This window comes from Rhodococcus sp. NPDC055024 (assembly GCF_053608585.1).
This window is the reverse complement of record NZ_JBSGVT010000005.1, coordinates 1-57671: the sequence shown is the minus strand read 5'-3', so window position 1 is coordinate 57671 and position 57671 is coordinate 1. Positions and strand designations below refer to the sequence as shown.

55 protein-coding genes (1 of these 55 running past the window's edge) are annotated in these 57671 nt (G+C 63.2%); 43 read left to right on the top strand and 12 right to left on the bottom strand.

What is annotated here, in order from left to right; genetic code table 11:
- Nucleotides 1-1294, bottom strand: partial view of a condensation domain-containing protein gene (locus ACWF6P_RS13115; RefSeq protein ID WP_378447644.1) — the 5' portion only. It extends 200 nt beyond the left edge of the window; 1294 of the gene's 1494 nt are visible here — the first part of the coding sequence; it begins with the start codon at nt 1292-1294; the stop codon falls past the left edge of the window.
- Between the two features lie 149 nt (nt 1295-1443).
- On the opposite strand from ACWF6P_RS13115, the gene ACWF6P_RS13110 reads away from it, so the two are divergent.
- Together ACWF6P_RS13110 and ACWF6P_RS13105 are read left to right on the top strand one after the other, a co-directional pair.
- Nucleotides 1444-3141 carry an MFS transporter gene (locus tag ACWF6P_RS13110; protein ID WP_452621270.1) on the top strand — a complete coding sequence of 566 codons (1698 nt, stop codon included), beginning with the start codon at nt 1444-1446 and terminating at the stop codon, nt 3139-3141.
- A gap of 62 nt (nt 3142-3203) precedes the next feature.
- Complete coding sequence (locus ACWF6P_RS13105) at nt 3204-4502, top strand: DUF222 domain-containing protein (RefSeq protein WP_452621269.1); 1299 nt, start codon at nt 3204-3206, stop codon at nt 4500-4502.
- 93 nt (nt 4503-4595) lie between these two features.
- Here the strand turns inward: ACWF6P_RS13105 and ACWF6P_RS13100 are convergent, their stop codons facing one another.
- The 3 genes from ACWF6P_RS13100 to ACWF6P_RS13090 are packed head-to-tail and all read right to left on the bottom strand — an operon-like array spanning nt 4596 to nt 7234.
- On the bottom strand, nt 4596-5237 hold the full coding sequence (locus tag ACWF6P_RS13100; protein WP_007731146.1) for a Maf family protein: 642 nt from the start codon (nt 5235-5237) through the stop codon (nt 4596-4598).
- Nucleotides 5238-5255: 18 nt separating this feature from the next.
- Nucleotides 5256-5597 (bottom strand): acyl-CoA carboxylase subunit epsilon, encoded by a 342-nt coding sequence (locus ACWF6P_RS13095; RefSeq protein WP_230812517.1) that lies wholly within the window; start codon nt 5595-5597, stop codon nt 5256-5258.
- Nucleotides 5594-7234: an acyl-CoA carboxylase subunit beta gene (locus ACWF6P_RS13090; RefSeq protein WP_378544939.1), complete on the bottom strand. Its 1641-nt coding sequence runs from the start codon at nt 7232-7234 to the stop codon at nt 5594-5596. The genes ACWF6P_RS13095 and ACWF6P_RS13090 overlap by 4 nt, the downstream gene beginning before the upstream one ends.
- A 115-nt stretch (nt 7235-7349) precedes the next feature.
- Between ACWF6P_RS13090 and ACWF6P_RS13085 the strand changes: the two genes are divergently transcribed.
- The 5 genes from ACWF6P_RS13085 (at nt 7350) to ACWF6P_RS13065 (ending at nt 11605) form a co-directional block, all read left to right on the top strand.
- Complete coding sequence (locus ACWF6P_RS13085) at nt 7350-8204, top strand: biotin--[acetyl-CoA-carboxylase] ligase (protein WP_378447640.1); 855 nt, start codon at nt 7350-7352, stop codon at nt 8202-8204.
- A gap of 117 nt (nt 8205-8321) precedes the next feature.
- Entirely contained in the window at nt 8322-8897 is a 576-nt protein-coding gene (locus tag ACWF6P_RS13080; RefSeq protein WP_230812521.1) for an HdeD family acid-resistance protein, read from the top strand.
- Between the two features lie 74 nt (nt 8898-8971).
- Nucleotides 8972-9538 carry a PH domain-containing protein gene (locus ACWF6P_RS13075; RefSeq protein ID WP_452621268.1) on the top strand — a complete coding sequence of 189 codons (567 nt, stop codon included), beginning with the start codon at nt 8972-8974 and terminating at the stop codon, nt 9536-9538.
- Nucleotides 9539-9575: 37 nt separating this feature from the next.
- Entirely contained in the window at nt 9576-10256 is a 681-nt protein-coding gene (locus ACWF6P_RS13070; protein WP_452621267.1) for a response regulator transcription factor, read from the top strand.
- 26 nt (nt 10257-10282) lie between these two features.
- Nucleotides 10283-11605, top strand: coding sequence for a sensor histidine kinase (locus ACWF6P_RS13065; RefSeq protein WP_283303545.1), 1323 nt, complete (start codon nt 10283-10285; stop codon nt 11603-11605).
- A gap of 8 nt (nt 11606-11613) precedes the next feature.
- Here ACWF6P_RS13065 and ACWF6P_RS13060 read toward each other — a convergent pair whose 3' ends face one another.
- Complete coding sequence (locus ACWF6P_RS13060) at nt 11614-12213, bottom strand: GtrA family protein (protein ID WP_378447637.1); 600 nt, start codon at nt 12211-12213, stop codon at nt 11614-11616.
- A 191-nt stretch (nt 12214-12404) separates the two neighbouring features.
- On the opposite strand from ACWF6P_RS13060, the gene ACWF6P_RS13055 reads away from it, so the two are divergent.
- From ACWF6P_RS13055 to ACWF6P_RS13025, 7 genes are all read left to right on the top strand, one after another.
- Nucleotides 12405-13604, top strand: a complete 1200-nt coding sequence (locus tag ACWF6P_RS13055; protein ID WP_378447830.1) for a 5-(carboxyamino)imidazole ribonucleotide synthase — start codon at nt 12405-12407, stop codon at nt 13602-13604.
- On the top strand, nt 13588-14100 hold the full coding sequence (gene purE / locus ACWF6P_RS13050; RefSeq protein WP_039973205.1) for a 5-(carboxyamino)imidazole ribonucleotide mutase: 513 nt from the start codon (nt 13588-13590) through the stop codon (nt 14098-14100). Before ACWF6P_RS13055 ends, purE begins: the two co-directional genes overlap by 17 nt.
- Before the next feature lie 7 nt (nt 14101-14107).
- Nucleotides 14108-14485 (top strand): hypothetical protein, encoded by a 378-nt coding sequence (locus ACWF6P_RS13045; RefSeq protein ID WP_452621266.1) that lies wholly within the window; start codon nt 14108-14110, stop codon nt 14483-14485.
- Between the two features lie 41 nt (nt 14486-14526).
- Nucleotides 14527-15714 carry a sensor histidine kinase gene (locus ACWF6P_RS13040; protein WP_347872076.1) on the top strand — a complete coding sequence of 396 codons (1188 nt, stop codon included), beginning with the start codon at nt 14527-14529 and terminating at the stop codon, nt 15712-15714.
- A 36-nt stretch (nt 15715-15750) separates the two neighbouring features.
- Nucleotides 15751-16443, top strand: a complete 693-nt coding sequence (locus ACWF6P_RS13035; RefSeq protein WP_452621265.1) for a response regulator — start codon at nt 15751-15753, stop codon at nt 16441-16443.
- Between the two features lie 135 nt (nt 16444-16578).
- The gene (locus ACWF6P_RS13030) at nt 16579-17376 is read left to right on the top strand and encodes an ABC transporter ATP-binding protein (RefSeq protein WP_452621264.1); all 798 of its coding nucleotides are present in this window, start codon (nt 16579-16581) and stop codon (nt 17374-17376) included.
- Entirely contained in the window at nt 17373-19823 is a 2451-nt protein-coding gene (locus ACWF6P_RS13025) for an ABC transporter permease (RefSeq protein ID WP_452621263.1), read from the top strand. The genes ACWF6P_RS13030 and ACWF6P_RS13025 overlap by 4 nt, the downstream gene beginning before the upstream one ends.
- 3 nt (nt 19824-19826) lie before the next feature.
- Here ACWF6P_RS13025 and ACWF6P_RS13020 read toward each other — a convergent pair whose 3' ends face one another.
- Complete coding sequence (locus tag ACWF6P_RS13020; protein ID WP_378447633.1) at nt 19827-20540, bottom strand: TIGR03089 family protein; 714 nt, start codon at nt 20538-20540, stop codon at nt 19827-19829.
- 21 nt (nt 20541-20561) lie between these two features.
- Nucleotides 20562-22094 carry an LCP family protein gene (locus ACWF6P_RS13015; RefSeq protein WP_452621262.1) on the bottom strand — a complete coding sequence of 511 codons (1533 nt, stop codon included), beginning with the start codon at nt 22092-22094 and terminating at the stop codon, nt 20562-20564.
- Between the two features lie 66 nt (nt 22095-22160).
- Here ACWF6P_RS13015 and rfbD point away from each other — a divergent pair, with 66 nt between their 5' ends.
- Genes rfbD through ACWF6P_RS12995 form a run of 4 tightly spaced genes read left to right on the top strand, consistent with a single transcriptional unit; the run spans nt 22161 to nt 25840 of the window.
- Nucleotides 22161-23000, top strand: coding sequence for a dTDP-4-dehydrorhamnose reductase (gene rfbD, locus ACWF6P_RS13010; protein ID WP_452621261.1), 840 nt, complete (start codon nt 22161-22163; stop codon nt 22998-23000).
- A gap of 43 nt (nt 23001-23043) precedes the next feature.
- A complete protein-coding gene (locus ACWF6P_RS13005) occupies nt 23044-23958 on the top strand; it encodes a glycosyltransferase family 2 protein (protein ID WP_452621260.1) in 915 nt (304 codons plus the stop codon).
- On the top strand, nt 23955-25037 hold the full coding sequence (locus ACWF6P_RS13000) for a mannose-1-phosphate guanylyltransferase (RefSeq protein ID WP_019747766.1): 1083 nt from the start codon (nt 23955-23957) through the stop codon (nt 25035-25037). Before ACWF6P_RS13005 ends, ACWF6P_RS13000 begins: the two co-directional genes overlap by 4 nt.
- A 32-nt stretch (nt 25038-25069) precedes the next feature.
- Nucleotides 25070-25840, top strand: a complete 771-nt coding sequence (locus ACWF6P_RS12995; RefSeq protein ID WP_452621259.1) for an SGNH/GDSL hydrolase family protein — start codon at nt 25070-25072, stop codon at nt 25838-25840.
- On the opposite strand, the gene ACWF6P_RS12990 is transcribed toward ACWF6P_RS12995, so the two are convergent.
- Genes ACWF6P_RS12990 through cofD form a run of 3 tightly spaced genes read right to left on the bottom strand, consistent with a single transcriptional unit; the run spans nt 25831 to nt 28769 of the window.
- The gene (locus tag ACWF6P_RS12990; RefSeq protein WP_317553315.1) at nt 25831-26391 is read right to left on the bottom strand and encodes an NUDIX hydrolase; all 561 of its coding nucleotides are present in this window, start codon (nt 26389-26391) and stop codon (nt 25831-25833) included. The two genes, ACWF6P_RS12995 and ACWF6P_RS12990, sit on opposite strands and share 10 nt — an antisense overlap.
- A 3-nt stretch (nt 26392-26394) precedes the next feature.
- Nucleotides 26395-27780: a coenzyme F420-0:L-glutamate ligase gene (locus ACWF6P_RS12985; protein WP_378447628.1), complete on the bottom strand. Its 1386-nt coding sequence runs from the start codon at nt 27778-27780 to the stop codon at nt 26395-26397.
- Complete coding sequence (gene cofD, locus ACWF6P_RS12980; RefSeq protein ID WP_378447627.1) at nt 27777-28769, bottom strand: 2-phospho-L-lactate transferase; 993 nt, start codon at nt 28767-28769, stop codon at nt 27777-27779. The genes ACWF6P_RS12985 and cofD overlap by 4 nt, the downstream gene beginning before the upstream one ends.
- 380 nt (nt 28770-29149) lie before the next feature.
- Between cofD and ACWF6P_RS12975 the strand changes: the two genes are divergently transcribed.
- A complete protein-coding gene (locus ACWF6P_RS12975) occupies nt 29150-29428 on the top strand; it encodes a WhiB family transcriptional regulator (protein WP_020907098.1) in 279 nt (92 codons plus the stop codon).
- A 196-nt stretch (nt 29429-29624) separates the two neighbouring features.
- Here the strand turns inward: ACWF6P_RS12975 and ACWF6P_RS12970 are convergent, their stop codons facing one another.
- The gene (locus tag ACWF6P_RS12970; protein ID WP_283303560.1) at nt 29625-30113 is read right to left on the bottom strand and encodes a metallopeptidase family protein; all 489 of its coding nucleotides are present in this window, start codon (nt 30111-30113) and stop codon (nt 29625-29627) included.
- A gap of 80 nt (nt 30114-30193) precedes the next feature.
- Between ACWF6P_RS12970 and ACWF6P_RS12965 the strand changes: the two genes are divergently transcribed.
- The 18 genes from ACWF6P_RS12965 to secA all read left to right on the top strand — a co-directional run bounded on the left by ACWF6P_RS12965 (nt 30194) and on the right by secA (nt 50685).
- Nucleotides 30194-30580, top strand: coding sequence for a DUF3499 domain-containing protein (locus tag ACWF6P_RS12965; RefSeq protein ID WP_007731177.1), 387 nt, complete (start codon nt 30194-30196; stop codon nt 30578-30580).
- A gap of 126 nt (nt 30581-30706) precedes the next feature.
- Nucleotides 30707-32080: a phosphomannomutase/phosphoglucomutase gene (locus tag ACWF6P_RS12960; RefSeq protein WP_378447624.1), complete on the top strand. Its 1374-nt coding sequence runs from the start codon at nt 30707-30709 to the stop codon at nt 32078-32080.
- A gap of 163 nt (nt 32081-32243) precedes the next feature.
- Complete coding sequence (locus tag ACWF6P_RS12955) at nt 32244-33338, top strand: tobH protein (protein ID WP_452621258.1); 1095 nt, start codon at nt 32244-32246, stop codon at nt 33336-33338.
- Nucleotides 33339-34571, top strand: a complete 1233-nt coding sequence (gene manA / locus ACWF6P_RS12950) for a mannose-6-phosphate isomerase, class I (RefSeq protein ID WP_452621257.1) — start codon at nt 33339-33341, stop codon at nt 34569-34571. It begins immediately after the preceding gene.
- An 8-nt stretch (nt 34572-34579) separates the two neighbouring features.
- The gene (locus ACWF6P_RS12945) at nt 34580-35536 is read left to right on the top strand and encodes a cation diffusion facilitator family transporter (RefSeq protein ID WP_378447621.1); all 957 of its coding nucleotides are present in this window, start codon (nt 34580-34582) and stop codon (nt 35534-35536) included.
- An 86-nt stretch (nt 35537-35622) separates the two neighbouring features.
- Entirely contained in the window at nt 35623-37119 is a 1497-nt protein-coding gene (locus tag ACWF6P_RS12940; protein ID WP_378447620.1) for an amino acid permease, read from the top strand.
- A gap of 111 nt (nt 37120-37230) precedes the next feature.
- Entirely contained in the window at nt 37231-38457 is a 1227-nt protein-coding gene (locus ACWF6P_RS12935) for an alkane 1-monooxygenase (RefSeq protein WP_378447619.1), read from the top strand.
- Nucleotides 38457-38642, top strand: a complete 186-nt coding sequence (locus tag ACWF6P_RS12930) for a rubredoxin (RefSeq protein ID WP_452621256.1) — start codon at nt 38457-38459, stop codon at nt 38640-38642. The genes ACWF6P_RS12935 and ACWF6P_RS12930 overlap by 1 nt, the downstream gene beginning before the upstream one ends.
- Complete coding sequence (locus ACWF6P_RS12925) at nt 38639-38821, top strand: rubredoxin (protein ID WP_317825444.1); 183 nt, start codon at nt 38639-38641, stop codon at nt 38819-38821. Before ACWF6P_RS12930 ends, ACWF6P_RS12925 begins: the two co-directional genes overlap by 4 nt.
- 48 nt (nt 38822-38869) lie before the next feature.
- Nucleotides 38870-39526: a TetR family transcriptional regulator gene (locus ACWF6P_RS12920; RefSeq protein WP_452621255.1), complete on the top strand. Its 657-nt coding sequence runs from the start codon at nt 38870-38872 to the stop codon at nt 39524-39526.
- 60 nt (nt 39527-39586) lie between these two features.
- A complete protein-coding gene (gene ahcY, locus ACWF6P_RS12915) occupies nt 39587-41065 on the top strand; it encodes an adenosylhomocysteinase (protein WP_003940766.1) in 1479 nt (492 codons plus the stop codon).
- 80 nt (nt 41066-41145) lie between these two features.
- Nucleotides 41146-41787 (top strand): dTMP kinase, encoded by a 642-nt coding sequence (locus tag ACWF6P_RS12910; RefSeq protein WP_452621254.1) that lies wholly within the window; start codon nt 41146-41148, stop codon nt 41785-41787.
- 116 nt (nt 41788-41903) lie between these two features.
- A complete protein-coding gene (mtrA, locus tag ACWF6P_RS12905) occupies nt 41904-42581 on the top strand; it encodes an MtrAB system response regulator MtrA (protein ID WP_003941013.1) in 678 nt (225 codons plus the stop codon).
- Nucleotides 42578-44317, top strand: coding sequence for an MtrAB system histidine kinase MtrB (gene mtrB, locus ACWF6P_RS12900; protein ID WP_269590691.1), 1740 nt, complete (start codon nt 42578-42580; stop codon nt 44315-44317). The genes mtrA and mtrB overlap by 4 nt, the downstream gene beginning before the upstream one ends.
- Nucleotides 44314-46092 (top strand): MtrAB system accessory lipoprotein LpqB, encoded by a 1779-nt coding sequence (lpqB, locus tag ACWF6P_RS12895; protein WP_452621253.1) that lies wholly within the window; start codon nt 44314-44316, stop codon nt 46090-46092. The genes mtrB and lpqB overlap by 4 nt, the downstream gene beginning before the upstream one ends.
- 48 nt (nt 46093-46140) lie before the next feature.
- Nucleotides 46141-46854 (top strand): ComF family protein, encoded by a 714-nt coding sequence (locus ACWF6P_RS12890; RefSeq protein ID WP_452621252.1) that lies wholly within the window; start codon nt 46141-46143, stop codon nt 46852-46854.
- Between the two features lie 175 nt (nt 46855-47029).
- Nucleotides 47030-47710 carry a ribosome hibernation-promoting factor, HPF/YfiA family gene (gene hpf / locus ACWF6P_RS12885; RefSeq protein ID WP_003940893.1) on the top strand — a complete coding sequence of 227 codons (681 nt, stop codon included), beginning with the start codon at nt 47030-47032 and terminating at the stop codon, nt 47708-47710.
- A gap of 131 nt (nt 47711-47841) precedes the next feature.
- The gene (secA, locus tag ACWF6P_RS12880; RefSeq protein ID WP_452621251.1) at nt 47842-50685 is read left to right on the top strand and encodes a preprotein translocase subunit SecA; all 2844 of its coding nucleotides are present in this window, start codon (nt 47842-47844) and stop codon (nt 50683-50685) included.
- 36 nt (nt 50686-50721) lie between these two features.
- Here the strand turns inward: secA and ACWF6P_RS12875 are convergent, their stop codons facing one another.
- Nucleotides 50722-51240, bottom strand: a complete 519-nt coding sequence (locus ACWF6P_RS12875; protein ID WP_452621250.1) for an Rv3235 family protein — start codon at nt 51238-51240, stop codon at nt 50722-50724.
- A gap of 131 nt (nt 51241-51371) precedes the next feature.
- Between ACWF6P_RS12875 and ACWF6P_RS12870 the strand changes: the two genes are divergently transcribed.
- The 6 genes from ACWF6P_RS12870 to ACWF6P_RS12845 all read left to right on the top strand — a co-directional run bounded on the left by ACWF6P_RS12870 (nt 51372) and on the right by ACWF6P_RS12845 (nt 57620).
- The gene (locus ACWF6P_RS12870) at nt 51372-51797 is read left to right on the top strand and encodes an HAD-IA family hydrolase (RefSeq protein WP_378447611.1); all 426 of its coding nucleotides are present in this window, start codon (nt 51372-51374) and stop codon (nt 51795-51797) included.
- Nucleotides 51791-53200 carry a WS/DGAT/MGAT family O-acyltransferase gene (locus ACWF6P_RS12865; RefSeq protein WP_378447610.1) on the top strand — a complete coding sequence of 470 codons (1410 nt, stop codon included), beginning with the start codon at nt 51791-51793 and terminating at the stop codon, nt 53198-53200. The genes ACWF6P_RS12870 and ACWF6P_RS12865 overlap by 7 nt, the downstream gene beginning before the upstream one ends.
- A gap of 41 nt (nt 53201-53241) precedes the next feature.
- Nucleotides 53242-53742: a DUF6912 family protein gene (locus ACWF6P_RS12860; protein WP_020969223.1), complete on the top strand. Its 501-nt coding sequence runs from the start codon at nt 53242-53244 to the stop codon at nt 53740-53742.
- Between the two features lie 92 nt (nt 53743-53834).
- Nucleotides 53835-54953: a ferredoxin reductase gene (locus ACWF6P_RS12855; protein WP_230812599.1), complete on the top strand. Its 1119-nt coding sequence runs from the start codon at nt 53835-53837 to the stop codon at nt 54951-54953.
- Nucleotides 54954-54977: 24 nt separating this feature from the next.
- Nucleotides 54978-56240, top strand: coding sequence for a fatty acid desaturase family protein (locus tag ACWF6P_RS12850; RefSeq protein WP_020907111.1), 1263 nt, complete (start codon nt 54978-54980; stop codon nt 56238-56240).
- 138 nt (nt 56241-56378) lie between these two features.
- Complete coding sequence (locus tag ACWF6P_RS12845) at nt 56379-57620, top strand: fatty acid desaturase family protein (protein ID WP_378447609.1); 1242 nt, start codon at nt 56379-56381, stop codon at nt 57618-57620.
- The last annotated feature ends 51 nt before the right edge of the window (nt 57621-57671 follow it).

Genomic DNA, 57671 nt, shown 5'->3' with positions numbered 1-57671 from the left:
TTCCCGTAGCCTTCGTCTCGACGTAACTGTACGGATCCGGCATGCGTCGACCGTCGATGTACGAGACGATCGGCGGCGGGGTGAGCGTTTTCGACAGTCCGCCGGGAGCGGAATCCGAGTCGGCCAAGCTCGACAGAACCAGGTCGATGACTTGCTGCACAGAGACATCGAGCAATGCCTTGCCATCGTGGTAACCCTGCTGCCCGACTTTCGCCAACTCGGTGAAACGTCGTTTGTCGTCGACGTCGATGCCGACGGGGATCAGATTGATGTACCAACCCTGCGCAAACGAGTCGGCCTCGGTTCGCGTGCTGACCGGCGAGAGAGCGATGTACTTGTCGCGCCCGGCCAATTCGAATTCCGCGATCGCAAGCGCGGCGAAGATCCCACCGATGAAGTTGGCGCCGTTGGCTTTACAGATCGCACCGAACTTCTCGCACTCGGTGTCGTCGGCCAGGTCGAAGCGTGAACCGATGGCCGGTTTGGGGGCGTCCTCGGCCCCGAGTGGGAGGGGAAATCCGGGGAACGAGCCGCCGCTGCGCATGAGGTAACCGAGCCACTGATGCACTGCGGGTGACTGCATCGTCAGCTCGGTTGTTCGCGCGCGCTCGACACGACCGAACTGTGCGTAGCTTCCCGCGGGACCCAACTCGGGCTGTGACCCGGTCGTTTCCGCTGCGTACAACTGACGCAATTCTGCGTACATCAGGACCATCGAGTTCATGTCCGAGTGAGCGTGGTCGACGGCGTGAAACAGGGTGAAACTCGGCTGGGCTTCCGTGTCGGTGTGATCGTGCTCGACGGCGCCGAAAACGAATGCCGGCCACTGCAGCGCGCTGGTTTCCGTGGCGAACTTGGTGGCGACGAGCGCGCGAATCGCCTCGGATTCGGAGACGTCGTCGCCGATGCGGTACTCGAGTTCGATGCTCTCGACCGGCACGACGTGTCGACGGACTTCGAACGAGGTGTCCGCTGCGTCGGTGGTGGCCTCGTCGAAGGAGAACCAGCTGTGCAGTGTGTCGTGGCGTCGGACGTATCGCTGCAGGGCTCGCGTCATGGCGTCGCGGTCGAGGGTTCCGGCGAAATCGAAGGCGATACCGATCCACGGAGACTGAGGATCGCCCTTTTCTGCGGTGACGCGGGCGCGTCGCAGGTGGCGATCCTGCATCGTGGTCGGGGGTAGTTCTCGGTCGATCTCGGCTTCGGCGGCTCGCTGAGCGGAAGCATGCGTGACGCCCCATTCGATTACCCGTCCAGGAAGCGGGTGCCAATGGGTGATCAAGTTCAGATCCATCGAGTAGAACTCCTGCGTGTGTCGTCGAGAAGCCTGCTCTGAAAATGGGCAGACGACGAACTATCCCATCTGCGGGACTGAATTGTCCGAAATACTACAATCTAAACAAGAACAGGTTCTAGAAGGGTCGTGTCGATTAGGATCATTCGGTGCTTCCGGACCCTTTAGGTGACGCTGTCGGCGCCGACCACAAGAGCGGACGGCGATCAACTTCTCTGACGCCCTGGCTCGGTTTGGCCACGAGTCTGGCGGCGGCGTTCATGCAGTTGCTCGACGCAACCATCGTCAATGTCGCGCTACCGAGCATCGCCGTCGATCTTCAAGCCGGCGTCTCAGCGCAGTTGCTCATGGTCAGTGTGTACATCCTGGCCTTCGCGTGTTCCTTGATCACCGCGGCCCGGCTGGGGGACCTGTTCGGTCGCAGGGTTGTGTTTCTGACCGCCCTGTCCGTATTCGTCGCAGCCTCGTTGCTGTGCGGGCTCGCTCAGAGCGCGACGATGTTGATCGTCTTCCGCGGCCTGCAAGGGCTGGCGGCCGGTTCGATGTCGGCGCAGACGTTTGCCATCATCTCGGGTCTGTTCCCGAAGGCGAGGCATCCGCGGGTGTTCGGGATCTACGGAGCGACGATAGGGCTGGCAACGGTCAGTGGACCCCTGGTCGGCGGGCTGCTCATCGAATGGAATCTCTTCGACTGGGGTTGGCGCCTGATCTTTTTCGTCAACATCCCCATCGGTATCGCCGCCTTGATCCTCGGGTTCTTCCATCTCGTCGATGCTCGCGCCGAGCATGTGCGCTCACTCGACCTGATCGGCGCTGCGCTGTCGTCGCTGGCGCTGTTCCTGCTGATCCTTCCCCTGGCCGAGGGGAGGGCGCGTGGATGGCCGGCAGGGCTGGTGGTGATGCTCGCGATGTCTGTGCCGGTGGCATTGGCCTTTGTGCTCTACGAATCGCGTCTGGGGAAACGAGGCGGCGATCCCGTCCTTCGTCTCGAGCTTTTCCGCGACCGAGCCTTTGCCATCGGTGCGATTCTTGCCTTCGTGTTCTTCGGGACCTTGACTTCGCTGATCTTCACCATCAGCCTGACGCTCCAGTTCGGATTCGGATTCTCCGCGCTGAGAGCGGGAGTGATGACGCTGCCGTGGGCCGTCGGCATGGGTGTGGCGGCAGTTCTCTCATCGGCGGTGTACCGGATGCTCGGAAACCGTGTCCTGATTCTGGGGATGGTGGTTTTTGCGGGCTCGCTGATCGCATTGTCGGTCATCCTCGAACACGAGGGAACTGATCCGCGCTGGCTGGCGCTCGCCGGGCCACTGCTTCTGGGAGGCGCTGGGCTGGGACTGTTCGTGGCACCTCTGCAAACCGCGATCCTCGCGACGGTCGAGCCGGCGCACGCAGGTTCGGTGTCCGGGCTTCTTCCGACCGTTCAGCAGGTCGGTAGCTCCATCGGACTGGCATTGATCGGCGTGGTGTTCTTCTCGCTCGTGGCAGGGCAGGCTCCGCAAGCGGTGCAGGGGGAGCGGCCTGAATACGTTGCACACCTCGAAGCGGCCGGCGTGGCCCCTGGTCTCGTCGACATCGCAGAAAAGGCCTTTGTCGATTGTGCGACAAGTCAATTGGCATCGGGAACACCGATGGAGGTGGCGCCGCAATGTCGCCGCGACGGCTCCGCTGGTGCCGGGGGTCAATCCGTTCAAGTGGCAGTTGATGCCGCGTACGCATCCACTCGGGCCGCTGCCGGCGAAGCATTTCTCGAAGCTCAGCGCCGTGTACTCGCGATCATCGCAGCAATTGCGCTCGGCATCGGGTTGGCGTCGACTGCCCTACCTCGGGTCAATTCGCCAGTCTGAAAATTTGCCCTTGACTCGAACGGGTGTTCGAGTACCCTGTGTGTAGGGGATCGGGGGATTCTATGAGTGTCTTGTCGTCGGAAGTGGTGTCGGGTTCTGCGGTGGGGTTGCGCGGACGTCTGTGGCGGTTGTCTGCTGCCGAGTTACGCGCCGCTGCTGTCGAGGCGAGTACGGAGATTCTTCGCCTGGAAGCGGTGCGAGTGGCGGTGGTGGACGAACTGACGATGCGTCCGGATGATCAGGTGATCGCGTCCCGCGGGGTGGGTGCGTGGTTGGCGGCAAACACGATGCTGCAGGTTCGGGACGGGAAGAAGATCGCCGCCCTGGGGGCAGCGCTACGCGCGTTCCCGGCCGTGGCAGCAGGCTTCGATGGTGGGGATTGCTCGTTCGATCATGCCGTTTTGATCGTCGCGTTCTGTGAATCCCCGCCGAAGGGGATGCCGGAGGAAGCGCTCCCTCGCTGCATCGACCTACTGCTCGCTGCTGCGTCCGGGGTGGAAGCGACGACGACGAAGGTGCGGCACGTGATCGCGACTTTGGAGCGGGTGTTCGAGCCCGATGAGATTCCACCTGCCGAAGACGTGGATCGGAACGAGCTCCGTATCGCCTCGACGTTGAACGGTCGCGTGGTGGTGCGCGGTGATTTCGATGCTCTTACCGGCGAGATGCTGCTGTCGGCGTTGTCGAATTTGACGATGCCGACCCCAGCACCCGATGGAACTCCCGATGCCCGGTCGGCGGCGAAGCGGACGGCGGACGGGTTCACCGAACTGATCCGCCGGTACCTCGACTGCGCCAAAACCGGAACGGATGGTGGGCAGCGTCCGCATGTGAACGTGCACATCAACGCCCGCGACCTCGCTGAGCATCGGGACTGCGCCGCAGCGCCTTCTGATGGTGAAGAGTCTCGGCCGGATCTTGATGTCGGGCACATGCCGTGGCTCGGGCCGCTGTCGGTGTCGCAGACGAGGTTGTTGGGGTGTGATTGCTTCCTGTCGACTGTGTTGCTCGATGATCACGGCGCACCCTTGGATGCGAGACCCGGAAAACGATTGGTCAACGCCGAACAACGCGTCGCGCTGATTGCCCGCGACAAGGGCTGCGCGTTCCCCGGCTGCACATGCGTACCGGCCTGGACCGATGCGCACCACATTAAGCACTGGGCGAACGGCGGTCCGACGGTGATGAACAACCTTGTCCTACTGTGCCGTTCACATCACCGGTTGATGCACCGCAAATCGGGGTTCGTCGGTAAATGGGAAATCCGGATGGGTGTCGACAACAAACCGTGGTTCATCCCGCCGCCCTCGATCGATCCCGGGCAGCACCCCAGGCCAGCGAACACCACCTTCAAAACCTGAAGTCGCAAACCTCTTCAGGGACAACAAAAAGACCAGCTTCGCATCGGCATGGATCCGATGCGGAGCTGGTCGTCGTGCTTGAAGAAAAACGCGTCAGAAGATGCTCTGCGTGCGCCAGAGATCCGAGACGGAAACTCCAACGCGCTCGAGAAGTGTTCGCACCAAAGGTAATCCGATACCGATGACGCTCGAGGGATCGCCCTCGATCCTCTCCACGAACCAGCCGCCGAGACTGTCGAGGGTGAATGCTCCGGCAACTTGGAGCGGCTCGCCCGTTGCCAGGTATGCCTCGAGATCCTCCGTGGAAGGTTGCGCAAAATGAACGACCGTTGCGCTGTGATCCGAGGCCATGCGAACGATGCGCCCGTCGGCCACGCGCAGGACACAGTGCCCGGTCAAGAGGGTGGCGCTGCGACCGGCCATTGCAGCCCATCGCTTTCGGGCGATATCGACGCTGCCCGGCTTACCTTGAAGCTGCCCGTCGATCAGGAGCATCGAATCGCACCCGACAACCACGACGTCGGTGAGATTGTCGGCGGCGAGGCCGGGGACGATTTCGGCGGCCTTGGCTTCGGCCAACACCGTCACGACTTTTTCGGGAGCGGCGTCGGGGCCGAGGTTGTCGGCAATCTTGTCCTCGTCGACACCGGAGACACGGACAAGCGGCGAAACCCCGGCCGCCCGCAGAACTGCGAGGCGAGCCGGGGACGCTGAAGCTAGAACCAGTTGAGTCACGTCAGCAGATACTGATTGTCAGCTGCGACGGATCGCGGGGTTCAGGTACGCGTACGGCGAGAACGGCGCACGCGTGCGGTGGAACTGAGTCGGATCGCCCCAGGTCTCCGCGGGAACGTTGGACTCGGGAGCTTGACCACTGCCGGCAGCTGCAGCAAGCACGCTGACCAGTGCCGCGATCTCGACGTCGGTGGGCGAACCCTTGACGATCTTGATGACCGACGCGTCGGATGTCGACGTCTCGGTCAGCTCGGTGAGCGAGACGTCCGTCGCGCTTCCCTCGACGACTGCACCGTTGGTCGGTGCAGTCTCCGCCAGTGCGACATCTTCGCTGAGAATGTCCTCGGTGGTTGCGGTCATAGGGGAATGTTCCCATGCTTCTTGGGCGGAAGGGAAACGGCCTTGCGCTCGAGCAGTCGCAATGCGGAGACGATTTGTCCGCGGGTGTGCGACGGAGGAATGACTGCGTCGACGTATCCGCGCTCAGCGGCGACGTACGGGTTGACGAGTGTGTCCTCGTACTCGTTCTGCAGCTTGAGGCGCAATGCATCGACGTCTTCGCCGTTCTTCGCGGCTTCGAGAAGCTGCTTGCGGTACACGAATCCGACTGCTCCGGACGCACCCATGACGGCGATCTGAGCGGTGGGCCATGCCAGGTTGACGTCGGCGCCCATGTGCTTGGAGCCCATGACGTCGTACGCTCCGCCGTACGCCTTGCGGGTGATGACCGTGATCTTGCCGACCGTTGCTTCGCCGTACGCGTAGAGGAGCTTCGCGCCGCGGCGGATGATGCCGTTGTATTCCTGCTCGGTTCCGGGGAGGAAGCCGGGAACGTCGACGAGGGTGATGATCGGGACGTTGAACGCGTCGCAGGTGCGCACGAAGCGAGCGGCCTTCTCGGAAGCGTCGATGTCGAGGCAGCCGGCGAACTGGGTGGGCTGGTTGGCGACGATGCCGACCGAGCGTCCGTCGACGCGACCGAAACCGACGATGATGTTCATCGCGCGCTCGGCCTGGACCTCGAGGAACTCGTCGTCGTCGAGGATGCGACGGATGACCTCGTGCATGTCGTACGGCTGGTTGGCCGAATCCGGGATGAGGGTGTCGAGTTCGATGTCCTCGGCCGTCAGGCTTTCTTCGATCGAACCGACGATGGGGTCGGTGATCTCGCCGCGGGGCGCTGCTGCCTGGTTGTTGGACGGCAGGTAGCTGAGCAGGTCCTTGACGTAGTCGAGTGCGTCCTGCTCGCCGGAAGCGACGTAGTGGGCGACACCGGACTTGACCATGTGGGTGCGAGCACCGCCGAGGTCTTCCATCGTGACGTCTTCACCGGTGACCGTCTTGATGACGTCGGGGCCGGTGACGAACATCTGGGAGGTCTCGTCGACCATGACGACGAAGTCGGTCAGCGCGGGGGAGTAGACGTGGCCGCCGGCGGCGGGTCCCATGATCAGTGAGATCTGGGGGATGACACCCGAGGCCTGGACGTTGCGGTGGAAGATCTCGCCGTAGAGGCCGAGCGAGACGACGCCTTCCTGGATGCGCGCGCCTGCACCTTCGTTGATGCCGACGAGGGGGCGACCGGTGCGGATCGCGAGGTCCATGACCTTGACGATCTTCTCACCGTAGATTTCGCCGAGCGATCCGCCGAAGACGGTGGCGTCCTGTGAGAAGACACAGACGTCGCGGCCGTCGATGGTGCCGTAACCGGTGACGACGCCGTCGCCGACCGGGCGGTTGTCAGCGAGGCCGAAGTTCACACTTCGGTGCCGTGCCAGTGCGTCTAGTTCGACGAAGGAGCCCTCGTCGAGGAGGGCGGTGATGCGCTCGCGGGCGGTCAGCTTGCCTTTGGCGTGCACCTTGTCGATGGCGGCTTCGCCGCTCGGTGCCTGCGCCTGGGCTTGGCGATTCCGCAGGTCCGCGAGCTTTCCCGCGGTCGTGTGGATATCGGGTGCGGCCGCCGCCTCCGGCGCGTTCGGCTCTTGGACAGTGGTCATGGACGTGAGCTTAACGAGAGTGTGTGGGGGGCTTCGAAGGCAGGTCCGATTGTCGCGGTTTCGCGGGCTCAAGCTACTGACCAGTACATTCTCGCCGTCGTCATAGGCTGGGGGTATGTGGACCGACTTGAACCGACCGCCCCTCGACGGCAATGCCCTACGCCGCGCACTCGTGCGCAGCGACAACGACGACGCGCGCGTTTTCTGGAACCGCCTCGACGTGGTCGCGGAGACCGGTTCGACGAACGCGGATCTCCTTGCGCGAGCGGCAGATCCGGATGCCGACCGTCATGTTCTGATCGCCGAATATCAAGCGAGTGCGCGCGGCCGGCATTCGCGCACTTGGGTGAGTCCGCCGCAAGCGCAGATCTCGATGTCGGTTCTGTTGTCGATGCCCGGAATGAATCTCGCAGACATGGGCTGGCTCCCGCTGCTGTCGGGAATTGCAGTCGTCGACGCACTGCGCAACGTGGCCGAAGTCCCCGCAGAACTCAAGTGGCCGAACGACGTTCTCATCGGTGACAAGAAGGTGGCCGGAATTCTGGCCGAGGTGGCAAGGACGGCGCCCGATCCCGCGGTGGTGGTGGGGATCGGACTGAACGTGAGCTTGGGTGTCGAGGAGCTGCCCGTCCCGACCGCCACATCGCTCCTGATCGAAGAAGCATCGACCGTCGACCGTGACACCCTCGTTCGAGCAATCGCCCGCGAGTTGGCGACGCAATTCCGTGCTTGGGAATCATCGAAATGGGATACATCTGTGTTGGCTGCCGAGTACCGGCAGCGCTGCGGGACGCTGGGTAAACGAGTCCGCGCGGTTTTGCCGGGCGACAAGGAGGTGTTCGGTATCGCGACCGACGTCGACACTTCCGGCCGCGTCGTCATCGAAATCGAGGGAGCAGAAGGAGAGACCTTTGCGGTCGCAGCGGGTGACATCACACACCTTCGGGCCGCCCCGGTAACCGAATCGTGAGCCTTGCCGGATTTTCTGGCACCAAAGTGCTAATTTTTGGCCCGGACCTGTTTCGAACCAACCGTCCGTCCTTCATTTCACTCGACTGCGGGATCTACTTAGCTGCCTAGGGGCGTCATGACCACACCGATCGTTGTTCCGACCGAAGCCGAGACGGCCGAGAGCGCCCGCCGCGTACTCACCGGCGTGACGGTGTTGCTCGGTGTCCTCACATTGGGCCTGGGTATCGCGGTACTCGCGTGGCCGGATGCCACCCTGTTCGTGGTGGCGGTTGTCATCGCGATTCAGCTGTTCGGATTCGGACTCGTCCAGATCATCCGTTCGTTCGCAGACGTGACGGCTACGGGTGGAACCCGGACGCTGGTCGCGATCTCCGGAGCGTTGGCAGTGCTCCTCGGATTCCTCGTTCTCCGAAGCCCTTTGCAGACCGTGGTCCTGATCGCATTGGTGATCGGCGCGTGGTGGGTGTTCCGAGGCGTGCTCGACCTGGTCGATGCAGCATCCGGCCATACGGTCGATCGCGGCCTGTCGATCGTGCTCGGAGTCATCAGCATCGTTGCCGGTGCAATCGTCCTGTTGCAGCCGGAACTTTCGCTCGACGTCTTCCGCATCGTGGTCGGTGTGTGGATGGTGCTCTACGGCATCATCATCGTCGTGACCCCGCTGGTGCTGCGAAAGATCGCGCAGCCCTGAGCATCAGCCCGAAAGTCGGTGTGCCTGAAGGTCGGTGTGCCTGAAAGTCGGTGCGGGATGGCAGACTTCCCGTCATGGGATATCCCGAAGACGCCCTCGCTCAGGACGAGGAACTGATACTGCATCGCCATCCTCATTGGAAGATGTTGGTGCTTCCGGCGCTGACGTTCGTGCTAGCCACGGCCGTCGCCGGGTTCTTGTTGGGCCTCGCTCAGACGAGATTGGACGGCACGGCTCGGGCCGTGTCGTCCATCGCCGTCGGAATCGTCTGGCTCGCCGTCGTGGCGTGGAGATCGATTGCGCCGTTCACGGTCTGGAAGTTCACGCATTTCATCGTCACCGATCGACGTGTACTCATCCGCCACGGAGTGCTCACGCACACCGGTATCGACATTCCCATGGGGCGGATCAGCAATGTTCAGTTCCGCCACGGCCTGATCGATCGAATGCTCAAGACCGGAACTCTGGTCATCGCTTCTGCCAGTGACGATCCGCTCGAGTTCGACGACATTCCGGATGTCGAGCACGTTCACGCCCTGCTGTATCACCAGGTTTTCGATTCCACGCAGCAGCCACCACCGCCTCCACCACAGCGGCCGTCAGGTGAAAACGACGACCCGAACGATCGAAATGGCTGGTAATCAACGTGCAAAGGCGTGTTGTCCGTAGTCTGTTCGTGTGACTGCCGTATTGCTAGCCGAAGACGACGAGGCCATTGCTGCACCCCTCTCCCGCGCATTGGGGCGTGAAGGGTATTCGGTGACGGTCGAACCGACCGGACCCGCTGCGTTGCAGCAGGCGCTCGATGGTGATTTCGATCTGTTGATTCTCGATCTCGGCCTTCCGGGCATGGACGGCCTCGAGGTCTGTCGACAGATTCGTGCGCATCGCACCTCGCTCGCCGTTCTAATGCTGACCGCCAGGACCGACGAAGTCGATTTCGTGGTCGGCCTCGACGCGGGGGCCGACGACTACGTCAGTAAGCCGTTTCGTCTCGCCGAGTTGATGGCACGTGTTCGAGCACTCTTGCGTCGCCACGGTGGCCGCGAGGACACGATCGTCGAGGTCGGTGGCATCAGGCTCGAGCCGGCGGCGCGTCGCGTACTCGTCAACGGTTCCGAAATCGCCTTGGCCAACAAGGAATACGAGCTTCTGCGAGTCCTCCTCGAGCATGCCGGGGAAGTAGTTTCGCGCGATACGATCCTTCGCGAGGTGTGGGGCGACGTCGAGCTACGTGGATCGAAGACGCTCGACATGCACATGTCGTGGTTGCGTCGAAAGATCGGTGACGAAGGCCCGGCCGTGGAACGCAGAATCGCGACCGTCCGCGGTGTCGGTTTCCGAATCAACACCGATTAGCTCCTCGAGAATCAGGAACTGCCGGCATGCGGCGTCGCATATTGCAGTCGATTCTCGCTGTCGTGATCATGACGGCGTTGCTGCTGGGGGTTCCGCTGATCTACACGGCGTGGCTCTGGGTGGAGGACGTCACGCGGAGTGATCTCCGGGTGCGACTCGACCGGATGGCCGCCGAGGTCATTGCGCAAGAGGGGACGAACGGACTCGTCGAAGGTGCGTTGAACACCGATTCGCTCAAGGTCCTCACTCCCAACGACGGGCGCCTGGTCGTCGTGTATCCGACTGCCGTCGACGGCGCCGCGCGTGTCGACGTCGGCGAGGCGACGGTCAAGAACGCACTCGTCGAATCGCTCGCGATGGGCACCTCTGGCTCGTTGCGCCTCGAGGTGCCGTCGGAGAACCTGCGCACCCAGCAGAAGCAGGCGGTGATGGCGGTCGGCGTACTGGTGCTTCTGTCCATCACGGCAGGCACCGTGGTCGCCGTGGTCACTGCGCGGCGGCTTGCCGATCCGCTGCAGGACGTGGCCGACCGGGCGGCGCGCCTCGCCGAAGGTGACTTCCGGCCGGATCCTCGTCGGCACGACATCCCCGAACTCGACCGCGTTTCCGACGTCCTCGACGCGGCAACCGTGGAGATCTCCGTGCGGCTGCAACGAGAGCGCGCGCTGGTCGCGGACGTCTCGCATCAACTGCGCAGTCGACTGACCGCGGTGCGGTTGCGTCTGGACGAGTTGTCGGTTCACGAAGATCCTGACGTCGTGAACGAGGCCGAGGAAGCGATGGCTCAAGTGGACAGGCTCACCGACGGAATCGACGATCTGATTCGCTCGTCGCGTACCAGCGGGTCGTCGGCAAGTTTGGTGTCGGTAGTCGGCGAGCTGGAACAGGTGACCCGCGACTGGCAGGCTCAGTTCGACGGAGAGGGGCGCAGGCTCCGCCTACGAGGCGATCGCACGGTGATGGCCGCGACCACCGGATCGCGTCTGCGTGAAGCTGTTTCCGTTCTGGTCGACAACTCGTTCGAACACGGTGAAGGCACATGCACGGTGTCTGTCCGACTGATCGACGGTGCCGGGCGCAGTTCGTCTCGTCGTGACTCGATGGTGTGCGTCGAGGTCACCGACGAAGGCGCCGGCGTGGAGAACGATCTTGCGCCCCATATCTTCGACAGAGGATTCTCGGGCGCCGGGTCCACCGGCGTCGGGTTGGCACTCGCACGCGCTCTGATCGAAGCCGACGGGGGTCGATTGGAACTGCAGCGGCGTAAGCCTGCCTTGTTCGCGGTCTTCCTGCCGGTGGCCAACACTGCTCCGCCCGCGGACGTCGTTCCGCACCGCGAACCGCGTTGACCGAAAACTCAGGAGTGCCCGAGCTCCTCTTCGGCGTCAGGAATAATCGGGTCAGGCGCGGTGGGTTCCGATAGCGCTGTGGTTTCGGACAATCCTGTGGTGTCGGATAGTTCGAGCGGTTCCGGATTCTCGTCGGGAAACACGAACTTGCGGAAGGCCCAGAATCGGAACGCCATCTGCAGCAAGTTTCCGATGACGTACGCACTGATGAAGTCGGCAATGTTCTCCGTCGCCAAGCTCACTTCGGGTACGCGCAGGTTGAAGACGTAGCTGGAGATGTACAGCGGGATGAAGCTGATGACGACACCGATGGCGCTGATGATGAAGAACAGCGCAGCTTCGTGCGCTGGTTCACGGCCACCACGGTTCTTGAACGACCACTCGCGGTTGAGAATGTACGACGCGATCACCGCGACGACGCCGGCGATGATCTTGGCCGTGATCGGCTTGGATTCGAGGATCGACAGCTTGAGTGTGTAGAAGATGCCGGAGTCGATCAGGAAGGTCGTGCCGCCGACGATCGCGAATTTGATCAGCTCGCTGTGACGCAGAGCGATGTCACGAAACGGTTGGGGTATGCGGGCAATGACCCCGTCGACAAATGGCACAACAGATGAGTTTACGAAACGAAACCGCGTTACCACCAATTTGCCGCGGAATCATCAGCAGAATCACAGATTGGGAACGCTGAATGAACGGGCGAACGCGGCACATGACAACATAGAGAGCCGTGACCGGCAACAACGATCCCGCGCAGATCCCCGCCCGCCCGACCACCCCTCGACCGGCAAAAGCAACCATGCCCGTCGTCACCATGATCGGTGGCGGACAGTTGGCCAGGATGACGCACCAGGCGGCGGTGGCCCTGGGCCAGACGCTCCGAGTGCTCTCCGGGACCGCGGACGAACCGGCAGCTCAGGTCAGCCCCGACGTCGTACTGGGCAGCCACACCGACCTCGATGCTCTCCGCCGTGCAGCGGTCGGTTCCAATGCACTCACATTCGACCACGAGCACGTGCCGACCGAGCACCTCGAGGTTCTTGTTGCCGAAGGCGTGAACGTTCAGCCGCCGCCGCAGGCTCTGATCTTCGCTCAGGACAAGCTGCTCATGCGTCGCAAACTTGCCGAACTGGGCGCACCCGTACCCGCGTACGCCGAAGTGACGTGGGCGGAAGACGTCGTGCGTTTCGGCTCCGAACACGGTTGGCCGCTCGTCATCAAGGCAACACGCGGAGGCTACGACGGCCGCGGCGTCTGGATCACCGACGATCAGGACGAAGCAGAAGCCATCGTCACCGAGCAGCTGAACAAGGGTGTACCGCTGATCGTCGAGGAAATGGTCTCGATGCGTCGGGAGCTGTCCGCCATGGTGGCGCGGTCGCCGTTCGGACAGGGCGCTACGTGGCCGGTCGTGGAAACGGTTCAGCGCAACGGCCAGTGCGCCGTCGTGATCGCACCTGCCCCCGAGCTTTCGAGTGCCGTTGCCGAGGAAGCCGAACAGTTGGCGCTGCGCATCGCGTCGGAGCTCGGTGTGGTCGGCTCCATGGCCGTCGAACTGTTCGAGACGACCGACGGCACTCTCGTGGTCAACGAGTTGGCGATGCGCCCGCACAACTCCGGTCACTGGACGATGGACGGCGCCCGCACCTCTCAGTTCGAACAGCACCTGCGCGCGGTTCTCGACTACCCGCTCGGCGATACGTCGCCGATCGCGCCGGTCACCGTGATGGCCAACGTTCTCGGTGCGCCGGAAGCTCCCGAGATGACGATGGACGAGCGTGTCCATCACCTGTTCGCTCGGATGCCTGACGCGAAGATCCACCTGTACGGCAAGGGTGAGCGCAAGGATCGCAAGATCGGGCACGTCAACATCGTGGGCGGCGCCGGATCCATCGACGATCCGAATTACGTTGCCGCAGTTCGGGAACGCGCCGAGCGCGCAGCACATTGGCTTTCGTACGCAGTTTGGACCGACGGATGGGATGTACACGGTGAGTGAGAGCGCGCAGGTCGGCCTGATCATGGGCAGCGATTCGGATTGGCCGACCATGGAAGCTGCAGCCGAAGCTCTTGCGGAGTTCGGTATCCGCTTCGAGGTCGGTGTCGTCTCGGCGCACCGCACGCCTCAGCGGATGCTCGACTACGCCAAGGAAGCTTCCGGCCGCGGAATCAAGGTCATCATCGCCGGGGCCGGTGGCGCCGCGCATCTTCCGGGCATGGTTGCCTCGGCCACGCCGTTGCCCGTCATCGGTGTTCCGGTGCCGCTCAAGTACCTCGACGGTATGGACTCGCTGCTTTCGATCGTCCAGATGCCTGCCGGCGTCCCGGTGGCGACAGTGTCGATCGGTGGCGCTCGCAACGCCGGTCTGCTGGCTGCTCGGATTCTCGGTGCTTCGGATCCCGCACTGCAGCAGCGGATGGTGGCGTTCCAGGAGAGCCTCGAGTCCATGGTGCTCGACAAGGACAAGGCGCTCCGCGAAAAACTGCTGGGCTGATCTTCTCGTGTGTGCACGACGCGGGCTGCCGCTGATCCGAGCGAGTCGGGGCAGCGCGCAGTCCGCGTTCGTCACCCGCGTCGCCCTGCTGTACGCCGGGATTCTCGGCGCGGACATCCGCTTCGACGACGAGTCCGGAATCTTTGTCGCCTCCGGCCTGCGCCGCGGGTTCGCCAGAGGCGGAACAACTCTCGGTGGTGTATATCTCACCCGACGAAACACGACTCGATCCGTCCTTCGGCACGAGGCCGTTCACGCAGACCAATGGGCCAGGTACGGAATCGCATTCGGGTTGTTGTACCTCCGTGAGGAACTGCGTCACAGGGGGCCGCGGAACCGATTCGAAATCGAGGCCGGACTCGAAGACGGCGGTTACCGCACCTGAGTTGAAGTTGCCGAAGCTGAGTAAAAGCTACTGTTGGCGGCATGGCTCGTTTTCCGACTAGTGAGCGCTTCGTCCGTTGGAGCGCGGATCATGCTCGCGGTGTGGACATCTGCATTGCGACGGTTGCCGCACTGTTCAGCGTTGTCGTTGCGGTCGAGGCGAGTCCGCTTGCGGTGTTCATCTCGCTGGGCATGACCGTTCCGCTGGCATGGCGACGCTCACGGCCGGAACTCTCCGGCATGGTCATCGCGGCGTTCGCGGTTCTGCACGTGATCGTCATCGGCAATACGCTGCTCGCGTCCGCCGTCGTAGTTCCCATCTCTCTGTACGCACTTGCTGCCTACGGCGCACGGTGGAGTTCCCTCACAGGCCTGGTGCTTGCGTTGCTCGGCTCGATTGCCGGGACCGTTCGATACTTCGGCTACGACGGAATCCCCGTGTCCTCGCAGGTCATGCAGTCCGTTGCGGTCATGATCTTCATGCTCGCGGTCTGGGCGTTCGGTGATCTGCGCCGAGTGCGCACCAAGCAACTGGAAGGTCTGACCGAGCGTGCTCGGCTTCTCGAACTCGAGCGTGCGCAGGAAGCGGAGATCGCGACGATCAGCGAACGGTCGAGGATTGCGCGCGAGATGCACGACATCGTCGCCCACTCGTTGACGGTCGTCATCGCCCAAGCCGACGGCGGACGCTACAGTGCGGCCAAAGATCCTCAGGCTGCAATTCAGGCACTCGAAACCATCGCCTCCACCGGGCGCCAGGCGTTGACCGACATGCGATCGCTTCTGTCCGTCCTGCGTGAGGACACACCGCGCGATTTCTCGGTGATCCCGGGTGCCGGCGACATCGACAGTCTCTTCCACGAGTTGCGCAGCAGCGGACTCGATATCACCGTCAGTGTCAGCGGGGAACCGCGTGAACTCTCCGCCGGCGCGGGGTTGACGGCGTACCGCATCGTTCAGGAATCGCTGACGAACGTTCTCAAGCACGCCGGGCCGGGAGCTCAGGCGAGCGTCGAGATGACGTGGAGTGACACCGAACTCGTTCTCGGCATCACCGACGACGGACGAGGTGGCAGCGCCGCGTTGGTCGAATCGTCACCAGGCGGACAGGGACTGATCGGGATGGCCGAGCGCGCCAAACTGCACGGAGGCAAGGTCACCGCCGGACCGAAATCAGGCGGCGGATACAGCGTCCGGGCCGTCCTGCCGTACGAACGAACGTCTGGGTAATCTTGAAACGTCTGCGTAGGTCTTAAGGTGGGTGGCATGGACGAACACGTGGCTCCGATCGCAGTGGCGCTGATCGACGATCAACAGCTGGTCCGCGCAGGTTTCCGAATGGTCATCGACTCGCAGCCGGATCTGTCGGTGGTGGTCGAGGCTTCGGACGGTCAGCAGGCGTTGACCGAGTTGGCCGCCCGTCATGTCGACGTTGTCCTGATGGATGTCCAGATGCCCAAGATGGACGGCATCGAGGCGACACGTCGGCTGCTGACCGACCCGAATGCGCCGAAGGTCGTGGTGCTCACCACCTTCGACAACGACGAGTACGTGATGTCGGCCATCAGGGCGGGCGCCAGCGGATTCCTGCTCAAGGACGTCCCACCGGAGCAGTTGCTCGACGCCATCCGCACTGTGCACCGCGGGGACGCTGTGATCGAAGCCCGGGCCACTCGGCGACTGCTACAGCACGTCGGTCCGCTCCTGGAAGGCTCGGCGCCCGAAGCGCAGCTGCCCGAAGAGTTGACACCGCGCGAGGTCGAGGTGCTCGAGGCCATGGCGTACGGGCTGTCCAATTCGGAGATCGCCGCGAAATTCCACGTCTCCGAGACGACAGTGAAAACCCATGTCGGACGGGTTCTTTCGAAGACCCATTCACGCGATCGTGTGCAGGCAGTCGTCTTCGCTTTCCAGGTCGGACTTGTCCGGCGCGCGGATCTCCTCGGTACCGAGGGCTGACGAGCAGCTCTGTTCAGTCCTACCCCGGGATGACACCGGGCTTTCCAAGATCGCCCCGCGCTCCGACGCGGAGACCACTTGCGCTGCAATAACGTCGATTCCGTCATAGCGAGAAGCTTTACGGAGGGCAAAAGAATGCAAGCGCACACCACGACGGAACCAGCCGAAGTGCCGGCGATCACTGCCCGCGGTGTCACCAAGGTGTACGGCACCGGTGAGACCACGGTGCACGCGCTCGGCGGAGTCGACGTGGACTTCGGGCGCGAGCGGTTCACCGCGATCATGGGCCCGTCCGGGTCCGGAAAGTCGACGCTCATGCACTGCCTTGCCGGACTCGACACGGTCTCGGGTGGGCAGGTTTTCCTGGGTGACACCGAGGTCACGAAACTCGGCGACACCGAACTCACCGAACTGCGGCGTGAGCGAATCGGGTTCGTCTTCCAGGCGTTCAACCTGCTACCGGTGCTCACTGCTCGGGAGAACATGCTGCTGCCGATGAAGTTGGCGGGCAGTGAACCCTCGCCCGAGTGGATGGACGAGGTGATCGGCAAGCTGGGCCTGTCGCAGCGTCTCGATCACCTGCCGCACGAGTTGTCGGGCGGTCAGCAGCAACGCGTAGCCGTCGCCCGCGCACTACTGCCGCAGCCCGACGTGATCTTTGCCGACGAGCCCACCGGCAACCTGGATTCCCGTTCCGGGACAGAGGTTCTGGGGCTCTTGCGGACCAGTGTCCGGGAGACCGGTCAGACCGTCGTCATGGTGACGCACGATCCGGTGGCGGCGTCGTACGCGGACCGCGTCGTGTTGATCGCAGACGGGCGCATTGCCGGCGAGATCGACGCTCCTACGGTCGACTCGGTGATCGGTGCCATGCGAGCCCTCGGTGCCGACGACCTGGCTGATGTTCCCGCAGCTTCGGGCGCACTGCGATGAAGGGTCTGGCTTTTGCCCAGGCACGGGCGCATGCCGGGCGCTACGTGGCGTCGATACTTGCCGTGGTGATCGCGGTCGGATACATCGTCGCGACTTTGACATTGAGCTCGACGGTGGACGCGAGTGTGAGTAAATCACTTGCGTCGCAATACGAAACCACGGACGTTGTCGCCTCCGGTCCAGGCGTGACGGAAGCCCTGCTGAGCGCAGTGCCGGGTGTCTCGGCGGTGGCCGAGGACGTGTCGACGTACGTTCGTGTCGATTCCGAGGCGAAGGGTGCGTCCTACGGGGATGCGCTCTCGATCGCCGACAATCCCGAATTGCGTTGGGAGAAGGTGTCGGAGGGATCGATTCCTGCCGGTCTGGGGCAGGTGTTGGTGAGCGCGGACTCCGGGATACCGATCGGTGCCCGAATCACAGTCACGGCACGGGATTCGACGGTCGGTGCCGCTGCACCCACCGCGGAGGTAGTCGGATTGGTCGATCTCTCCGGTTCGGCCCAGCGCCTGGGCGGGATGAAAGTGTTCACCACTGCCGAGCAGGTGAGCGCCTGGGCCGGCGACAGTGCCGAACGTGAATTCCGCGTAGCCGGTGACGGCTCGCGCTCGCAGCAACAGCTGGTGGATTCCGTTGAGAGCGCGTTGCCTGCGGACTCCACCGTGCTGACCGGAGAAGAAGCCACCGACAATGCGGCAGCGGATTACATGGGCGGCACCAAGATCCTCAGCACGGTGCTGCTCGCCTTCGGCGCTATCGCCGTAGTTGTTGCCGCGCTGGTGATCGCCAATACGTTTGCCGTGCTCCTCGCGGCGCGCACTCAGGAACTCGCGTTACTCCGATGCGTCGGCGCCACGGCCAAGCAGGTTCGCCGGAGCATTCGCAGCGAAGCCGCGGCGGTCGGTGTGATCGCCTCGGTGATCGGCGTCGGGCTGGGTATCGGACTCGCCTGGGCGATCGGTCGCGTGGCCACGGCCGCAGATGTGCCGGTTCCACTTTCGTCACTCAGCGTCACCCCGGTGACCGTGCTGGTCGGCCTTGCAGTCGGCATCGTGATGACGATGCTCGCTGCATCTGCGCCCGGTCGCGCGGCAACGAGGCTGTCCCCGTTGGCAGCACTGCAGCCGATGGAGTCCAAGCCCGAGAGCGTTCAGGTATCGGTGGTGCGCCGCGTTCTCGGCATAGTGATCCTGCTCGCGGGCATCGCGATGACCGTCCTGGGAGTGACGAATCAGCAGGTGCTGGCGGCGACCGCCGGTGGACTGTTCTCGTTCCTCGGGATTGCAGCCCTGTCCGGTCGAATCGTGCCTGCCCTGATCAATGCGGCCGGCGGAGTGTTGGCGAGGGTGATCGGCCCCGTGGGCAGCCTGGCAGCGGGCAACGCCGGCCGGAATCCACGCCGGACCTCGGCAACAGCCACGGCACTGCTGATCGGCGTCGCCTTGACGAGCACGCTCGTCGTAGGAATCGCGACTGTGAAGGAAGCTGCACCCGCGGCGATGGACAGCCAATTCCCCGTCGACGTGATGGTGAGCAGTTCCGGTTCGGCGCCCCTTCCGGCCGGTTTGGGGACCGACATCGCCGCAGTCAACGGGGTCGGCGCAGTGAGCGGTCTGGAAAAAGCCGAGCTGACGATCGACGGGCGCGGCTCGTTGGCCGGATTCGGTGTCGACGCTGCCCAGGTGAAAGATGTTCTGCGTACCGAGATCTCGGTGCCTGCTGTCGGTCAACTGGTGCTCTCTCCGGACGATCTGAGCGGATACAATCTCTCGGCGGGCGATACGGCAACGGTGCGCGGGGATCGCGGCGCCGTGAACGTCAGCGTGATCGAAGGGGTGAAAGGTCAACCAGCACTGCTGGATCGAGGAGATCTCGGTGCAGCGGCCTCCGCGCCGACCACCGATTCGTACTGGGTCAGGTTGGGCACGGACACTGACGAACAGGCTTTGGCCACCACCGACCGCATCACCGAACTCGCACGCCAGGAAGCTCCGGGCAGCGAAGTTCAGGGAATGACCGAAATGCGTTCGGCCCTCGATTCGATCCTCGACACCATGCTCATGGTGGTTGCCGGGTTGCTGTCGGTGGCGGTGTTGATCGCCTTGATCGGCGTCGGAAACACCATGGCGCTGTCCGTTCTCGAACGGCGCCGCGAATCCGGACTGCTTCGTGCACTCGGACTGACCAGGAAGGGAATTCGAGCCATGTTGATCTGGGAAGCACTGCTGGTGGCAGGAGTTGCATCGGTGATCGGAGTGCTGTTCGGGATGGTGTTCGGTGTAGCCGGTACCGCTTCGGTGTTCGGGATCGAGGACGTCGCCCTCAGCGCAGTCCCGTGGGTGCAGTTGGTGGCCATCGTGTTGATCGGCGGAATCTGCGGGGTGATCGCGTCACTGCTCCCCGCTCGGCGGGCGGGATTGGCCTCGCCGGTGACAGCTCTCGCGAGCTGACGCTCAGAACTGCTTCGTGACCTTTTCGGTGCCCACTCGGCGCGCGGTAGCTTCCGCGTCCGGGTGGGCCACCTGCACGAGTGAGGCGCCTGCAGCGAGAACTGCCAGAAGTCCGTCGATCAACTCGTCGGCCGTCTCCCACGTGCGGCTCGAGAGGACACGATCTGTCGATGCCAGTGCGGAGTTCTTCGCCGATTCCCGTGCCGCGTCGATCGTGTCCGCGACAGACCGGCCTTCCAGTGCCGAACCGGCTCCGGCGCTACGGAATTGGTCGCCGTGTACTCGAATGGAGGTCGCGTAGTCGGCAACACCGAGCGGAAGATCGCTCAGGCCCTTGCCGAACGCGTCGAGTGAGAGCGCGGCGACTTCGGGTACGTCCGCAACGTCTTCCAGGCGGTCGGCAGTGACAAAAGCGAGTTCGGCGTCAGCGTCGGGGGAGAGGACCACCTCGCCGCCTGCCCACCACACACCCAACAGCACAGCGACGCTCTGCCAGTGGGCGGGAAGCAGCACGGCAACCTTGCCGCCGGGCTCGAGAGCGAACTCGTCCCGAACCATGTTCGCTGTCTTTGCCGCCCAGTTGGCCAGCGTGCTCGCAGACAATTCGATGCGCTCGCCGGTGGCGTCGTCGTAGTAGGTCACGCGAGGCCCGGCCGGGTCGGCAGTCAAGATCGGTCCGAGGAGGGCGTCGGTCAGGTTGTCTACAGGCGAAGGCACCTGATCAGCTTACGCAGCGGGTCAGTTAACGCAGCGCGGGCCGTTGGAGGCTGCGTCGATCGGCGGACCGGGAGGGGCGGGGGTGGGGCTGGTCTCGGTCGTGCTCGCCGATTCAGTGGTGGTTGTCGCCCCGTCGGACGGGGAAACCGCGTCCGCGGACTGCGGTCCGCTGTAGTCCTCGGCGATGACAACACGAACCTTGCCGGAGGACAGCGACGAATCGGCCTTGACCGTCAGGCCGCCGAGTGCCTCGGCGACTGCGAGTGCAGCGTCGTCGTCCGCGGACTTTGCGAACACCGTGGATTCGGTGACGTCCGCTCCGGTGTTGTTACCGACCTGACCCTGCTTGTAACCGAGGGCGCTCAAGGCCTCGGAGACCCCACTGGCCAATCCTGCGATGTCACTGGCGTTTGCGACGTCGACCGTGATGGAGGACGCATTCACGGTGGTCGGTGCCTCGGACGTCTCCTCTGTGTCCTCACTGTCGGCGCCGACCAATCCGGCGATGTACTTCTTGACGGCCTTGGGATCGACCTTGACGATGGACTCTCCGTAGTCGGTCATGCCGTTGATGTCGAGGACGGGAATCGTCTCGAACTGCACCTTGCCGCCGGCCAGATTCTGCAACTGCTTGGCGAATTCGATGATGTCCCAGTCGTCGTCGATCACGACAGAACGCTGAACGGCCGAGGTCAGCTGACTGAGCTTGCCGGGGTCACTGAGTGTTTTTGCGCTGAGCACCTTGCTGACCAGGGACGCCATGAACACCTGCTGGCGCACGATCCGGTCGAGGTCGCCGCGGGGGAGGTCGTGTCGTTGACGGACGAAGCTCAGCGCGTCGGCGCCGTCGAGGGTCTGTTTCCCGGCTGCGAAATTGGCGCCGGACATCGGTTCGTCGACCGGCGCGTTGAGGCAGACGTCGACTCCGCCCACTGCGTTGGTCAGCAGGACGAATCCGAGTAGACCGACTTCGGCGTAGTGATCGACGGTGATTCCGGTCAGATTCGCCACGGCTCCGATGAGCGCGGTCCGGCCGGCTTCCGTCGACTTCTTGTCGGCGTCGCTGTCGGACGACCCGTTGTTGACCAACTTGAGTCGCTCGGTTTCCTTGGTGGCACCGAACGCAGCGTTGATCTTCGACATACCGATACCGGGGACGTTGACGTACGCATCGCGGGGAATCGAGATCGCGGTAGCGGAACTTCCGTCGTTGGGGACGCGGATCAAGATGATGGTGTCGGTGTTGGACGCAACTTCCTCACCAGCGCGCAACGAGTCGAGCTCGCTTTGTGAGAGCGGGTTGCCGTGAGCGTCGGTGCGACTGTCGGTTCCCACCATCAAAATGTCGATGGCTCCGTCCTTGCCGCCACCGAGGCCGAGGCCGCTGGCTGTGGCAAGGCTGCTCCTCAACGAGTCCACACCCCGCCATGCGAACCCGGTGACCAGCAGTACGAGCACGGAGAGTACCGCGACCGCTATGCGAGCCGGGCTCGTCTTGGTCCGAATCGGCGCAGGTCGTGGACGCGCGCGGCGCTGCGGTTGCTGGTGGGACACTCCTTCAGGTTACTGGTCCGATGCTCGGCCGCGGGTACCTCGACGCGGCGTGCCAGACTGAACCGTGTGACGAATATCCTGCTCACCGGCGCCCGAGGGCAGCTCGGGACCCGTGTCGAAACCCTCGCTACCTCGGCGGGTCTTCCCGTCTCGGCCGTCGGATCCGACGAGCTGGACATCACCGACAGCCATGCCGTCGACGAATTCGTCTCGCCCGGCTCGGTGCTGATCAACTGCGCCGCGTACACGGCCGTCGACGCCGCCGAGACCGACCAGGAGGCGGCGAAGGCCGTCAACGAGATCGGACCGCGGAATCTCGCGCAAGCCTGTGCGCGGGTGGGTTCGCGGTTGATCCACGTCTCGACCGACTACGTGTTTCCCGGCGACGCGAGCACACCGTACGACGTCGACGCAGCGACCGGTCCGGCGACGGTATACGGACGAACGAAACTGGCAGGCGAGGTAGCTGTCCGGGAGTCCGGGGCAGACGTGGCGGTTGTCCGTACCGCGTGGGTGTATTCCGGTGTCGGCTCGGATTTTGTCGCCACGATGCGAAGGCTCGAAGCCGAACGTGAATTCGTGAACGTCGTGGACGATCAGGTCGGGTCACCTACTTACAGTCTCGACCTGGCGGGCGGGATCGTCGAACTCGCGCTGCGGGACTTCACGGGTTCGTCGACATTCCACGTGACCAATGGTGGGCAGGCAAGTTGGTACGAGTTGGCACGCGCTGTGTTCGAGGAGATCGGCGCAGACCCGGCTCGGGTGCGGCCGTGCAGCAGCGCGGACTTCGTGCGCCCTGCTCCCCGCCCGGCGTATTCGGTCTTGTCCGAGCGCGCGTGGGTTACCGCGGGAATGACGCCGCTGCGTCCGTGGCGAGAGGCTCTGCACGCCGCTCTGGCGTGAGCTTTGTTCGGGGCAGTGCCCGCGGACGGCTAGGCTGACCGGCGTGAGTCCCAAGCTGGCCGTGGTAACGGTGACCTACTCGCCAGGCGAGCATCTCGAGAATTTCTTGAGCACGCTCGCCGTGGCGACGACAGAAAAACCCCAGGTCATCATGGCCGACAACGGGTCGACCGATGGCGCCCCCGAGGCCGCTGATGCCAAGTACGAGCATGTTCGTCTGCTTCGAACCGGTGGAAACATCGGCTACGGCGGAGCGATAAATCGGGCTGTGGCGGAGATCGATTCGTCTATCGAATTTGTCGTGATTTCCAATCCAGACGTCCAATGGGCACCCGGTTCACTCGACGAATTGGTCGCCGCGGCAAATCGGTGGCCAAGGGCCGGTGCACTGGGGCCGAAGGTCCTCGAACCGGACGGCAGCGTCTATCCGTCGGCGCGAACCGTGCCCGACATCACCTCGGGCGTCGGGCACGCATTGCTCGGCACGGTGTGGCCGAAAAACCCGTGGACTGCTCGGTACCGTCAAGAGAACGAGGCCGTCACCGAGCGCGCAGTGGGCTGGCTTTCCGGCTCGTGCCTGCTGGTACGGCGCGACGCCTTCGATGCCATCTCCGGTTTCGACTCGCGATACTTCATGTACATGGAGGACGTCGATTTCGGTGACCGCCTCGGAAAAGCCGGGTGGCTCAACGTCTTCGTACCCTCGGCCACTGTCACCCACGCCAAAGGCCATGCGGCAGGCCGTCATCCGGAGCTGATGTTGCCGGCCCATCATCGGAGCGCTTACCAGTTCCAGGCCGATCGCCATCCGCACTGGTGGCAGGCTCCGCTGCGACTTGCCTTGCGCAGTGGCCTGGCCGTGCGGTCAAAGATCGCCGTAGCTTCTGCTGTCCGCGAGCGCGCTCGCACCGACAACTCGACCGACAACCCATCAGTTTCGAACCACGGGGGAAAATGATGTCCGATCCGAATCCGACCGACGCCGTAATCCTGGTAGGTGGCAAGGGCACTCGGCTGCGTCCGTTGACGTTGTCTGCGCCCAAGCCGATGCTTCCGACCGCCGGCCTGCCGTTCCTGACACACCTGCTCGCCCGTATCGAGGCGGCCGGTATCAAGCACGTGGTGCTCGGAACGTCTTTCAAGGCAGAGGTATTCGAGGACTACTTCGGCGACGGCTCCAAGATGGGCCTCGAGATCGACTACGTCTTCGAGACCGAACCGCTGGGCACCGGTGGCGGAATTCGCAACGTGCTCCCGAAGTTGCGCGGCGACAACGTCATGGTGTTCAACGGTGACGTGCTCGGTGGCACAGACCTGAACGCCATTCTCGAGACCCACGAGAAGACTGACGCCGACGTCACCCTGCATCTGGTTCGCGTGGGAGACCCACGTGCATTCGGTTGTGTTCCGACCGACGAGGACGGACGAGTCTCGGCATTCCTGGAGAAGACCCAGGATCCGCCGACGGATCAGATCAACGCCGGCTGCTACGTCTTCAAGCGCGAGATCATCGAGCAGATCCCCGAGGGACGACCGGTGTCGGTCGAGCGCGAGGTGTTCCCGAATCTGCTTGCCGAGGGCAAGCGGGTGTTCGGCCACGTCGACTCGTCGTACTGGCGTGACATGGGAACCCCCGAGGACTTCGTCCGCGGTTCCGCCGACCTGGTGCGAGGTATCGCGCCCTCACCCGCTCTCGAAGGTCCGCGCGGCGAGTCGTTGGTGCACCCCGGAGCCGGAATCGCACCCGGCGCCGTCCTGATCGGCGGCACGGTTGTCGGTCGAGGCGCAGAAGTCGGCGCAGGTGCGCGCCTCGACGGTGCGATTCTCTTCGACGGCGCCGTAGTGGAAGCCGGTGCGGTGGTCGAGCGATCGATCCTCGGATTCGGCGTCCGTATCGGACCCCGAGCGCTGGTCCGCGACGCCGTCATCGGTGACGGCGCGGACATCGGTGCGCGGTGCGAATTGTTGCGCGGCGCGCGCGTGTGGCCGGGCGTGACGCTGCCGGACGGTGGCGTGCGCTTCAGCACAGATGTGTGATCGTTAGCTGACCTACTGGAATACTGGCGGGTATGACTTCTCTTCCGAGCCGTTACGTTGCCCTCGGTGACTCGTTCACCGAGGGCGTCGGCGACGCCGACGAACGATTCCCCAACGGTCTGCGCGGGTGGGCAGACCGAGTGGCCGAACAGTTGGCGGTGAACAACCCCGAGTTCCGCTACGCCAACCTGGCGATTCGTGGTCGCCTACTCGGACCGATCATCGACGAGCAGGTGGAACCCGCTCTGGCGTTGAAGCCCGATCTGGTGACCATCTACGCCGGCGGAAACGACATGATGCGTCCCAAGCTCGACATCGACGCGGTCGTCGCCCGCTACGATTCGGCAATCGGCCAGCTCACGGCTTCCGGCGCGCGGGTTCTCATGTTCACCGCGTACGACACCGGATGGTCCGCCTTCTTCGGCAAGCTCCGCGGACGCTTGGCGATCTACAACGAGCTTGTTCGCGAGGTGGCGGACCGCCACGGCGCGACCCTCGTCGACTTCTGGCGATTCTCCGAATATCAGGACCTTCGGATGTGGGACTGGGATCGACTGCACATGTCGCCCGCCGGGCACGAGAACATGGCGACGCGGGTGCTCGACGTACTGGGCGTCGAACACGGATTGATTCCACCCGATCTGGGACCGGCGCCGGTTCTCACCAAAGCCGAAACTCGCCGCGAGGATCGTCAATGGGCGCGAGAGTTCTTGGTGCCGTGGGTAGCTCGGCGAGTGAAGGGAACGTCTTCGGGCGACGGCGTCAGCGCCAAGCAACCCGAGCTTTCTCCGATTCAGTCCTGATTCTTGCGCTGATGTGCGAGCGCGACCAGGTGGTCGATGGTCTCGCGTTCGGCAGTCGGCGGCAGCGCGTCCACCGGCCACCATCGGAGGTCGGTGGACTCCGCGCTCCGGACGATATGCGAATTGTCCGGTGCCACAACAAGAAACCGTAGATCGAGATGGCGAGTCGGAACCCCGAGCGAGCACGTGATCGGATGTGTGTGGGCGGAGAGTAGGTCCGCGTCTATCCGAACGTCGTGGATACCTGACTCTTCGCGAGCTTCACGCAAGGCCGCATCGACCACCGTCTCGTCGTCGGGCTCACAATGACCGCCGAGCTGAATCCACCTGCCCACCTTGGGATGCAGGGTCAACAGGACGTGGCAGCCACTCTCGTCGAGAACCAGCGACGACGCGGTGATGTGTCCCGGTGCATGGCGACGAAGGCATCCGTCCGGAGCCGAATCGAGGAACGCGAGCATCGTGTGCCGCAGTGACTCGTCCGCTTCGGAAGATGTCGCCCAGTCCTCCAGAACGCCCTTGGCCGAGGCGTGCAGCGATTCGGCTGACATGACTTACAACTCCACCAACGCGTCCCCGGGGGCGGAGACGGTGCGCGGAGTCAGGGGCTCGAGTGGGTGCCCGATTGCGACCGCGCCGAGTGGCTGCCAGTCCGCCGGGAGATCGAGCTGTTCACGTACGAGGTCGGCGGCGAATATGGTCGAGCCGATCCAGCAGCTTCCCACGCCGCGTGTGGCCAGCGAGACCAGCAGGCCCTGCACTGCCGCGCCGGCGGCAACCGTGAACATCGTGGACTCCGCTGCGGTACGTCGGGCATCCGGGTAACTGTGTGCGCCGTCGGGCACGCAGAAGGGAATGACGACCTCGGGGGCGTCGAACAGGATGTTTCCGCGTGCAACTCGGGCCTCGACGGATTCGTCACTGCGACCGTCGGCGCGAAGATCGGCGGCCCACTGCTCCCGCATCTTCTCGAGGAGAGCCGAGCGGACGGACTCGGTACGCAGCCACACGAATCGAACCGGTCGCGTGTGGTGCGGTGCGGGAGCGGTCAGTGCCTCGGCGATCGAGCTGCGAATGATCTCCGCGTCGACGGGGTCAGCTGCGAACTGCCGAACCGACCGACGCAGCAGCAGGGCCTGGCCGCGGCCCATCACCGTGGCCTCCTCGGTGCCCAGCCAGAACAGATCGTCCGGGCCGCGGCGGATCAGATCCTGACCGCTCGAACCGTCGTCCTCGAACCGAAGCCCGCGAACAACGGCGACGGGAACGCCGCCCAGCTTGCCCTTGACCAGATCGCCGGCGGCGGCGATCTCGTCCGCGATCGCGATCTCGGTGACGATCAGATCGTTGCCCTGGCTGTCCTGTGCTCCGAGGTAGCCGTGCAGGACCGGAATGCCGGACGAACCGATTGCGGCGTCGGTCTGCCCGTTGCGCCACGCGCGACCCATCGTGTCGGTGACGACGACGGCGACGGACTTGCCCGTGCTCTCGAGGATCCGGGCGCGCAGACCCGCAGCGCTTGCATCAGGATCCACGGGGAGCAGAGCCAGCTCGGCACCGTCGACGTTGGAGCCGTCGATGCCCGATGCGGCCTGCACGATCCCGAGTTTGTTCTCGGTGATCAGAGTGCGGCCCTTGCGCGCCACGACGCGAACGGCTTCCTGATCCACCAGGAGGCGCCGCGCTGCGTCGCGCTCTTCCGGATCGGTCGGCGAGGAAACGATGCGACCCTCGACTTTGGAGAACACCTTGCTCGTGACGACAACGACGTCGCCGTTCTCGATCCACGGCGTCGCGTCGACGACAGCGGCGGCCAAGTCGTCTCCGGGCCGGAACTCGGGAAGGCCGAGCACGGGAATGATTTCGATTGCGGCGCCGGGGGAGTGATCGCCGGGGGAGTGATTTCTGTCGCGGCTTGCTTCGGTTCGGGGTTCGGTCACAGTTCGACTCCGGCGATCTCGAAAGCCGTTCGAACCATTTTTGCGGTCTCTTCGGGGGAGGTCATCAAAAGTGGGATGCTTCGCACGTCCACCCCGTCGATGTCGGCCGTGTCACCTTCGTCGACGAGCCAGCCGTCGAGAATGCCGTTGATCGAACGAGCTCCGTAGTGGCGACCGATCGCCTCGGAAGTCGTGTCGACCCCGATTACGTCGAGGCACTCGTCAGCCATGCCGCGCAACGGTTTTCCGCCGATGACGGGGGAGAGCCCGACAACCTTCGCTGCAGTGGTTCGCAGGGCTCCGCGAATTCCGGGCACCGCGAGGATCGCGCCGACGCTCACGACGGGGTTGGACGGTGCGATCAGCACGATGTCGGCACCGTCGATCGCCTCGACCACCCCTGGCGCGGGCTTGGCCTGCTCGGCGCCGACGTGAGCGAAGCTGTGAGTTTCCACCTGTGCTCGATGGCGTACCCACCACTCCTGGAAATGAATCGCCTTCTGCTCACCGTCTTCCGGATCGGTGATCACAACGTGTGTTTCGCTGCGGTCGTCGCTCACGGGAAGCAGTGCGACACCTGGATTCCAGCGATTGCACAACGCTTCGGTGATCGCGGACAACGGATATCCCGTGCGGAGCATCTGGCTGCGAATCAAATGTGTTGCGATATCGCGATCTCCGAGGCCGAACCAATCCGGCTTCGCTCCGTATGCCGCGAGTTCTTCTTTCGCATTCCAGGTTTCGCCGGCGTGCCCCCACCCGCGTTCGGTGTCGATACCGCCGCCGAGTGTGTACATACAAGTGTCCAGATCGGGGCAGATACGCAGACCGTGCATCCAGACGTCGTCCCCGACGTTGACGACGGCCGTGATGCGATGTGGGCCTTCGTATTTCTCGAGGGATTCACCACCGACGATTCCGAGCGCATTTTGCACACCTTGAAGGAAACGGGCCCCGCCGACGCCGCCAACCAATACAGTCACGTTCACGACAACAGAGCCTAGGCGGTCGGCGCGTCGTCGTGTCTGGCGGGCAGAAGGTCCCGTCAATTGGGGGCCGGAATACTAATGGATTCATCTCGTTTAGCTTGACCGCGACACGCTGGACGTGTGTAATCTCAAATGTGTCATTCCAACCGCTACTTGTGAGTTCACTTGCAGCGGGGCCGGTTTCGAACACAGTTTCGAACGGTCGACGGGGTGGGGTTGAAGATGGAGTGAAAATTCTGCGCTATTACAGGTGAGGAGGCGGAACGATGCCCAATGAAAATGTCGAGATCAGTTCTCTCGCAATGACAGTAAGCGACGAACCGCAGACCGATTCCCGAGCAGGCGCAGCAGAAGGTGCCTGCAGCAGTGAGTTCGACGGTATGAGTACTCGGCCAGTGCTGAGTCTCGTCACCGGCTTCGAAGAATTGTTCGACACCATCGAGGATCAGTGGCAGGAGCGTGCTCTCTGCGCGCAGACCGATCCCGAAGCGTTCTTTCCTGAAAAGGGCGGATCGACGAGGGAAGCAAAACGGATCTGCCTCGGTTGTGAAGTTCGTGACGAGTGCCTCGAGTACGCGCTCGCGAACGACGAACGGTTCGGAATCTGGGGAGGGTTGTCCGAGCGCGAGCGTCGGCGACTCAAGCGGGGGATCATCTGATCTGCTGCTGAATCGGTTCTGTCAGCGTCGGGGCTGACGGGCGGTCTTCGAAAGTCTGACCTGCAACGGGGAATTGCAGGTCAAGCAACGACTGTTTTGTTCTTCGTGTGGATTTACATCTTCGTGTGACATCAGTTTTTTTCGTCTGACAGTGCGTCAGTCCTCGTCGGGCAGTATCAGTCCTTGTCGGGCAGTATCAGTCCTCGTCGGGCAGTGTGGGGTCGATGACCTGTGGGTCGACGCCCAGATACGTGCCGACTTGATGGACCAACACGTCGTGCACCAGATCCGTGAGTTCTTCCGGATCCTTCGCACGCTGCTCCAGTGGGCGGCGAAACAGCACAATTCTTGCGCGAGTGGTATTTCCGTGACGGTCGATTCCGGCCGGAATCAGTCGTGACAGTGGAACCGGGCCGTCTGCGATGACCTCCGGTGGCCACGTCACGGACTCCGGATCGTGCGCGTGAATCTTCGGGACTTCGTCGACTGCGATGTCGAGTTTCGTCAACCGGTCGTGCCAAGCGAGGTCGACTGGCGAGAAGGCGTCGAGCACCAGGAGATCGAACTTCTCGGCCCGGGTACGCCGTGCGGGCACCTCCGGGGGAAGTAGCGGTCCGCGCAGGCCACGGCCGTGTCGCTCGATGGAACGAGTGGTGACCGAGCGTCGGCGGCGAGCGTGTGGCATGCCGTGAAGATTACGACAGAAGAAACTGCTCGGTGTGTCCGAGTAGGTTCCGGACGTGGGGAGGGCTAGGCTCCGTACCTGTGAGATCTCTGCGTCGCTGCTGCCGCCCCGGGTGCAAGAACCCCGCCGTCGCGACGCTTACGTATGTCTACTCGGACTCCACTGCGGTTGTCGGGCCGCTGGCAACCGTCGCCGAGCCCCATTCGTGGGATTTGTGTGACACGCACGGCTCGCGAATCACTGCCCCGAAGGGCTGGGAACTCGTCCGCCACGAAGGCGGATTCGCGTCGAGCACTCCCGACGAAGACGATCTGACCGCTTTGGCCGAAGCTGTACGTGAAGCCGGTCTCGGAGATCGCAGCAAGTCCAACGTCGACGCAGATGAGGACATACGTCCCGCAGCTCCGAGTACTGCCCGTACAGGGCGTCGTGGACACCTCCGCGTTCTGCCCGACCCGTCCAACTGACGCGAGATTCGTCGCCGCAGACGCTAGGCTCGACCGAGTACTTCCACACCCGAGTACTGCGAATCTCCGGACGCTACGCGCCCGGACGTTCCCGTCTGTGAGGGTGCATGCACAAGGAGATTTTCAGTGGGGCGAACAGCCGAGTCGGTTGCTGCAATCATCAAGGCGTACGACGTGCGCGGCGTGGTCGGTGAGCAGATCGACGAAGATTTTGTCCGCGACGTCGGTGCATCGTTCGCCCGTCTGGTCCGCGACGAGGCCGGCGCCGCCACGACGGTTGTGATCGGCTACGACATGCGTGCATCGTCGCCCACACTGTCTTCGGCTTTCGGTGACGGCGTGCTCGCTCAAGGGCTCGACGTCGTCTACATCGGATTGGCGTCGACGGACGAGCTCTACTTTGCATCCGGTTTGCTGAACTGCCCGGGCGCGATGTTCACAGCGAGCCACAATCCGGCCAAGTACAACGGCATCAAGATGTGCCGGGCCGGCGCCAAGCCGGTCGGTCAGGACACCGGTCTCGCAATCATCTCCGCCGAGGTCGTTTCGGGTGTGCCCGCGTACGACGGGCCGGCAGGCACCGCCAGCACCAAGGACGTCCTCGAGGACTACGCGAGCTACCTACGCGGATTGGTCGACCTGGCTGCGTTGCGTCCGCTGAAGGTCGCAGTCGACGCAGGCAACGGCATGGGTGGACACACCTCTCCGGCCGTATTCGGGCCGATGCCTCTCGAGGTTCTCCCGCTGTACTTCGAGCTCGACGGCACGTTCCCCAACCACGAAGCCAATCCGCTCGATCCGGCGAACCTCGTCGACCTGCAGGCCTACGTGCGTGAAACCGGTGCAGACATCGGCTTGGCGTTCGACGGTGACGCAGACCGTTGCTTCGTCGTCGACGAGAAGGGTGACCCAGTCTCGCCGTCCGCGGTGACGGCACTCGTCGCCAAGCGTGAACTCGCGAAGGAACCGGGCGCGTCGATCATCCACAACCTGATCACGTCACGGGCAGTGCCCGAACTGGTCGAAGAACTCGGCGGCGTCGCAATTCGTACCCGAGTCGGCCACTCGTTCATCAAGCAGGAGATGGCCGAGACCGGTGCCGTCTTCGGTGGCGAGCACTCCGCTCACTACTATTTCCGCGACTTCTGGGGCGCCGACTCCGGCATGCTCGCGGCGTTGCACGTACTCGCTGCGCTGGGCGAGCAGGACCGCCCGCTGTCGGAGTTGATGGCGGAGTACACGCGCTACGCGGCCTCGGGCGAGATCAACTCCACGGTGGCGGACGCAGCCGATCGCACGGCCGCCGTACTGGCAGCATTCGCGGACCGCACCGAGTCGGTGGATCGCCTCGACGGAGTCACGGTAAGCCTCGAGGGAAATGCCTGGTTCAACCTGCGCGCGTCCAACACCGAACCCTTGCTGCGACTCAACGTCGAAGCACCCACGTCCGCCGATGTCGACGCATTGGTGAACGAAATTCTGGCGATCGTCCGGGCTTGAATCCGAGTCTGATCGGTTTGTCGGTGAGCCGAAGCCCTGGGATAGTTGGGGGACTGTTTCGGGAACGACGGCGTCGGGAACGAAGGCTTTGCCACCACGAACCGCGTAGAGCTGGAATGCTGGATGGTGCGGGAACTGCTAACGGAGAAGGGGGTGCGGTGAGATGACAGCGCCGATGCCGCTTCTCGACCTCGACGACAGCGAGGGTTTGTCGGCTGCCGATTCGGAGGGGCTACTGCGGTCTGTAGCCATGGGGGGCGCACAGATTCGAGCCACCGCGTCGGCCGTCGGCGAGGGTGTGATCTCTCGGCTGGCCGGTCTGCGCCCGCGCAGCGTCGTGCTGATCGCCGGCGCCGGTGGCGCTCGACACGGAGCCAGGATCGCGCTCGCCCTCGTCGGAGATTCGATCGGGTGTCCGCTCATTGTGCTCGACCGGACGCCGTCGTGGGCCGGACCGTTGGACGTGATCGTCGTCGCCGGTGACGATGCCGGTGATCCACGCCTGGTCGAATCGGTCGACAGTGCCGTTCGCCGTGGCGCCGAAGTTGTTGTCGCCGTTCCGGACGAGGGGCCCATGCGAGCTGTGGCGGCCGGGCGCACCATGCCGTTGCCGCCGCGGCTCTACGCCTCGCCGAGGCACACGATGACGCGGTTCCTCGCCGTTTTCCTTGCGGTTGCCGCCGAAATCGAGGGCAAGGGATCGATCGAGGACCGTTCGGCGGTGCTCGGTCGAATCGCCGACGCGGTTGACGCGGAAGCGTTGCGGGACGGGCCGGCCAACGAGGTATTCCACAACCCGGCCAAGTCGTTGGCCACCAGAATGAGCGGTCGACGCGTCGTTCTGTGTGGAAGTGGTTCCGTGACAACAGCACTCGCAGAGTTTTCGAGTGTTTCGCTGATGAGCTCGGGCCTGAACGCCGCTGCCGCCGAGATGTCGGAGGTGATCCGTTCGGCACGAGCGTTGTTCGCGCCCGACGCAGCTTCGCGTGATTCGGTTTTCCACGACCCGTTCTTTCACGATCCGCAACTGGACGGCGCACTGCCGACCGCGCCGGCGCGGGCGTTCGTTTTCGCGACCGAATCCACGCGCGGGGAGGCGAAACGGCGGATGGACGCACTGGCCGACGCGGATCTGGTGGTGGCGGCAGACGAAGACCAGACCAACGTGGTGATATCGGAGATGGAGCAGGTGTTCGTGTTGGCGTCTCGAGTAGACATGGCTGCGGCGTACGTGCAGTTGACGGGTGGTGCGAAGTAAGTGCGTGAACTCGAAGGTGCACTTCGTTCCTATGCCTGGGGTTCGCGAACGGCAATTGCCGAACTGCGCGGCCTCGCGACCCCGTCGAATCATCCCGAAGCGGAGTTGTGGTTGGGCGCGCATCCGGGTGACCCGGCGCGCGTGATCACCGAATCCGGAAGCGAGTCGTTGCTCGAGGTCCTGCACCGCGAACCCGAGCGTGAACTCGGGCGTGAGAACCTCGAGGCTTTCGGTGAGCGACTCCCGTTCCTGCTCAAGTTGCTTGCGGCGGAAGAACCACTGTCGCTTCAGGCTCATCCCAGTGCGGTTCAAGCCGACGAGGGCTTTCGTCGTGAGAACGCTCTCGGCGTTCCCATGGAATCGCCGATTCGCAACTACAAGGACGGCAGTCACAAGCCCGAACTCGTTGTCGCGCTGAGCAGATTCGAAGCTCTTGCCGGATTCCGTGAGCCGACGCGCACCGTCAAGCTACTGCGCGCTCTGGCCGTCGACGAGTTGGAGCCGTACATCGGTCTGCTCGAAGGCCAACCCGATTCCGACGGGCTCCGGGCGTTGTTCACGACGTGGATCACGCTGCCGTCCACGGTGCTCGGGACATTGCTCCCTGCCGTGCTTGCCGGGTGCATCACCTACGTCGCGCATCACGACGCCGAATTCGTGACCGAGATCCGCACCGCGTTGGAATTGAGCGAGGCATACCCCGGCGACGCAGGCGTACTGGCGGCCCTGCTGCTCAACCGCGTCACACTCGAGCCCGGACAGGGACTGTTCCTCGCTGCCGGCAATCTCCATGCGTATCTCCATGGACTCGCGGTGGAGATCATGGCCAACTCCGACAACGTGCTACGCGGGGGACTGACGCCCAAACACGTCGACGTGCCCGAACTGCTGAGGGTTCTGGACTTCGTCGGGGCGGACATCGAAGTGCTCGATCCGGCTCCGGCACCAGGATCGGGTCAAGCAGGATCAGGACGGTACGAGTACCTCACGCCGGCGCCCGAATTTCGTCTGACGCGTCTGGAGTTCGACTCGAATTCCACCGACCTCGTGGTCGATTCTTCCGGCCCGCGGATTCTGATCTGCACCGACGGCGCGGTCACTGCGACGTGCGGCGCCGACACTCTCGATCTCGATCGGGGCCGGGCGGCGTGGATCGCGGCCGACGAGCCCGCGATACACCTGAGCGCACGGACTCCGACTGCGCAGGTATTCAGTGCAGTAGTCGGGAACTAGGAGAGCGTGTGTCGGCTCACGGTGGCAAGAAGGCAATTCTGGCGGCTCTCGCAGCCAACGCCGGAATTGCCGTAGCGAAGTTCGCCGGATTCTTGATCACCGGATCGTCGTCGATGCTCGCCGAATCGGTGCACTCGGTGGCCGACACATCCAATCAAGGGTTGCTGCTCCTGGGACAGAAGAAGGCAGAACGTGAGGCAGATCAACTGCACCCGTTCGGCTACGGGCGCAACCGATACTTCTATTCGTTTGTCGTGGCATTGGTGCTCTTCACCCTCGGCTCGCTGTTCGCGATCTACGAAGGTATCCACAAGATTCAGCATCCGGAAGAACTCAATTCGGCCTTCGTGGCAATTGCGATTCTTGTCATCGCGATTTGTCTGGAGGGCTACAGCTTCCGGACCGCAGCGAAGGAATCACGACCGCTCAAGGGAAACGCGTCGTGGTGGAACTTCATCCGAACCTCTCGTAGCCCGGAACTTCCGGTTGTGCTGCTCGAGGACACCGGCGCATTGATCGGTCTGGTCCTTGCACTCGGCGGCGTCGGCCTCACGATGGTGACCGGAAATCCGGTCTTCGACGGCATCGGAACTCTGTGCATCGGTGTCTTGCTCGGCATCATCGCGATCATTCTGATCATCGAAATGCAGTCGCTGCTGATCGGTGAGGGCGCAACGGCGGTGGAGACCGAACTGATCCTGAACGCCCTGGTCGACGGAACTCGTATCGAACGCGTCATTCATTGCAAGACGCAGTACCTCGGTCCCGAGGAAATTCTTGTTGCTGCCAAGGTTGCGGTGCCGATCGGATCGACGATCTCGGATGTGGCGACGGCGATCGACGAGGCCGAGTCTCGCGTGCGCGCTGCCGTACCTGCGGCGCGGGTGATCTACCTCGAGCCGGACCTGGATCGTCTCAGGACAGATCGACCTGGGACAGATCTACAGGCTCCCGACAAACCCTGAACAAAGCCGCGCTTGCGGGCTTAGGCTGATGCCATCTCTCTACTTGCCCATAGCGGGACCTGCTGGTCCCCAGCAAGGAGGCGGCAATGGCTGTCAAGGACGAGCAGGCCGGATCTGGACGGTCGAAGCTGTTTCGAACGAAATCGATCGAGCAGTCCATCAAGGACACGGATGAACCGGAAACCAAACTCCGGAAAGAACTGAACTCGTGGGATCTCACCGTGTTCGGTGTCGCGGTGGTCATCGGCGCGGGCATCTTCACACTCACGGCTCGGACGGCGGGAAATGTCGCCGGGCCGTCGGTCTCCCTGGCGTTTGTCATTGCCGCCATCGCCTGCGGACTTGCAGCGCTGTGCTACGCCGAGTTCGCATCGACGGTGCCGGTCGCCGGGAGCGCCTACACATTCTCGTACGCGACGTTCGGCGAATTCGTCGCCTGGATCATCGGCTGGGATCTCATCCTCGAATTCGCCTTGGCGTCTTCGGTGGTCGCAAAAGGCTGGTCGCTGTACCTCGGCGAAGTGATGGGCTCGCGGAGTCCGATCGTCGAGTTGGGGCCGATCTCCTTCGACTGGGGAGCGGTGCTCGTGATCGTGGTCATCACGGTGCTGCTCGCGACCGGAACCAAACTCTCGTCGAGGGTTTCGCTGGTGATCACGGCGATCAAGGTCGCGGTGGTGTTGCTGGTGATCATCGTCGGTCTCTTCTACATCGACACCGACAACTACTCGCCGTACATTCCTCCGTCTGAACCGGGATCGACGGGGGAGGGCATCCACCAGTCCTTGTTCTCGTACGTGACGGGGGCCGGTGGCAGCACGTTCGGGTGGTACGGATTGCTCGCGGCAGCCAGTCTGGTGTTCTTCGCGTTCATCGGCTTCGACGTCGTCGCCACGACGGCGGAGGAGGCGAAGGAACCGCAGAAGGCGTTGCCACGCGGCATCCTGGGCTCTCTCCTGATCGTCACGGTTCTGTACGTGGCGGTGACACTCGTGCTGACGGGGATGGTGAAATACACCGAACTCGAGGGCGATACTTCCAACCTGGCAACGGCATTCGCCTTCCATGACATCACGTGGGCGAAAAACGTCATCTCGTTCGGTGCGTTGGCCGGCCTGACGACAGTGGTGATGGTGCTGATGCTCGGTCAGACCAGGGTGCTCTTCGCGATGGCACGCGACGGTCTGATGCCGCGACGCCTAGCGCCGACCGGCAAACACGGAACGCCGGTGCGGATCACCGTGTTGGTCGGCGTTGTGGTCGCGGTGCTCGCCGGAGTGTTTCCGATCGGAACCCTCGAGGAAATGGTCAACATCGGCACGCTGTTCGCGTTTGTTCTCGTGTCGTTGGGGGTTCTCGTGCTTCGTCGGACGCGGCCGGACCTACCCCGCGGTTTCAGGGTGCCGCTGGTCCCGCTGGTCCCGATCCTGGCCGTACTCGCGTGTCTCTGGTTGATGTTCAACCTGTCGGTGGAGACCTGGATGAGGTTCGTGGTCTGGATGGCCCTCGGTGTGGTCATCTACTTCGCCTACAGCAGACAGCATTCGTTGATCGGAAAGCGTGAACGCGGCGAAATAGAGTAATTGTACAAAGTTTGCTATTTGTCTATCACATGTACAAATCAAGTAGTACTGTCTACCTCATAGTGAACTGACTCACAGTTGCCGAGTCGGTCCGAATCGAGGAGGTAGACCGTGTCGACGCACGTGAACTCGCACTCCGGGCAGACGCTCCCGCCGGAGCAGTGGCGGGACAAGAAGAGGTATCTCTGGCTGCTCGGCCTGGTGCCGCCGACGGCGGTTTTCATCGCCGTCGGATTGGTCGCGTTGTTCAACAGCCTCGGCTGGAATGCGGTCTCGCCGGTGTGGTGGTGGATCGGGCCACTGCTCGTCTACATCCTGCTCCCGATCCTCGACATCTTCTTCGGCCCCGACGGCGAGAATCCGCCCGACGAGGTGATGGAGCGTCTCGAGAACGACAGGTACTACCGGTACTGCACGTACATCTACATACCGTTCCAGTTGGCCAGCCTGGTCCTGGCCTGCTATCTCTGGTCGGCGACGGACCTGTCCTGGCTCGGAATCGACGGGGGACTGGGGCTGATCTCCAAGATCGGTCTGGCGATCAGTATCGGTTGTGTCGCGGGAATCGGGATCAACACCGCACACGAGCTCGGTCACAAGAAGGACGATCTCGAGCGCTGGTTGTCGAAGATCACTCTGGCGCAGTCGTTTTACGGCCACTTCTACATCGAGCACAATCGCGGACACCATGTACGTGTCGCCACTCCCGAGGATCCGGCGTCGTCTCGCTTCGGTGAGAGTTTCTGGACCTTCCTCCCGCGCAGTGTGTGGGGATCTCTGCGCTCGTCGTGGTCACTGGAAAAAGCCAGACTGGATCGACTGGGTAAGAAGCCGTGGACAATTCGCAACGACGTCCTGCATTCGTGGTTGATGTCCGTTGTGCTCTTCGGTGTCCTCGTCGCCGTCTTCGGGCTCTCGGTGCTGCCGTTCCTGGTGCTGCAGGCCGTGTTCGGGTTCTGCTTGCTCGAAACGGTCAACTACCTCGAGCATTACGGACTGAAGCGTCGCCGTTTGGACAGTGGGCGGTACGAGCGCGCTGCGCCGGAGCACAGTTGGAACAGCGATCACATCTGCACCAACATTTTCCTGTATCACCTCCAGCGTCACAGTGACCATCACGCGAACCCGACGCGTCGATATCAGACGCTACGAAGCATGGACGGTGCACCGAACTTGCCCAGCGGGTACGCGAGCATGATCATGCTCGCCTACGTTCCGCCGTTGTGGCGAAAAGTCATGGACCCCAAAGTGCTTGCCCATTACGACGGTGACATCACCCGAGTCAACGTTCAGCCGTCCAAGCGTGATCGTATCCTTGCCCGATACGGGGCAGCGTGATGAGCAGCTACAGATGCCCGGTGTGTGAATACGTCTACGACGAGTCCAAGGGTGCACCACGAGAAGGGTTTCCGGCGGGAACGCCGTGGGATGCCGTTCCGGACGACTGGTGCTGCCCGGACTGCGGCGTGAGGGAAAAGCTGGACTTCGATCCGATTCCGGAAACGGCGGGGAGTGAATCATGAACGACTACAAGCTGTATCAGTGTGCGCAATGCGGATTCGAGTACGACGAGGCGGTCGGCTGGCCGGAGGACGGTATCGAACCGGGGACTCGCTGGGACGACATTCCCGAAGACTGGAGTTGCCCCGACTGTGGGGCGGCGAAGAGCGACTTCTTCATGGTTGAGGTCGAGCGGCAGTGAGATGCGTCGGCGTCGAACGGACCTAGGTGCGGCGGTAATGTCGTCACCATGACTTCGACGCCCACCCGCCTGCCGCAGAAAGAAGCGTCGCGACTGCTGCTGCGTACCTCGGTGCTCGATTCGATGCGAGAATTGTTGACCGAACGCGACTGGTCCGAGGTGACCCTGACGGTTCTGGCCAAGCACGCAGGTGTGAGCCGTCAGACGCTCTACAACGAGTTCGGTTCGAGGCAAGGGCTCGCCGAGGCGTACGCGCTCCGTCTCGCCGACGGCTTCGTCGACGCGGTGGACGAGGCCATGGTGGCGCACGAGGGGCGTGCAGTCGAGGCATTGATGGCAGGCTTCGGGTCGTTTTTCGCCTCCAGTGCCACCGACCCGCTGGTGATCTCGTTGCTCACCGGTGAGGCCAAGCCGGACCTGCTTCGCCTGATCACCACCGACAGTGCGGTCATCATCGAGCGGGCGTCGTCGCGGCTTGCGGAGAGTTTTCAGCGAGGGTGGATTCAAGCGTCACCTGCTGATGCCGGGATTCTGGCGAGGGCGATTGCGCGCCTCGGGCTGAGCTACATTTCGATGCCGCCGGAGTCCGGAGCTTCGGTCGCGGAGGATCTGGGTACTTTGCTCGGACCGTTCATCGATGTGGCGCGCGCGGGCCGGGCAGGAGAGGACCGCGCAGTAGAGGGGCGGGCGGGAGAGGGCGTCTAACCGATAGCCTTGTGCACCGATAGGCTTGTGCAGAGTATGCACGTCAACCAGGAGAGGCAGATGACGACCTCAGTTTCAACAACGCCCGTGGCCGAGAGCCGTAACGGCATCGACTTCAAAGTTGCAGATCTTTCGCTCGCGGAGTTCGGTCGCAAGGAAATCCGTCTGGCAGAGCACGAGATGCCCGGCCTCATGGCGCTTCGTCGCGAATACGCAGAGGTGTTGCCGCTCAAGGGCGCTCGCGTTTCCGGCTCGCTGCACATGACCATTCAGACCGCAGTTCTGATCGAGACGCTGACCGCGCTCGGTGCCGAGGTGCGCTGGGCTTCGTGCAACATCTTCTCCACGCAGGATCACGCTGCCGCCGCTATCGTCGTCGGTCCGCACGGCACCCCGGAAGAGCCCAAGGGCGTTCCGGTTTTCGCTTGGAAGGGTGAAACCCTCGAGGAGTACTGGTGGGCAGCGGAGCAGATGCTGACCTGGCCGGGTGAGCCTGCCAACATGATTCTCGACGACGGTGGCGACGCCACCATGCTGGTGCTCAAGGGCGCACAGTTCGAGAAGGCCGGCGTCGTGCCGCCGACGGACGACGACCAGGATTCCGACGAGTACAAGGTCTTCCTTGCACTTCTGCGTCAGTCCCTCGAGTCCGACAAGGGCAAGTGGACCGCGATCGCCGAGTCCGTCCAGGGCGTCACCGAGGAGACCACCACGGGCGTTCTGCGTCTGTACCAGGTTGCCGCTGCCGGTGAACTCACGTTCCCCGCGATCAACGTCAACGACTCGGTCACCAAGAGCAAGTTCGACAACAAGTACGGCACGCGCCACTCGCTGCTCGACGGCATCAACCGCGGCACCGACGTTCTGATCGGTGGCAAGGCTGCGCTGGTCTGCGGTTACGGAGACGTCGGCAAGGGTTGTGCCGAGGCACTTCGCGGCCAGGGCGCTCGCGTCGCGGTCACCGAGGTCGACCCCATCAACGCTCTTCAGGCGCTCATGGACGGCTTCGAGGTCAAGACGGTCGAGCAGGCCATCGGCTGGGCCGACATCGTGATCACGTCCACCGGTAACAAGGACATCATCACGTTCGAGCACATGAAGGCCATGAAGCACCAGGCCATCCTGGGCAACATCGGACACTTCGACAACGAGATCGACATGGCCGGCCTCGAGAAGTCCGGCGACGTCACGCGGATCAACATCAAGCCGCAGGTCGACGAGTTCACGTTCGCCGACGGACACTCGATCATCGTGCTGTCCGAAGGCCGCCTGCTCAACCTCGGCAACGCGACGGGCCACCCGTCGTTCGTGATGAGCAACAGCTTCTCCAACCAGGTCATCGCGCAGATCGAACTGTGGACGAAGCCGGACGAGTACGACAACGAGGTCTACCGCCTCCCCAAGCACCTCGACGAGAAGGTCGCCAAGATCCACGTCGAGGCACTCGGTGGCACGCTGACCAAGCTCACCAAGGATCAGGCAGAGTACATCGGCGTCGACGTCGAAGGCCCGTACAAGCCGGAGCATTACCGCTACTGACCCGGTGATTCATCGCTGAGGATGTAGTGCCCGCCGTCCCCCGGTCTGCGCAAGCAGGCCGGGGGATAGGCTTGTCCGCCGTGGGAACACTGGTGGCATTGGAAGGCCTCGACGGAGCTGGAAAGCGGACGTTGATCGGCAAAGTGGAGAGCGAACTCCGCAGCGGCGGCACGTCGATCGCGACTCTGGATTTTCCGCGGTACGGAAAGTCGATCCACGCGGATCTGGCGGCCGAGGCGCTCAAAGGTTCACACGGAGACCTGGCCGAGTCCGTGAACGCGATGGCAGTTCTGTTCGCCTTGGACCGCGCCGGTGCTGCGGGTCAGATCTCGGAACTGTTGTCCACCAACGACATTGTTCTCCTCGATCGCTACGTGGCGTCCAACGCTGCCTACAACGCGGCGCGGGTGCATCAGGGTGTGGACGGCGAGATGGTCGCTTGGGTCCGTGAATTGGAGCTGGGCCGACTCGCTCTCCCTTCTCCTGATCTGCAGTTGTACCTCGAAGTCCCGGTAGCGCTCGCCGAGCAGCGCGCCCGCTCCCGTGAGGCCGAGGACGCGTCGCGTCAGCTCGACGCATACGAGCGTGACGGCGGTCTGCAGGCCCGAACCGGTGAGCTGTACACCCAGTTGGCAGCGACGGACTGGGTCTCACCCTGGTGGATCGTGGGGCCGGAGACGGACCCGGCCGACCTGGCGCGCAGGCTCGCGGATTTCGCGTGATCGGTCACCCTTGCAGCCGGGATTCGAACTTTCCGGCACAGTAGAGGGAAAGACGCGGCACGCCGCACGGCCTCGTAACGGTCTGATTCATCGCTCCGAGATGCAACGATAGGGATATGAAACCAAGGATTCTGGTTGTCGACGACGACACGGCACTCGCCGAGATGCTCACGATCGTGCTGCGTGGTGAGGGTTTCGATCCCTACGTGGTAGGCGACGGAACCCTGGCGCTCGCGGCAGTGCGTGAGACTCGCCCCGATCTCGTCCTGCTCGATCTCATGCTTCCCGGAATGAACGGGATCGACGTATGCCGGGTTCTGCGTGCAGATTCCGGTGTGCCCATCGTGATGTTGACGGCCAAGACCGACACCGTCGACGTCGTGCTCGGCCTCGAATCCGGTGCGGACGACTACATCATGAAGCCGTTCAAGCCGAAGGAATTGGTGGCGCGGGTGCGCGCTCGTCTGCGCCGCACCGAAGAGGAGCCCGCGGAGCTGCTGAGCATCGCCGACATCGTGATCGACGTTCCGGCTCACAAGGTCAGCCGCGGCAGCGAGCAGATCTCGCTCACACCACTCGAATTCGACCTGCTGGTCGCATTGGCGCGCAAGCCGCGCCAGGTGTTCACCCGTGAAGTCCTTCTCGAGCAGGTGTGGGGATACCGCCACGCCGCCGACACCCGTCTGGTGAACGTGCACGTTCAGCGTTTGCGCGCCAAGGTCGAAACTGATCCCGAGAATCCCGAAGTGGTTCTGACGGTCAGGGGGGTCGGCTACAAGGCCGGACCGCCGTGAGCGGAGTTTCCAGGTGGCGTCGTCGTCTCAACCGACGGCTGACGCCATTTCTGCGGTGGTGTCACTCGATGAGCAACACCCTCGCGCACACGTGGCGACGCTCGCTCCAGTTGCGAGTGGTCGTCTCGACTTTGACGTTGTCTCTGATCGTCATCGTCATTCTCGGTGTCGTGCTCACCAGCCAGATCACCGATCGGCTGTTGGAAACGAAGATCACCGCAGCGACCGAGGAAATGGACCGTGCCCGCGGCATCGTCGAAGACCAACTCGCGGGCGTCGACGATTCGACGGCGCTCAACGTCCAATTGGAAAGCGCTGCGTCCGGACTGACGAGTCGTAGAAACCAGACCTCGGGCCAAGCCTCCGGGTCTGCCGGTACCTTCGACCCGGTACTGATCGTCCCAGGGGACGGGCCGCGCCAGCCCACCAGTTCGGGACCGGTGGAGCAGATCCCGGACAACCTCCGCGAGTTCGTCAAGCGAGGCCAGATCAGCTACCAATTCGCGACGGTGTCCAATCCGAACGGTTACTCCGGTCCCGCGCTGATCATCGGCAGTCCCACCGCGTCGTCGATCTCGGGTCTCGAGCTGTACCTGATCTTCCCGCTCGCCAGCGAAGACCGGAGTCTGTCGCTCGTTCGAAGCACCCTGCTGATCGGTGGAGCAGTCCTGCTTGTGCTCCTCGCTGCGATTTCGCTGTTGGTTGCCAGGCAGGTCGTGCTCCCCATTCGATCGGCCTCACGAATCGCGGTGCGTTTCGCCGACGGCCGACTCAAGGAGCGAATGCCGGTCCGCGGCGAGGACGACATGGCGCGCCTGGCCATGTCCTTCAACGAGATGGCCGAGAGTCTGTCCAAACAGATCACCCAGCTCGAGGAGTTCGGCAGTCTCCAGAAACGCTTCACGTCCGATGTCAGCCATGAACTCCGCACACCGCTGACCACGGTCCGAATGGCCGCCGACCTGATTTACGACGGCAGCGAGAACCTCGACCCGATGCTGCGCCGGTCGTCGGAACTGCTTGTCGCCGAACTGGACAGGTTCGAAGGGCTCCTGGCGGATCTCCTCGAGATCTCCCGACACGATGCCGGTGTCGCGGAGTTGGCGTCCGAACAACTCGACGTGCGGATGTGTGCGCGAGCGGCGGTCTCCACGGTTCGCCATCTCGCCCGCGAATCCGGCACCGAACTGATCGTGGACATGCCCGACGAGCCGGTCATGGCAGATGTGGATCCGCGCCGCGTCGAACGCATCCTGCGAAATCTCCTGGCCAACGCCATCGACCACGGTGAGGGAAAGCCGATTCTGCTTCGCCTTCGCGCCGACGAGAATGCCCTCGCCTTCATCGTCCGCGACAGCGGCGTGGGGTTGCGGCCGGGCGAGGAGAAATTGGTCTTCAACCGGTTCTGGCGCTCGGACCCGTCCCGCGTCCGCCGCAGTGGTGGCACGGGACTCGGCCTCGCGATCAGCGTCGAAGACGCGAATCTGCACGACGGCAAGCTCGAGGCCTGGGGCGAACCGGGAGTCGGCGCCTGCTTCCGGCTGACGCTCTCGCGTACCCGCGGCAAGAAAGTCGTGTCGAGTCCGCTGCCGCTCAAGCCGACGACCACCAAATTCGTGCGCACGCCGAGCGAAGCCGACATCGTCGCCGATACCGTCGGCGAGGTCACGTCGTCACTGCCGACTCCGCGCGAACCGGACTCACGGAACGAGTCCAACGGTGGTGATCGATCATGATCGGAACCCGCCGTCGTCTGGGACTTCTTGCAACCACGCTCAGCGTGCTGTTGCTGACCGGTGCGTGCGCCAGTTTGCCGGAGTCCTCGTCGCCGCAGGCAATCGGAACTCTGGCAACTGCCGTGCCCGGGACGTCCGTCGAATCACCGGCCTCGGGGCGAGAGCCGGACCTACTGGTACGCGACTTCGTCAAGGCGAGTACCGACCCGTCCAACCGGCATGCCGCAGCACGTCAGTACCTCACCAAAGACGCGTCGGCGCGCTGGGACGACGCGTCCAGCGCTGTCATCGTCGACAAGGTCGACGTGCTCTCGGTTTCTCGAACCAGCACCGAAGCCGTCTACACGATTCGTGTGAACAAGGTCGGTCGCCTCGACCCGGGCGGGCTGTATGTTCCCGAAGAGGGCAGCTTCGAAGCGAGGATGACGCTGACGTTGACCGACGGCGAATGGCGGATCAGTGATCTGCCTCCCGGCGTGATCATGGAACGCCCACAGTTCCTCGGCGCCTATCAGCGGAAGTCGTTGTTCTTCCTCGACCCGACGAGTCAGACAGTCGTCCCCGACCTTCGCTGGATCTCCGGCGGTCAGGACCAGGTGGCGGCTCAGTTGATCGGTCTGATGATCGACGGACCGAAGGCGGCGCTGGCACCGGCCGTACGAAACGAGCTCGGCAACGGTGTGTCGGTGATAGGTCCGATCACCAAGGCCGACGGCAAGCCTGGGCAGGTCGGAGTCGGTCTCGGTGGCGTGCGCATCAACTTCCGCCTGGACAACCCGATGGATGCTGCGACTCGCGGATTGTTTGCAGCGCAGGTCATTTGGACGCTCGCCAATGCCGATGTCGCGGGGCCGTACGTTCTGGAGATCGACGGCGAACCACTCGACGCCGCTCATGCGGACGGCTGGACCACTGCCGACGTCGCATCCACCAACCCGCTGGCCACCACCAGTGCGACCGTCGGACTGCATGCCTTGCGCAACGGTTCACTGGTGAGCGTCACCGAGCAGGAGGCGACTCCGGTGCCCGGTTTCGCAGGCAACGCGGGCAACCTCACGGCGGCTGCTCTCTCACGGGACGGCAAGTTGGTGGCAGCCGTTGCGGACACCGCTCGGCCGGATCCAGGCACCAGGTTCGACTTGTCACTCGGGACATACGGCGATGGTTCCGTTCCGGTACTCGAAGGCAGCGCCATTACCCGACCTTCGTGGGAGTTGGACAACAACGCGGTCTGGGCGGCGGTGAACGGCAATACCGTCGTTCGGGTCGTCCGCGAACCCGGGACAGGTCGAGTGTCGGTCACCAATGTCGACGTCGGGGCCCTCTCGTCGGTCGGTTCCACGATCTCCGAACTGCGTCTCTCGCGCGACGGCGTGCGAGCCGCGATGATCATCGACGGCAAGGTTTACCTGGCTGTGGTCGTGCGCACCGCCAGCGGGGTCTACGCCCTGACGAGTCCACGCGCGGTGGCCTCTGGCTTGGGAAGCACCGCGCTCTCACTCGACTGGAGCAACAGCGACACCATCGTCATCGCACGCAGTGGCGCTGACATACCGGTCGTCCAGGTTGCGATCGACGGTTCCCGAATGGACGCGCTGCCGAGTGGAAACCTGACCGCTCCCGTCACCTCCGTGGATGCCTCGCCGACCACCGAGTACGTCGCCGACGCGCGTGCGGTGTTCCAACTGAACAACAACGACCCTGCAGGCGATCGTCGTTGGCGTGAAGTGACTGTGCTGACCGGACAGAAAGCGATTCCGGTTCTACCTGGCTGACTTGTCGGTGCTCTCATTCATGTCGGTGCTCTCATTCATGATTCGGCCATGGGGGACAAGAAATTCGGTGCCGGCCTGCTCGATCTGTTGTTGCCACGCGAGTGTGGTGGGTGCGCCCGCAGCGGGACTCTGTGGTGTCGTGAGTGCGCGGAGCTGCTGAGCGACCATCCGGTTCAACTGAGTCCGCGCGTCGATCCGGGCGTACCGGTGTGGGCACTCGGCCGCTACGACGGCCCCAGGCGTCGCAGTGTGATCGCGATGAAGGAACGCGGTCGCCGCGATCTCGCGATGCCTCTGGGGGCCGCTGTGGCCGGTGCACTGGCCATGCTGGAACGGTGGGGCGAGCTCGGTGGCGGAAATCGTGCGCCAATCGTCCTGGTTCCGGCTCCCACGCGCGCCCGGGCGGCGCGATCTCGCGGAGGTGACCCGGTTCGCCGGATAGCTGAAAGTGTGCGAGCCAAGCGCAGAGTGGAAGCGTGGGAAACCGGTTGTGTCGAGGGGCGCCCGATACAAGTCTGTCCGATTCTCCGGATGACGCGAGGCGTACGTGACTCGGTCGGACTGTCCGCGGCCGACCGAGTGACCAATGTGAACGGTCATGTGTCTCTCGACACCACTGCGATCCGTTCCATTGCGGGGGACAGCGCCATCGTCCTGCTCGACGACGTCCTGACGACGGGAGCGACTGCGGCAGAGTCGGTTCGGGCTCTCTCGCTCAGTGGGATTCGGACAACTGTCGTGCTCGTACTTGCAGGGGCTTAGATGAATTTCGTTGGAACAGTGGCACTCGCGCGCGTTACGTACTAGCGTCGGCGGCACACCCGAAAATACTGGTAGGAGGTGGTACTTCGATACTGGTGCCGGGCGGATCCCCTCTCGGTACTTGCAGAATTTGCCGCCGCCCACCGTGGGGCGGGGCCGTAATTGGGAGGTACGAGTGACGACCCCTTCGCAAGCCTCGTTTTTCATCGAGGACGCCACCATCGAGCGTTCCGAGAATGCCGCAGCTCCGAGATCCGACGTCGTAGTCAAGGGACGAAATGTCGAGATCCCCGATCACTTCCGAATCTACGTTTCGGAAAAGCTGGCGCGACTCGAACACTTCGACCCCTCCATATTCCACTTCGACGTGGAACTCCAACATGAACGCAACCGACGACAGGCCAAGAGTTGCCAGCGCGTCGAGATCACCGCTCGAGGTAAAGGCCCGGTGGCCCGAGCCGAAGCGTCCGCAGACAGCTTCTACGCCGCCTTCGAATCGGTGATCGACAAGCTCGAGAGTCGCCTCCGTCGAACCAAGGACCGCAAGAAGGTCCATTACGGTGACAAGCGACCGGTGTCCGTCGCGGAGGCAACCGCCTCTCTCGTCGACGCAGACTCACTCGGAGTCACACCGGACATTTCGCTGAACGGTCAAGAACCGGACGAGTACGACGGCCCGGGACGCGTGGTCCGCACGAAGGATCACCCAGCCGAGCCGATGACCATCGACGACGCTCTCTACGAGATGGAACTGGTCGGACACGACTTCTTTCTCTTCCACGACAAGGAGTCGGACAAGCCGTCCGTCGTCTACCGTCGTCACGCTTTCGACTACGGATTGATCCGCCTGACATGACCCAATCGGTGGTGGGTTTGCTCGCTCGCCGCCGGTAGCGCCTACCATGGAATCCGGCCGGAGTTTTCGGACCCCGGCCGGATTTTCAGTGTGTGACCCCCTGTCGCCGAAGATTGAGGACGAAGAAGACTGTGCCGTCGCTGTCGCTATCGAAGCTGCTCCGTGTTGGTGAAGGTCGCATGGTCAAGCGGCTCAAGCACATCGCCGAGCATGTGGAATCTCTGTCGCCCGATGTCGAAGGCCTGACAGACGAGCAACTCAAAGCCAAGACCACCGAGTTCCGTGAGCGCTACGCCGCCGGGGAAACTCTCGACGAGTTGCTGCCCGAGGCTTTCTCCGTGGCCCGTGAGACGTCGTGGCGCGTGATCAATCAGAAGCACTTCCACGTGCAGATCATGGGTGGCGCGGCCCTGCACTTCGGCAACGTCGCCGAGATGAAGACCGGTGAGGGCAAGACCCTGACCTCGGTTCTTCCGGCCTACCTCAACGCGATCGCCGGCGACGGCGTTCACGTCGTCACGACCAACGATTACCTCGCCAAGCGCGACTCCGAGTGGATGGGCCGCGTTCACCGCGCCCTCGGCCTCGAGACCAGCGTGATCCTCTCGGGCATGACGCCGGCCGAGCGCCGCGTCGCCTACGCAGCGGACATCACCTACGGCACCAACAACGAGTTCGGCTTCGATTACCTGCGTGACAACATGACGCATTCGTTGGACGACCTGGTCCAGCGTGGCCATGCGTTCGCCATCGTGGACGAAGTCGACTCGATCCTCATCGACGAAGCCCGAACCCCCCTCATCATCTCGGGCCCGGCCGACGGCTCCAGCAAGTGGTACAGCGAGTTCGCCCGCATCGCGCCGCTGCTGAAGAAGGACGTTCACTACGAGGTCGACATCCGCAAGCGCACCATCGGTGTGCACGAGGCGGGCGTCGAACTGGTCGAGGACCAGCTCGGTATCGACAACCTGTACGAAGCCGCGAATTCGCCGTTGGTGAGTTACCTCAACAACGCGATCAAGGCCAAAGAGCTCTACACCAAGGACAAGGACTACATCGTCCGCGACGGCGAGGTCATCATCGTCGACGAGTTCACCGGCCGCGTGCTGGTCGGTCGCCGCTACAACGAGGGCATGCACCAGGCGATCGAGGCCAAGGAGAAGGTGGAGATCAAGGCCGAGAATCAGACCCTCGCCACCATCACCTTGCAGAACTACTTCCGTCTGTACGACAAGTTGTCGGGCATGACGGGTACCGCCGAGACGGAAGCTGCCGAGCTTCACCAGACCTACACCCTCGGCGTGATCCCGATCCCGACCAACCGTCCGATGGTCCGAGTCGACAACGGCGACCTCATCTACAAGACCGAGGAAGCCAAGTTCGATGCCGTGGTCGACGACGTCGTCGAACGCCACGAGAACGGCCAGCCCGTTCTGATCGGTACCACCAGCGTCGAGCGCTCGGAGTACCTGTCCAAGCAGTTCACCAAGCGTGGCGTTGCCCACAACGTCCTCAACGCGAAGTTCCACGAGAAGGAAGCGACCATCATCGCCGAGGCCGGCCGCTCCGGTGCGGTCACCGTCGCGACCAACATGGCCGGCCGCGGTACCGACGTCGTGCTCGGTGGTAACCCGGACATCATCGCGGATATCGCGCTGCGCAAGAAGGGCCTCGACCCGGTGACGACGCCGGACGAGTACGAGGCAGCCTGGGACGCGGTCCTCGACGAGGTCAAGGCTGAAGTGAAGGAAGACGCGGAGAAGGTCCGCGATGCCGGTGGCCTGTACGTCCTGGGCACCGAGCGTCACGAATCGCGTCGAATCGACAACCAGTTGCGTGGTCGTTCCGGACGTCAGGGTGATCCCGGCGAATCGCGGTTCTACCTTTCGCTCGGTGACGAGCTGATGCGCCGCTTCAACGGTTCGGCACTCGAGTCGATCATGACGCGCCTCAACCTGCCTGACGACGTCCCGATCGAAGCCAAGATGGTCTCGAAGGCCATCAAGAGCGCTCAGACGCAGGTCGAGCAGCAGAACTTCGAAATTCGCAAAAATGTCCTCAAGTACGACGAGGTCATGAACCAGCAGCGAACGGTCATCTACAAGGAGCGCCGCCAGATCCTCGAGGGTGAGGACATGGAGGGCCAGGTCGAGCAGATGATCACCGACGTGGTCACCGCCTACGTGGACGGCGCCACCGCGGAGGGCTACGTCGAGGACTGGGACCTCGAGCAGCTGTGGACGGCGCTGAAGACGCTGTACCCGGTCGGTATCGATCACAAGGCGTTGGCGGGGGAGGACGGTGCAGGTATCAACAGCGACCTGAGCCGTGACGACCTGCGCACCGCGCTGCTCGAAGACGCCCACGCGGCGTACAAGAAGCGCGAAGCCGAGATCGACGCGATCGCCGGTGAAAACGGTATGCGTGAACTCGAACGTCGTGTCTTCCTCTCGGTCCTGGACCGTAAGTGGCGTGAGCATCTCTACGAGATGGATTACCTCAAGGAGGGAATCGGCCTGCGTGCGATGGCACAGCGTGACCCACTGGTCGAGTACCAGCGCGAGGGCTACGACATGTTCATCGGCATGCTCGACGGACTGAAGGAAGAGTCCGTCGGATTCCTCTTCAACCTGCAGGTCGAGGCAGCTCCGGCACAGCCCGCGAGCGGAATTTCCGTCACGGCGGGCTCGGCTGCTGCGGCTTCTGCCACGGCGCCCAAGCCGCTCCCGACGCAGGAAGCCGCGGCCAAGGCAACCGGGACTGCTGCCCCGACGGCGTTGCGCGCCAAGGGCCTTGACGACGAAGGTCCGTCACGATTGACGTACACCGGCCCGGACGAGGACGGCAAGGCAAAGGCAACCCGCGACTCGGCCGTCGACTCCGGTGACGGTGCGGCCTCGCGTCGCGAACGTCGTGAAGCAGCGCGGACGCAGTCGAAGAGCAACCGAGCTCCGAAGTCCAAGCGCAAGCGCTGAGTTTGCAGTACAGGTAGTGCTCGACAGGCTGGACGGTTACACCACGTGTAGTGCGGTGACCGTCCAGCCTGTTCCGTCGGCGTGGTCGATCCGACCTGCGACGGCAAATGTCTGCTTGCCTCGTGTGTACGTCGCACAGACTTCGGCGGCACTCTCCGAAACCGCTTGAACGTGGGTGCGGTGAACGGCTGCGCCGCCCATCTTTCGGGCCGAAGAGTCTGAAGTGTAAAGTCGTGCAACAACTTCCAGGACGCTCGGCGTCAGTACGCCGCTGAGCTGGCGTGGATTTCGTCGTCGGTCGACGGTTTCGAGAACCAGACGCAGTGATCGGTTCCAGAAGATGTCGGCACCTGCCAGCCGCGGTTCCGGAGCGTGAGTGAACCCGGTACTGGGCGATGTTCCGTTGTGTGGCGTCTTTCGCGGGCGACGCAGCGTTCGGTCTGTTCGGCATTGCGTCAGGTCTGGTCGGCACTGCGGCCGCGACAGCACGACGGTGTGCGCGTGAGGCTCGAATTGTGGTGCCGGCTCGAGAACAATTTTGCAGTCCTGCTCCATGACATCCCCCCGGATGATCGTGCGTCCGAGTTGGCCGACTCGGACTTTCGCTCCCCCGAGCGATGGTGAGAAGCATGACACGAAATGCTCGAGATGTCGCCGTGATCACCATCGCGACTTAGGGTGATGGCGTGCGGGGACTTCTGTTGGATGTCGGTGGCGTGCTGTTCGGTCCGGGATCGGATCTCGAGGGCTTGAGCGCGCTCGTGCGCGCTGTGAGGGCCCGCGGAATCGTGACGGGAATCGTCAGTAACGATCCCGGCGGCGACAGTGCTCAGTGGTTGCGGGATCTCGGCGACGGGGTCTTGGTCGACGACGTGATCCTGTCCGGTGACGTGGAGATGGCGAAGCCGGATGCCGAGATCTATCTGCTGGCGGCGAGTCGGTTGGGCGTCGACCCGGGGGAGTTCGTTTTCGTGGACGATCTCGAGGTCAACGTGCGCGCGGCGGTGGCCGTCGGGATGGTCGGCGTCCATCACGTCGGCTCGGAATCGACGATCGAGGAATTGTCGATTCTGTTCGATCTGGGCGAAGGAGGGGACACGAAGCCATGGTGAACAGACTGACCACTCAGGACGCGGCTTTCTACTTCCTCGAAGCCGGGACGACGCCGATGCATGTCGGCTCGTTGGGGATTTTCAGGCAACTGCGAAACGGGATCGATCACGAGGAATTGCTTCGTCTGGTCGAAGATCGGCTCGGATCGGTTCCGCGGTACCGCCAGCGGGTTCGAGAGGTGGCGTTCGGTCTGGCCCGCCCGGTGTGGGTGGACGACTCGGATTTCGACATCACCTATCACGTACGCCGATCGGCTCTGCCGAAGCCCGGTTCCGATGAACAGCTGATGGATCTGATCGCCCGGCTGACGTCCAGACCGCTCGACAGCACGAGGCCGTTGTGGGAGATGTACCTGGTCGAGGGGCTGACCAGAAACAGATTTGCCATCTTCACGAAGTCTCATTCGTCGTTGGTCGACGGCGAAGCGGCTCCCGAGATCAGCCAGGTGATCTTCGATCCGGAGAAGAATCGAGCGCCCGGCCCAGAGGAACTGTGGATGCCGGCCAGGCCGCCGAGCGACACCAGCTTGTTGGTCAGTGCACTGGCAGATCTCGTGACGAGCCCGGGGGAGGGGATCGCACGGGCGCGCGCAACGTTCAACGACGTGACGACGTCTGTGACCGAGGCGGTCAGTGCACTCGGAAAACTTGCAGAAGTGGTCCGAACGGCGACGCAGGTGGCCCCGTCGAGCCCGCTCAACGCCACCATCTCGCGCAATCGACGCCTTGCGGTGGCCAAGACGTCTCTCGAAGACTATCGACGTATTCGGGCGAGGTACGGGTGCGAGATCAACGACGTGATCCTGACCGTCATCGCAGGTGCGATGCGGAACTGGCTGCTCTCGCGCGGCGAACCGGTGACCGAGGCGACCATCGTGCGGGCGATGGTTCCCATGTCGGTCTACACGGACGGCCCCGAGAGTCCCGACGTCGACGATCCGCAGGCGCCGGGACATGTTTCCTCGTTCCTGATCGACCTGCCTGTCGGTGAACCCAACGCGGTGGTTCGGCTCTCGCACGTTGCGCATGCGACGGAGGCGTTCGCACGCCAAGGCAGGCGGGTGACCGCACAGACGATGGTGCGGATGTCCGGGTTTGCGCCGGCGACGCTGCATGCGATGAGTTCACGCGCGGCCAGCAGTCTCTCGCAGCGAATGTTCAATCTGATGATCACCAACGCACCGGGTCCGCAGTTCCCGCTCTACCTCGGCGGGGCTCGGATGCTGGAGATGTATCCGGTGTCGCCACTGCTCAAGAATCAGACACTCAGCATCGCCCTGACGTCGTACGACGGAAATGTCTACTACGGTTTGAATGCCGACCGTGACGCGATGTCGGACGTCGACGTCGTTCGTTCGCTGATCTTCGAGTCACTCGAGGAATTGACGGATGCGAGTCGGTGACGAACGAACGAGCAGGGACGAACGAGCATGAAGGTGGTCTCATGAGGGTGTACGTGCCGGCGACGGTCGAGATTTTGCAGAAGTTGGTCGCAGATCAGGAGTTCGACCCGATGAGCCGGACGGCTTTTGCGGTCACCCCGACGCTGCGTGAGTCGTATGCGGCGGGGGACGACGACGAGTTGGCCGAGGTCGCCATGGGTGAGGCTGCGCGTGCGTCGCTGCGGTTGATCGCCGGAACCGAGGGTGACGTCACCTTCCGGCGCGCCGTCGTCGCTGCCGACGTCGACGATGCCGACGTGAAACTGCGGCCCGATCTCGACGATTCGGTAGTTCGACTGGCAGGTCCCGTCACGATGGCTCAGGTTGCATCTGTGCATGTCGACCTCGAACAGGCAGAATCGGACATCGAGCGCGCTGCTGGCATAGTCGACGCGGCGGATCTCGGTGATGCCGATGCCGAGTTCACGCTCGGCGACGCGGAGGACCACGAGTTGGCGTGGTACGCCGCGCAGGAGTTGCCGTTCTTGCTCGACCTGCTGTGAATGTGCTTACCGTGAAGTAACCTACGGTACCGTAACCTGATAACCTACGGTACCGTAGGCAGTGGGTTCGGAAGGTGAGAGGTGGAGGTCTGATGGGTCTGAAGGACTGGATCGAGGCACCGGCAGCGTCGGTAGTTCCGGCAGCGCGGTCGAAGCTCAATCTGCTTCGCGGTGCGGCGGCTCGGCTGACAACACCATTGCTTCCGGACGACTATCTCCACCTCGCAAATCCGTTGTGGTCGGCCCGCGAACTGCGTGGTCAGATCGTCGAAGTGCGGCCCGAGACCACAGATTCGGCGACCATCGTCATCAAGCCGGGTTGGGGATTCGACTTCAACTACCAGCCGGGGCAGTACATCGGTATCGGCCTCCACATCGACGGTCGATGGCATTGGCGCTCGTACTCCCTGACTTCTCCGCCCAACTGGGAGAACAAGCGCATCTCCATCGCGGTCAAGGCCATGCCCGAGGGCTTCCTGTCGAGTCACCTCGTCAGTGGCGCGGTCCCGTCGGGAACCATCGTTCGACTGGCCACGCCGTCCGGCAACTTCGCCTTGCCGGATCCGCCGCCGGAGAAGATCCTGTTCATCACCGCGGGCAGTGGCATCACTCCGGTCATGGGCATGTTGCGGACGATGAACCGTCGCGGTCAATTACCCGACGTCATGCACATCCACTCGGCTCCGACGGAATCCGACGTCATGTTCGCCGACGAACTCACGGCGCTGCACGTCGAGCACGAGGACTTCGTCAGCCACGTCCAACTCACACGGCGTGACGGAAAGTTCAAACTCAGCTCTCTCGACACGGTCTGCCCCGATTGGCGCGAGCGCCACACCTGGGCGTGCGGACCGCTTCCTTTGCTCGACGAACTCGAAGACGTCTGGAAGGCGGAAGGTATCGAGGATCGCCTCCACATGGAGCGATTCGCGGTATCTCGCATCGACGCTTCGGCGGACGGCGGCACGGTCACGTTCGAGAAGTCGGGTAAGACGATCACCGTCGACGGCGCGACGACGCTTCTGGAGGCCGGCGAGCAGTCCGGTGCGTTGATGCCGTTCGGTTGCCGCATGGGCATCTGCCAGACGTGTGTCGTACCTCTCGTTGCCGGTCATGCGATCGATCTACGCTCGGGGAAACAGCACGCGGAGGGCGAGCGCATCCAGACGTGCATCTCCGCCGCCGCGGGCGACTGTACGCTGGACGCATAGCTTCTAGGCACACGGAGGACCACGGTGGCCATCACCGATATCAAAGAGTTTTCGCACCTCACCGAGGCCGATGTCGAAGCTCTCGGACGTGAACTCGATCAGATTCGACTCGACATCGAAGACTCTCGCGGAATCCGGGACGCCCGCTACATTCGTCGCGTCATTCGCGTGCAGCGCGCGTTGGAGCTCGGCGGGCGTATCGCGCTGTTCGGCAGTCGGTATCGACCGGCGTGGCTGGTCGGTACAACCCTGCTGAGCCTGTCGAAGATCATCGAGAACATGGAACTCGGGCACAACGTGATGCACGGGCAATGGGACTGGATGAACGATCCCGAGATTCACTCCGTCTCGTGGGAGTGGGATCAGACCGGTCCTTCCGAGCACTGGAAGCGCGCACACAACTACCAGCACCACACGTACACCAACGTCGTAGGGATGGACGAGGATCTCGGTTTCGGGATTCTGCGTATGACGCGTGACGAGCCGTGGAAGCCGATCAACCTCTTCCAGCCGATCGCCAACGTGATCTTGGCGGCCACGTTCGAGTGGGGTATCGCGTTGCACGACCTCACGGCGGCAGCCGAGTTGGAGGGCGCGGAAAAGGGGCAACTGAACTCGCAGGCGAACAAAGACTTCGCGCGCAAGATCTTTCGTCAGGTCGGCAAGGACTTCATCTTGTTCCCGGCGCTGACGGGGCCGGCGTGGAAGTCGACCATGACGGCCAATGCCACCGCGAATCTCGTGCGCAACCTGTGGGCGTACGTCGTCATCTTCTGTGGCCACTTCCCGGACGGCGCCGAGAAGTTCACAGTTGCCGAATTCGAGCAGGAGACTCGGCACGAGTGGTACCTGCGCCAGATGCTCGGAAGCGCGAACTTCAATTCGGGCAAGCTCATGGGTCTGATGAGTGGCAACCTGAGCTACCAGATCGAGCACCACGTGTTCCCTGATCTGCCGAGTAACCGCTACCCCGAGATTGCCGTGAAGATGCGTGCGCTGTGCGAGAAGTTCGATCTCCCGTACACCACCGGTTCGCTCTTCAAGCAGTACCTTCTGGCACTGCGCACGATCCACAAGCTGGCATTGCCGGACAAGTGGCTCACTGCGACCTCGGACAATGCTCCGGAAACGTCCTCGGAACTACGTTTCCGTGACTCAGGGTTCCGGGATGCAGCCATGGCGATGGTCGAGGACCTGCGTACCGATCCGGTCACCGGTAAGCGTCTGGGATTGTTGACTGCACTCAAGTCGCAGGCCCGTTCCCGCATGCCGAAGCGCCGGAAGTGATATAGGTTACATCGGGAAAAACCTAACCTACGGTGCCGTAAGTTACGCTACAGTAGGTGCAGTTGATCTGAACGATTCAAAATCACGATCGTTCTGCACTTACTACTTTGCGCCTAACTCACTGCTAGGAGGCTTTCCATGGCGATTGCAGATGTCAAGGAATACGCACATCTCACGGACGCTGACATCGAGGCGCTCGGCCGCGAACTCGACGCGATTCGTCGCGATATCGAGGAGTCGCGCGGCGAGAAGGACGCGCGCTACGTGCGCAACGTCATTCGCTTGCAGCGTTCGCTCGAAATCAGCGGCCGCGCAGTGCTTTTCGCCAGCCGTCGCCGTCCGGCGTGGCTCGCCGGAGTGGGCCTGCTGACGCTCTCGAAGATCATCGAGAACATGGAACTCGGGCATAACGTGATGCACGGGCAGTGGGACTGGATGAACGACCCGGAGATCCACTCCACCTCGTGGGAGTGGGACGTCACCGGCCCGTCTGCGCACTGGAAGCAGACCCACAACTACCTGCATCACAAGTACACCAACGTCCTCGGAATGGACGACGACGTCGGATACGGGCTCCTCCGCGTCACTCGCGATCAGCGGTGGAAGCCCTTCAACGCCGGCAACCTGGTCTACAACACCCTGCTTGCCCTGTTCTTCGAGTACGGCATCGCTGCTCAGCACCTCGAGCTGGGCAAGGTGGCCAAGGGCCGCGCCGACAAGGAAGAGACGCAGCGCAAGCTCCGTGAGGTCGGCGAGAAGATCGGCAAGCAGGTCCTGCGCGACTACGTCATCTACCCGGCCATCACCGGCCCGGCGTGGAAGAGCACGTTGTCGGCCAACTTCACCGCCAACACCCTGCGGAACGTGTGGACCAACGCGGTCATCTTCTGTGGCCACTTCCCGGACGGCGCCGAGAAGTTCACCAAGGAAGACATCGACAAGGAAACGCAGGCTCAGTGGTACCTGCGCCAGATGCTCGGCAGCGCCAACATCGAGGGCAGCGCGCTCATGGACTTCATGACGGGCAACCTGAGCTACCAGATCGAGCATCACCTGTTTCCTGATCTGCCCAGTAACCGCTACAAGGACATCGCGGTCACGGTGCGTCAGCTCGCGGACAAGTACGACCTGCCGTACACGACGGGCCCGCTTGCCGTGCAGTACGCCAAGTCGTGGCGCACCATCGCCAAGCTGTCGCTGCCCAACAAGTACCTCAAGGACACCGTCGACAATGCGCCCGAGACGGCGTCGGAGCGGATGTTCGACGGCGATCCGACGTCGACTGTCGATCCCGTGACCGGGCGTCGTAGCGGTCTCAAGAGCGCCATCGCACGTAAGCGTAAGAGTGGAAAGCTGCGGAGCCTCCTCGGTCTGCGCTGATCCCCAGGGTATTTTAAAATATTAAAGAAGCGGACGTTAAACATTAGATTG

Coding starts and splice junctions, on each gene's coding strand:
- ACWF6P_RS12970 (WP_283303560.1), bottom strand. CDS start 30,113: ATGCCACACGCTCGCCGCCGACGCTCGGTCACCACTCGTTCCATCGAG.
- ACWF6P_RS13025 (WP_452621263.1), top strand. CDS start 17,373: ATGAAGGGTCTGGCTTTTGCCCAGGCACGGGCGCATGCCGGGCGCTAC.
- ACWF6P_RS12925 (WP_317825444.1), top strand. CDS start 38,639: ATGAACGACTACAAGCTGTATCAGTGTGCGCAATGCGGATTCGAGTAC.
- ACWF6P_RS13030 (WP_452621264.1), top strand. CDS start 16,579: ATGCAAGCGCACACCACGACGGAACCAGCCGAAGTGCCGGCGATCACT.
- ACWF6P_RS13035 (WP_452621265.1), top strand. CDS start 15,751: ATGGACGAACACGTGGCTCCGATCGCAGTGGCGCTGATCGACGATCAA.
- ACWF6P_RS12860 (WP_020969223.1), top strand. CDS start 53,242: ATGAGGGTGTACGTGCCGGCGACGGTCGAGATTTTGCAGAAGTTGGTC.
- ACWF6P_RS12930 (WP_452621256.1), top strand. CDS start 38,457: ATGAGCAGCTACAGATGCCCGGTGTGTGAATACGTCTACGACGAGTCC.
- ACWF6P_RS12865 (WP_378447610.1), top strand. CDS start 51,791: ATGGTGAACAGACTGACCACTCAGGACGCGGCTTTCTACTTCCTCGAA.
- ACWF6P_RS12875 (WP_452621250.1), bottom strand. CDS start 51,240: ATGGAGCAGGACTGCAAAATTGTTCTCGAGCCGGCACCACAATTCGAG.
- mtrA (WP_003941013.1), top strand. CDS start 41,904: ATGAAACCAAGGATTCTGGTTGTCGACGACGACACGGCACTCGCCGAG.
- ACWF6P_RS13065 (WP_283303545.1), top strand. CDS start 10,283: ATGCGGCGTCGCATATTGCAGTCGATTCTCGCTGTCGTGATCATGACG.
- purE (WP_039973205.1), top strand. CDS start 13,588: ATGTACACGGTGAGTGAGAGCGCGCAGGTCGGCCTGATCATGGGCAGC.
- ACWF6P_RS12990 (WP_317553315.1), bottom strand. CDS start 26,391: ATGTCAGCCGAATCGCTGCACGCCTCGGCCAAGGGCGTTCTGGAGGAC.
- ACWF6P_RS13090 (WP_378544939.1), bottom strand. CDS start 7,234: ATGACCACTGTCCAAGAGCCGAACGCGCCGGAGGCGGCGGCCGCACCC.
- ACWF6P_RS12955 (WP_452621258.1), top strand. CDS start 32,244: ATGACAGCGCCGATGCCGCTTCTCGACCTCGACGACAGCGAGGGTTTG.
- ACWF6P_RS13055 (WP_378447830.1), top strand. CDS start 12,405: ATGCCCGTCGTCACCATGATCGGTGGCGGACAGTTGGCCAGGATGACG.
- ACWF6P_RS13000 (WP_019747766.1), top strand. CDS start 23,955: ATGATGTCCGATCCGAATCCGACCGACGCCGTAATCCTGGTAGGTGGC.
- ACWF6P_RS13075 (WP_452621268.1), top strand. CDS start 8,972: ATGGGATATCCCGAAGACGCCCTCGCTCAGGACGAGGAACTGATACTG.
- ACWF6P_RS13085 (WP_378447640.1), top strand. CDS start 7,350: ATGTGGACCGACTTGAACCGACCGCCCCTCGACGGCAATGCCCTACGC.
- ACWF6P_RS13080 (WP_230812521.1), top strand. CDS start 8,322: ATGACCACACCGATCGTTGTTCCGACCGAAGCCGAGACGGCCGAGAGC.
- lpqB (WP_452621253.1), top strand. CDS start 44,314: ATGATCGGAACCCGCCGTCGTCTGGGACTTCTTGCAACCACGCTCAGC.
- ACWF6P_RS12855 (WP_230812599.1), top strand. CDS start 53,835: ATGGGTCTGAAGGACTGGATCGAGGCACCGGCAGCGTCGGTAGTTCCG.
- ACWF6P_RS12845 (WP_378447609.1), top strand. CDS start 56,379: ATGGCGATTGCAGATGTCAAGGAATACGCACATCTCACGGACGCTGAC.
- ACWF6P_RS12920 (WP_452621255.1), top strand. CDS start 38,870: ATGACTTCGACGCCCACCCGCCTGCCGCAGAAAGAAGCGTCGCGACTG.
- ACWF6P_RS12995 (WP_452621259.1), top strand. CDS start 25,070: ATGACTTCTCTTCCGAGCCGTTACGTTGCCCTCGGTGACTCGTTCACC.
- ACWF6P_RS13095 (WP_230812517.1), bottom strand. CDS start 5,597: ATGACCGCAACCACCGAGGACATTCTCAGCGAAGATGTCGCACTGGCG.
- ACWF6P_RS12975 (WP_020907098.1), top strand. CDS start 29,150: ATGAGTACTCGGCCAGTGCTGAGTCTCGTCACCGGCTTCGAAGAATTG.
- ACWF6P_RS12890 (WP_452621252.1), top strand. CDS start 46,141: ATGGGGGACAAGAAATTCGGTGCCGGCCTGCTCGATCTGTTGTTGCCA.
- ACWF6P_RS12940 (WP_378447620.1), top strand. CDS start 35,623: ATGGCTGTCAAGGACGAGCAGGCCGGATCTGGACGGTCGAAGCTGTTT.
- ACWF6P_RS13040 (WP_347872076.1), top strand. CDS start 14,527: ATGGCTCGTTTTCCGACTAGTGAGCGCTTCGTCCGTTGGAGCGCGGAT.
- ahcY (WP_003940766.1), top strand. CDS start 39,587: ATGACGACCTCAGTTTCAACAACGCCCGTGGCCGAGAGCCGTAACGGC.
- ACWF6P_RS13105 (WP_452621269.1), top strand. CDS start 3,204: ATGAGTGTCTTGTCGTCGGAAGTGGTGTCGGGTTCTGCGGTGGGGTTG.